Source organism: Novosphingobium sp. BL-S-34, assembly GCF_056857015.1.
Window position 1 is genome coordinate 1,247,501 of record NZ_CM166473.1, and the last position, 57,671, is coordinate 1,305,171.

Here is a 57,671-nt window from a genome sequence, read left to right on the forward strand (position 1 = left end):
ACGGCTCGCCCGGCATGGTCAGCCCCTTGAGCAGGACCGGCAAGGCTATGCTGGCGACGACCAGAGATACGATGATCACGCCGGCCGCCAGGAAGATTGCCAGATCACGCGCCGGGAACGGCGTTCCGTCGTTCAAGGCCAGCGGCAGCGTGAGTACGCCTGCCAGCGTGATCGCGCCGCGCACACCGGCGAAGGACATGGCCGCGACCAGCCGCCAGTTGGGGCTGCGCACGGTCGCTGCTACGTTTCCGCCATTCCCTTCGGCATGACGCTTGCGCAGGATCGTGAACTTGAACGAGAGCCACACCCAGGCGAAACGCAGCGCCGCAAGGCCCAGCACGATCGCGACGACATAGAGCGCGAGCCAGCCCGGCTCCGTATGGCCGGTGACCGCCACGGTCAGCTTGGCTTCGGCGAGAATGCCGGGAAGCTGCTCACCCAGCAGCACGAAGATGATGCCGTTCAGCGTGAACTGGATGGTGTCCCATACCGAATTTCGGCGCATGCGCGTGACGGCCATGGCTTCGCGCGAAATCTCGGCAAAGGTCATGGTCACGCCGGCACTGACGGCGGCAAGGATGCCCGAGGCGTGGAAATGCTCGGCCAGCATATAGGAACCGAAAGGTATCAGCAGGCTGACGAGGATCTGCGAGCCGGTATCCTCTCCCCAGCGGCGCGTGACCCACGCCTTGGCCCGCGAAACGACCAGAGTGACGGCGACGCCGATCACCAGGCCCGCTCCGGCAACCCAGAGGAAGTTGAGCGCGGCGCCGCCGGCGGAGAACGTGCCCGTCAACGCCGCAGCTACGGCGAAACGCAGGCAGACGAGGCCGGAGGCGTCGTTGAGCAGCGATTCCCCTTCGAGAATGTGCATCATGCGCTTGGGGATCGGCACGCGGGCGGCAATGGCCGAGACGGCGATCGGGTCGGTAGGCGAGACGACGGCGGCAAGCGCGAAGGCCACGGCCAGCGGCATGGCCGGGATCATCCAGTTGATGAAGAGACCCATGCCGATGACTGTCGTCAGGACGAGGCCCAGCGCCAGTTCCACCACGGTGGAAACGTCCTTGAACAATTCGTCCTTGGGGATGCGCCAGCCATCCAGGAACAGCAGGGGCGGCAGGAACAGCAGCAGGAACAGTTCGGGATCGAGGGACACGCTATAGGAGGTCGAGAGACCGATCACGCAGCCGAGCAGGATCTGCACGAGAGGCGTGGGGACCGACCAGGGCAGCATGCGCGATATCGCGCCGCTCACCACTACCGCTAGCAAAAGGAAAAGTACGACCGAAACTGATTCCAAACCTTGGCTCCTTCCATGTCTTCACACGCCATGTTTTCTCGCAGGGGACCATGGGGGCCCGGGCAAAGGATTGCAAATCCTGCATCCGTCATTTTTGCCGTGAATTGGCCCGGGGAAACTGTTTGAAACAGAATCGGATGCGTCGGCGCGGTCTCGACGGGTCTTGCGCACGCACCTTGAGGCTGGAAAGATGACATTTCGGTGTCCCCGTCGGCCGTTCGGCCGCGGCCCCTCGAAACGAAAGCGAGCAGTGACGAAGACCGCCCTGATCATCCGGCACGTCCCTTACGAAGGCGTCGCGGGCTATCGCATGCCCATCGAGGCGGCCGGATATGACGTCGACCGCATCGACGTGACCGACCCGGCATTTGCCGCGCTGGATCTACGCGAACCGGACCTGCTCATCATGATGGGCGGTCCCATGGGCATCTACGAGCAGGACCGGCATCCCTGGATTGCCTGCCAGATGCGCCGCCTTGCACTCAGGCTCGATGCCGCGCGGCCGACGCTGGGCGTCTGCTTCGGCGCCCAGATGATAGCCGCGGCGATGGGGGCAGAGGTCTTTGCCGGGCCGCACAAGGAAGTGGGCTTTCACAGCATCTCGGTGCATGACAACGCCATCGACGGCCCCTTGCGGCATATTGCCGGTGTGCCGGTGCTCCATTGGCACGGCGACACGTTCACCCTGCCCGCCGATGTCGAGCTGCTCGCATCCAGCCATCTCTATGCCCACCAGGCGTTCCGGCGCGGCAGCAATATCCTGGCGCTCCAGTTCCATGCCGAGATGGGGCTGGACCCGCGCTTCGATGCCTGGATCGAACAGTGGCCGGAATCGGTGATCGAGGCCGGCGGAGACGAAGCCTCGCTGCGCGCCGCGCATGACAGCCTTGGCCCTGCCGCGGTTGCGGCCGGACAGGCGATGATCGCGGAGTGGCTCGAAGGGCTGCGTTGAGGCCGAGGAACGCCGGTCAGACTTTCGTGGCTTTCTGCTCCAGCAGAATACGGCGAATCTCCCGACTGCGGGCGGAAAATCCGCGGTGCTCGAAGAGTCCCAGCGGCGGATCGGCCAGGCACGAAGCCAGGGTCAGCGCGGTCTCCAAGCCCGGCCGGCGCAATTGCAGATCCCGCCGCCAGCGCTGGAAAGCCACGCGCCAGCCGCGTTCGCCGATGGTCACGCGCACGCCCAGCCACGCCGCCAGCGTGTCCAACTGCACCGCTAGAGCACGCCGGGCGCGTCCGGGCGGGAACAGGGCGGCAAGTTCGCCGCCGTCCGGCCCGCCCTCTTCCTCCGCAAGCCGGGCCATGTCCACAAGATGGCGCAAGTCGATCCGGCCGCGCCAATAGTCGGCTTCCTGCAATTGGTCGTGGAGGACGAAAAGCGCCGTGAGCGCCGCGGGGGACGGCATCGCGACGGTACCCGTGCCGATGGCAAAGGGGCTGCAGGCATCGACAAGCCACTGCAAATTCCGTCCCCTGCCGATGCGCTTGAGGCGGTAGTGCAAGTCCAGCCCGCCGACGTCACGCTCTCGGCCCAGGTTGGCGCCCTGGCCCGGGCTCGTTTCCGTGGGACCGTCGAGCCGGCGGTAGCCGATGGCCTCCAGTGCGACGAAGGCGCGCGGGCCCTCGTCTTCGCGAACCATGAGGTCCAGGTCGGTCAGCAGGCGGTCGTCACATTCCGGTCCGCGGCGCGCGAGCAAGGCGGCGCCCTTGAGCAGTACCGGGACGATGCCCTCTGCGGCCAGCGCCGCCACCGCCTCGGTCAGTTGCCCATGCATCATGCGGTTGCGCGCAGCGGTTCGCTCGGCAATGACGTGGAGCATCCCGGCGGCCTCGGGCGGAACGCGGGCGTCCTGCCCCCGCAGCGCCCCGGCCAGGGCGGGCGTGACGAGCGTACGATTGGCAAGGCCCAGCACCCCTTCCCAATCGGTCGAAGGCGGGATGCGGCCCTTCAGGCATGCGCACAGATCCAGGAAGGCCGCATGGTCGCGGGAGCGGTTCGCCATTCAGTTCCGGCAGGGCCGGAAAGCGCGACGTCCCGGCATCGGCGCGCCGCGAACGGGATCGTTCGCGAACGTCGCGGCGCGGAATGGCGCGCTTCGCAGCCTCCTCTGGGCGGAACGATGGTACCGCCTAGGCAAGCAACGCCTCGATCAGGGGCAGTGCCGCTTCGGCCTCGGCATAATGGAGCGTGCAGGTATCGGCATTGTCGACCATCCGGGCAAGACCGCGCATCTGCGCGGCCGTGCAGCGCCCCTCGCGCACGAAGCCTTCCTCCAGCAGCCGGCCGAGGCAGTCGATCGGGGAATGGGGAACGAGCCCGGCGGCACGGCCGTCCTCCCGGCGCAGATCGACGATGGCGGCAACGCGCTGCCATGCCGGAGCGACCGGCGACGGCAGCGGCGCATAACGCAGCCATTGCCCGTCGGCACGAAGCACGGGCGGCAATGCGGCAAGGCCGGGCAGAACGGCGGCGAGGCGATCCCAGCTACCGCTCTTGACCGTCAGCGGCAGAGGCACGCCCATCACCAGCCCGCTGCGCGGATCGAACAGGACGATATCGTCTCCCGCCAGCCCGAGCGGACCGGCCGAGACGGCGGCCATGGTCGCCAATGTGGACTTTCCAGCGCCCGGCGCGCCGATCAGCAGCACAGCGCCGCTGCCGGGGCCCTGCGGCGAAACGAGGCAGGCGGCATGAAGGGCCACATATCCCGGCTGCTCCAGCACGAGATCGACGATGGCGCCGCGCAGCACCGGCGCCGCGGCATCGCGGGAAGCAAGCGTTCCGGCCTGTTCGTCGAAGATGCCGGCAAGTTCGTCCGGGCCCTGCCCCATGGCTTCCACGGTGACGCGGGCGGCGGAATCGATCTCCGCGGCACCGGCCTCCGCTACATCCAGGGCCGGTAAATGCGCATAGGCGGCAGCGAGTTCGCGGCCCCACGCCCCCTCGGGAAAGTGTAGCAAGATGTCCCGTCCGCCGGCGCGCAGCCGGACCAGATGGCCCTGCGCGTCGGACGGTCCGAAGTCGGCGGCCATGACCCGCTGGGCGCTCCAGGCAACCACGAGGGCGTCGACCTCGCCAGCGGACATGCCCATGGTCTCGTGCAGTTCATGGCGCAGATCGGCAAGGCCGATGCCGTCCGCCAGGAGCGCCACAAGCATTCCGGCCGAACCGTTGAGCGCGTTCAGGCGCTGGGTCGCCTCTATGAAAAGGACCGGGCGATCGGCGATGACAAGCGGAACCACGCCGTCCGCCAGGCGCAGGAGCGGACCTCCGGCCTGCTCCTTCCCATCTGGCACGACCTCATCCGGCACGACATCCCCGGCCGTCTGCGTTCCAGACGCCATGCCCCCGTGCATCGCGGCGCCCTCCCCCGGTTGGTTTCGGCCTCGATCCCCGCGAACCCGTCAGGCGCGCAGGTTTTCGAGGCCGAAGACGATCAGTGGCCCGTACCCTTGCCGGCACCGTCCTTGCCCTTGGGCGTAACGCCCTCGGACTTGGGCAAGCTGGCTTCGGCACTCACCGATCCGGCATGGGTATCCCCCGTGCCGGGAACGCCGGTGTCCTTCGGACCCGAGCCCGAACCGCCGCCGTCCTTGACGCTGCCGCCATCTCCGGTGGAACCGCCGCTACCCGAGCCGCCGCCCGGCGTGCTGCCGGAACCGCCGCCGCTCGAAGACCCGCCGCTGCCACCGCCGCCGCCGCCGCCACCGCCCGACTTCGCAATCGCCGTCGAGGTCAGGGACGTCGACAGGAGCATCGTCATCGCCGGGGGTACGAGAAGCGAATACTTCCCACAGGCGGCAAGAAAGGACCGCCGGTCGTTTTGGCCGAGTTCGGCCAGTTTTTCCTCCGCAAGCTTCATGTATTCGACTCCTCGCCAAGTCTTCCGAAGTTACATGAGTCGCAGGGGCCAGAAAGCGGCAATCTGGACCTGACGGTGACACCTATCCCGATGCCACGGCCGTCGAATCCAAATGGGGCAGGCCACTACCTCCAACGCGCCGCTTACAGGCTACCAAGGACTTAGGGCTTTTTGGACAAGGCCTGCCGGAGTGCCTGTAACGCCCCTGTTTCCGGCCCAGAATCATGGTGTGAAATCACGGCGTGAATCAGGCCGTGACCTAGAGCAGCGGGCTGACCAGACGCGCGCCGTTTTCCACGAAACGCCGCATCCGCGACCGCGCGCGCCATTCCGCCAGGGTCAGTTCGTCACTGCCGGCGATGTAGTTCTTCTGGATCCGCGCCAGATCCTCGATCCCCGGCCGGTCGAGAAGGAGCAGGCTGACTTCCTCGTTGAGCTGGAAAGAGCGCACATCGACATTGCTGGAGCCGACGATGCCCAGGCTCTCGTCTATCCGCACCGCCTTGGCGTGCAGCAGGAAACCGCGATAGCGGTGGATGCGCACCCCGTGCGACAGCAGTTCGTCGTAATAGGACGACTGGGCCAGGTTCACCAGCAGCTGGTCGACCACCTCGGACACGACGATATGCACTTCCACCCCGCGCAGGACGGCCGTGATCAGCGCGCCCAGCAGCCCCTCGTCCGGGATGAAGTAAGGCGTGACCAGCACGATCTCGCGCTCTGCCCGGGCCACCTGCCAGGTCAGCAGGGTCAGGAACCCCTCCAGCGGATAGTTCGCGCCGCTCGGCAGGACCTGAAGGATGGAATCGCCCGCGGGAGCCGGCAAGGCGAGTGCCGGTTCCAGCATTTCCTCGGTCTCCATGAACCAGTCCGACACGAAGATCGCCGACATCGCCGCGACGGCCGGGCCGGTGACGCGCGCCACGAGTTCGCGGTTGGTCACGCCCGGGCGGAAATCCTTGGCGACGATGTTGAGCGAACCGGCGTAGCCGATCTTTCCGTCGATCAGGAACAGCTTGCGGTGGTTGCGCATGTCGCGCCGGGTGCGCCCCCGGATCAGGCGGAACGGCAGCATCCGGCGCACGCGGACGCCCTGTCCGCGCAGCGCCAGCAAAGTGCCCTTGAGCCAGCGATAGGAGCCGACCGGATCGACCAGGACATGGCAGGGCAGGCCGCGATCGACCGCCCGGCCCAGTGCAGCGATCACCCGGCCGGCCGTGGCATCATCGGCAAAGATGTAGGAAAGCAGCCGCACATGCTCGTTCGCCGCGTCGATATCGGCAACCAGCCGCGCGATCACCGCGTCATAGTCGTCCAGAAGTTGCACCGCATTGCCGCCCACGGCGGGCAAGTGGCCCAGCCGGCCCGCCAGTTCGACCACTTCGGCCGGGACAAGCGCGGCACCCGGCGCATCGCGCGCCATGCGCCCGGCGGCATCGCGGAAGAAGCCGCGCAGGCTCTCGAAGCGCTCGACCCGCCAGGCGGGGAAGCGCGGACTGCCGATCGCGGTGAAAAGCAGCAGTCCGGGCACCGGCAGAAAGAAGATCAGCAGCAGCCAGCTCGCCGCCGCCGCAGGCGAGCGCCGCAGCGGCACGACCGCCAGCATCGTCAGCCGAATGCCCCACTCGACGATGTAGTAGGCCTCGCCGAGAGTGGGCAGCGTGATCATGCGCGGAAGTCTTGGGCAATCTCCGCATGATGCGCAAGGGCGTTCCCCGTCCTGCGTGCCGTTGCACGATATGGCGAACAGCCGAATTCGCCCGGGCAATCAGATCGCCGCGCCTGTCGATAATCCGCGCGTTCGGTCGTAGAGGGGGATGCAGCTTCATCGACGCAGCTACAGCAACAGGGCACCTGCATGACCGCCAATCCGTCTTCCGTGGCCAGCCAGCGCATCGCCGATATCCTGGCCGAGCGCATTCTCGCGGGCGACCTCGCCCCCGGTGCCCGGATCAAGCAGGACGAACTGGCGGAGGAACTCGACATCAGCCGCATCCCCGTGCGCGATGCACTGCGGATGCTCGAAGCGCGTGGGCTCGTGGTCATGCGGCCCAACGCCGGGGCGCGGGTCACCGCCCTGACCACGCGCGACCTGGAAGTCTCCTTCGAGATCCGCGCGCGCGTGGAACCTCTGCTGCTGGCCGAAAGCGTGCCCGGCCTGACCGAGGGCGACATTGCCGACCTTTCCGCAACGATGGCCCGGATCGAACGGGCGACCGATCTCGACGAGACCATCGCGCTGGGCCGGGAATTCCACTGGATCACGTATCGACGCCACGACACGCCCTTGCTGGCGCAGATCGTCGAGCGCGTGTGGGATACGACGCAAAGCTACCGCCGCGCCTATATGAAGCTCTCGCTCGGCCAGGGAAACCGCACGCACGACGTGGAGCACCGGCTGCTCTACGATGCGATCTGCCGCGGCGAGATCGAGACGGCGCAATCGGTGCTGTCGATGCATATCCGGCGCACTTCGCTGGGCCTGCAGCGCTATGCCCACCTCCTGAGCGCGGCACCCGAGGCGCGCGCTGTGCCGCCCGAATGACCCCGGCATAACGCCGGCCCGATCTCTTCGCCGCCGCGTTGCCTGCCCGCTCCGGAGACGGCTAGAGCATTGTCCCGTCAGGTGGAAACACCTGATGGCTCGGAAAATGCGACACATTGAAAGCTCGGAGCCGGGAAATCGACAGCCAGGAGGGAGCTTGCGCCGGATGCCGGATATTGCCGAACGCGCGCATAACATCGCCCAGTTGCGCGCCCTCGCCCGGCGCCGGCTGCCCCGTGCCATCTGGGAATTCGTAGAACGCGGCACGGAAGACGACCTGCTGATCGGGCGCAACGTTTCGGCGCTGCAGGCCCTGAACCTTCTGCCGCGGACCTTGCGGGACGTGTCCAGCCGATCGGCCCGCACGACGCTGTTCGGACGCAGCCAGCCGCTGCCGCTCGTCATTGCCCCCACCGGCGTGGCCGATCTCATGTGGCACCGCGGAGAGCGCGCGATCGCGGGCGCAGCGGCGGCCGCCGGCATCCCCTTCACCCAGACGACCAGCTCCACCACCGCCTTTGCCGAGATCGCCAAAGTCGCCTCGGCCGGCCATTGGATGCAGATGTACCTCTGGGAACGGCGAGACCTCTCCTGGCAGGTCGTCGACGCCGCGCGCGATCATGGGGCGGACGTCCTGGTGCTCACGGTCGACACCCCGCTCTGGCCGCTGCGCGAATTCAACCGCCGCGCCGGCATGTCCAACCCGGTGCGCCCCAATGCCCGGCTGGTCGGAGATTTCCTGCGCCGCCCCGGCTGGCTGGCCTCGGTGATCGGCCGCTACATGCTCGAAGGCGGCCTGCCCCAGTTCGCCAACTACCCGGCGGAAGTGGGCGGCCGGGTCACGGGCAAAGTCGCCAGGGTGACCAATTCGGCCTCGGTGGACTGGAAGGATGTGGAGGCGCTGCGGCGGCGCTGGCCCGGCAAGCTGGTGGTGAAAGGCCTGCTCCATCCCGAGGATGCCCGGCTTGCGGTGGAGCACGGGGTGGACGGCATCGCGGTCTCCAACCACGGCGGGCGCAATTTCGATTCCTCGCCGCCCGCGATCGCCGCCCTTCCCGCGGTGGTCGATGCCGTTGCCGGCCGGGCGACGGTCCTGTTCGACAGCGGCGTGCGGCGGGGCGCAGACGTCATCAAGGCTTTGGCCCTGGGCGCCGATACCGTGATGGTCGGCCGTGCGACGCTCTATGGCTGCGCCGCGGCGGGCGAGCGGGGCGCCGCCCATGCACTGTCCCTGCTCGCCAACGAGATCGACGTGGCCATGGCCATGCTGGGGATTGCCGCGCTGGACGAGCTGAGCCGGGACTTCGTGGTCCCCGCCGTCTAGCGCGCAACCTCGCGACCTTTCGAAGGCGCGATCTGGCCACCCGCGCGCCCGGCCTGCGGGCTATCGCATTTGGCTATTTCTGCCTCGATTGACCGGCGCCCGGCTTGAGGCCGCCAGCAAAGCTCAGCAATCAGCCCTACACAATTGCGGTGGCGGCCGTGCTCGATGTGATGGCCGAGTCGCAAGATTGCCGACCGTCGCTGGAGCCGGGCCGCTGCCGCGCGTGTCGCCAATAATGTCCGCCTCCCGAAACCAAGAGCAAGGGGCGGGCCAGAGGAGAAGTGCATGGAAGACCCCCGCGCCCTTATTGCGCGCGAACCGATGCATTACCGGCAGGTCATCGCCGTCGGTATCGCCACCGCGCTCAACGCACTCGACGGTTTCGACGTGCTCTCGATCAGCTTCGCCGCGCCCGGCATCGCCAGGGACTGGGGCATCGACCGCGCCGCCCTGGGCCTGGTGCTGTCGATGGAACTGTTCGGCATGGGTATCGGCGCCTTCGTGCTGGGCAACCTGGCCGACAAAGTGGGCCGCCGCCCGATGCTGCTCGCCTGCCTGGTGATCATGAGCATCGGCATGGCGCTCGCCTCGACCGCCGCCACCGTGCCGATCCTGTCCGCCTACCGCCTGTTCACCGGCCTGGGCATCGGCGGCATGTTGGCCGCGACCAATGCCGTCGTCGCGGAATGCTCGAACGCGCGCCGTCGCAACCTCACGGTCGCCATCATGGCGGGGGGCTATCCGATGGGCGCCATCGTCGGCGGTTCGGCCGCATCCTGGCTGCTCGCCGCGACGGGCCGCTGGGAATCGGTCTTCCAGTTCGGCGCCGTGGTGACGGTCTGCTTCATCCCGCTGGTGCTCTGGCTGGTGCCGGAAACCATGGCCTTCCTGCTGCTGAAGCGGCCTGCAGGGGCGCTGGACAAGATCAACCGCACGCTTGAGCGGCAGGGCCGCGCGCCCATCGCCGCCATGCCGCCCGCCGATCCGGTACCGCAGAAGGCCGGCGTCAGCGCGCTCTTCGCCCCCGGCATGGCGCATGTCACGATCATGCTCACCGCCACGTATTTCTTCCACATGATGACCTTCTATTTCCTGGTGAAGTGGATTCCCAAGATCGTCGTCGATCTGGGCTTCCCGCCCGCGCTGGCCGGGGGCGTGCTGGTCTGGGGTAACGTGGGCGGCGCGATCGGCTCGATCGCGGTCAGCCTGCTCAGCCAGAAAGTCGGGATCCGCCCGGTGGTGGTCGCCACGATGTTCCTGGGGGCCATGGCAGTCGTCGTCTTCGGCCAGGGCGCCGTCACGCTCGGCAGCCTCTCCGTGATCGCCGCCATCGCGTGCTTCTTCGCCAACGGGGCCACGGCCGGCCTCTATGCCGTGATCGCGCAAAGCTATCCCGCTGCGCTGCGGGCCGGCGGGACCGGTCTGGTCATCGGCATCGGCCGCGCCGGTGCGGCGCTCGGTCCGATCCTGGCGGGCGTGCTGTTCACCGCCGGATGGAGCCTCGCCCCGGTCGCCATCGCGCTGGGCTGCGGCACCCTGGTGGGCGGCGTGCTGCTCTCGCTGACACGTTACCGCGAGAGCGCCATCGCCTGATCGGCCGATAGGAATCGCCTGATCGGCGGATAAAAATGACGGGACGGCGAGTTCGCAGCGGCCGTCCCGCTAAAATAGCAAGACCTTCCAGAGAGGACTTCCCGATGCGCTCCCCCCGCGCCCTGCATCTGCTTGCCTGCGGCTCCCTTGCCGTCCTGACCGCCGCTTTCCCCTACCAGCCCGTATTCGCCCAGTCGGTTCCCCCGGAATCGAAGGACGTGGGCGAAGGCACGCTTTCCACCCAGGCCCCTCCCGGCATTCGCCCGGCCAAGTCGCAGGCCCGTCCGGCCGAGGCGCTCCCCGGCGGCCGTCCCGGCCCCGAGGGCCTGCCCCAGAACATCCGCTGGACGGAAGACTGGTCCAGGCCCGCCGCCGCGGACGATCCCCTGCTGGTGAAGATCAAGCACATCCCCATCGCCAATGACGATGTCTACCTGACGCTCGGCGGCGAGGCGCGCGTCTACTACACCGACTGGCACCACTCCTCGCTGGGCCTGAAGCCGAACGACAACAACGACCCGGTCCAGTCGCGCCTGCGCCTGCTGGCAGACCTGCATGTCGGCCAGAACCTTCGCGCCTACGTCGAGCTGGGCGACAACCGCGAATATGGCGAACAGTTCGCCACCGCGCCCAACCGCGACAAAGTGGACGTCTACCAGGCCTTCGTCGACGTGACGGTGCCGCTGGGCAAGGCCGGCAAAGTGACCTTCCGCCCCGGCCGCTTCGAAATGCCGCTGGGCAACGGCAAGCTGGTGGGCGTGCGCGAAGGCCTGAACATGCGCTTCACCTACCAGGGGGTACGCGCCACCTACATCCTGCCGGGCAAAGTCTCGGTAGACGTCTTCGCGGTGAAGCCGATCCTGATCGATCCGGGCACGTTCGACGACGGCCCTAACCACGCGCAGGACTTCCACGGCGTCTACATCAGCGCGCCCAACCGCATCGCCGGCTTCGGCACCGACCTCTACTGGTACGAGATGGAGCGCAACCGCGCGACCCTCGCCGCCGGTGTCGGCAAGGACGACCGCAACAACTGGGGCGGCCGCCTCTGGAAGCGCGGGGCCCGCTGGGACCTCGACCTCGAAGCCACCTATCAAAGCGGCTCCTTCATCGGCAAGGATATCGAAGCCTACGGCGCCATGTTCGAAGGCGGCTATACCGTGAGCAGCGCACCGATGAAGCCGCGGCTCGGCCTGCGCGCCAACTACTTCAGCGGCGACAAGGACCTTACCGACGGCAAGGTCGGCACCTTCGTTCCCGCCGCCGCGCGTCTGCCGCTCATCACCGAGGGCGCCTTCTTCAGCTTCTCCAACCTGATGGACATCTATCCCTCGGTGACGGTGAAGCCGCTTCCCGCGATCACGGTCATGGCCGGACCGGACTTCCTCTGGCGCGCGCGCAAGGGCGACGGCGTCTATATCGGCCCCTCGGGATCGAGCTTCACGCCTTACGATTCCAGCCGCTCGATCGGTACGGACCTCAACCTGGAGGCTTCGTGGCAGGCGACTGATCGCCTGGCGTTCCGTCTCTGGGAAACCTACTTCGCCGCCAGCGATTCGTTCCAGGCGAATGGCGGCAAGAACGGCAACTACTTCGGGCTCATGGCCAACTATCGCTTCTGAGGCGATCTGGAACGGCAGGCGATCCGGTACCGCCGGATCGCCTGCCGTGTACCCAGCTCAAAAGATCCGCCGCCTCGACGTGCCGCGAGGACAGCGAAGCGTCAGGCCAGCAGGTCCTCGTAAAAGGCACCGAACGACCGGGTGGGATGGCGGATCTGCATTTCCAGGATCCATAGCCCCTTGCCGGGCAAGGCATCGAAATCGCCCAGATTCCCGCCCTTGTGCACGGAGTGCGGATAGTCGCCAACCCGGTGTCCGCGGATGTCGAGGTTGAGCACCCAGCCCATCGCCCGCGCTTCTTCCTCGGCACGGGCATAAAGCGCGCGGCCGGTCACCTCGCCCTGCCCCCAGATCGCCTGCACCCGGTCGAACAGCACTTTCACGTCGCGCGCGCAGGCCTGCATCCCGGCATCCTCGCCAACGGTGAACGTGGCGCCCACGTCGCCCTCGTGCCCGAAGAACACCGGGCCCATGTCGATGAAATAGATATCGTCCGCGCGAAGGACGGCGTCGCCCTCGGATCGATCGCTGAAGATCTTCAGGGTGTTCTCGCCAAAGCGCACGAGCACGGGGTGCCAGGACTTCTCCAGGCCGAGTTCCGCCAGCGCCGCCTCGCCGATGGCCACGGCCTCGCGCTCCCGCATGCCCGGGCGGACCTGGGCGACGATCCGTTCCAGCGCGCGCCAGGACAGGGCCTGGGCTTCGCGCAGAGCTTCAGGCGAATAGCCCGGTCCCACGGCTTCGCGCGGGGAAGAAAGGGTCGTCATCTCGGCTCCGTCATGGCTGTGGGAATCCTTCTGCACGCTCACGCCTCCGGATCGCCGTAGACCCAGGCCATCGTGCCCGAGCGCAGGCGCACTTCGCGGCGCACGTAGTCTATCTCATAGGCATCGGCATGGGCCAGGTCCTCGGCGGAGATCCGGAACAGCGTGCCCTCCACCGCGTCGTCCTCGCGGTCGCTCGGCTCCACCATCGGGTGCCAGCGCGTGCCGCTCTTGGCGATGACATCGGCGTCGGTGATCTCGATCAGGCGCTGCCGCCAGCCGGGCATGGCATCCGGCTCGCCCTCGATCCGCCGTCCGAACAGCGCCAGTTGAACCGCTTCCTGGCGCAAGGTGCCGTAGGAAAAGAGGTGAACGTCCTGCATGGTCACTCCGATCGCCGGCCCGAACGGCCGTATCGCGCCGGATACAGCGCTGCCCGCCTTATGCAAGCCCGGGCGCCGTCACGCGAGCACGGCGTTGACGATGCGGGCCTGGGTGAATTCCTCAAGCCCGGCCTGCCCCTGATGGCGCCCGATGCCCGATTGCTTCGCGCCGCCGATCGGCACCTCGAAAGGCAGGCTGAACACGCGGTTGACCCAGACCAGCCCGCTCTCGATACGCCCCGCCAGCTTCAGGGCGCGCTCCGTGTCACCGCTCCAGACCGAGGCGCCAAGGCCGTATTCGCTCTCGTTCACGCGGCTCACCGCCTCGTCCACGCTGTCGTAGGCCAACAGCGGGATGACCGGACCGAACTGCTCCTCGCGCACGAGGCGGGCATGTTCCGGCAAGTCGCGGATCACGGTGGGCGGGACGAACCAGCCCTCTTTCGCCAGCGGTGCGCCGCCGACGACCACGCGTCCAAGCGCGCGGCTCTCTGCCAGAAGTTCCGCCAGCCGCGCGTGCTGTGCGGCGTTCTGGACCGGGCCCAGCGTGGTCGCGGGGTCGAGGCCGCTGCCGGTCACGGCCTCCCGCGCGAGGTCTGCCAGAGCGTCGCAGAGCGCGTCGATCTTTCCGCGCGGCGCATAGATGCGCTTGATGCCGATGCAGACTTGCCCGGCATTGGCCATGGCACCTTCGAACAGCCGGGGCGCGATGGCGGAAATGTCCGCATCGTCGAGCACGAGCGCGGCATCGTTACCGCCCAGTTCCAGCGTGAAACGCTTCAGGCTGTCCGCCGCCGAGGCCATGACCTTGCGCCCCGTCGCCGTCGATCCGGTGAAACTGACATGAGCGATGCCGGGATCCGCGGCCAGCAGCGGACCCAGCGTTCCGTCGTCGCCCAAAGTCTGGAACACGCCGGGCGGCAGCAGGTCGGCCGCCAGTTCGCCCAGCAGAAGCGCGGTCAGCGGCGTGGTCGGCGCGGGCTTGGCGATGACGCAGTTTCCCGCGACCAGTGCCGGCGCCAGCTTGAGCACCAGCAGCAGCAGCGGGAAATTCCACGGTACGATCGCCGCGACCACGCCCAGCGGATAGCGCTGTTCGACGATCCGCTCTCCCGGTGCATCCACCAGCACGCGCTCCTCCAGCCTCAGGCCCGCATGATAGCGCAGTGCTTCGATGGAAGCGCCGACTTCGCCGCGTGCCTCCGCCAGCGGCTTGCCCTGTTCCTGAGTCAGCAGGCGGGCGAAAGCCTCCGCGCGCTCCGCCAGGGCCGAGGCCAGCGCTTCCAGAGCGCGGGCACGGTCCTGCGCCGGGCTGTCGCGCCAGGCCGGGAAGGCCCGATTGGCGGCGGCAATCGCGCGTTGCGCCATGGCGCGATCGGCGCACCAGCTAGGCGTGAGCACCGTGCCGGTGGCGGGGTCGAAAACGTCGAAAGTGAAGGCGCCTTCGTGAAGACGCCCGTCGATAAGCATGGCTGGCTGCATGCCTGTCCCTTAGGCGCCGGACGCCGCGCCGTACACCCTGCCCGCACCCGCGTTCCGCCCGGCCGGCGCGGGCGAGGGAACAATCTCGAACCTTTGCAGTTGATTAGATGCGGGGTTGTGCCCGGCAGCAACGAAAGGAGCAGCCAGCCATGACAAGAATAGCGCCCTGTATGGGAGAAGAACGGAGGCTAGACCTCCTGACCATCGCCGGCATCACGGTGGTGCTCTGGATCGCGATCATCGGCATGGCCATGGTCGTGCTGTGACTTTCGAACCGGCACCTCAGCAGGCCACCTTGCGCAAGGATTTCTCGATCTCGCCGCCGCAATAGGCGTCGCCATATCGTTCCTTCGCGTCACTCGCCAGACGCGACAGCGCCGGCCTTTGCCCCATGCGGCCAACGAGAGCGGAAACCCGGGGTGCCGCGCGCTCCAGCAGCGATGCAATCTGGCCGAAGCGTTCGGTCATCGTCGACCAGAGCACGGCCGTGACCACATCGGCCAGTCCCGCCTCGTCGTCGCCGAGGAGATAACCCTCGCCGTCGCCCAGGCCGTGCGCGCGGCCGGTCGCTTCCCAGATGGCCATCCAGCGTTCCAGGCGCGGCAGGAATTCCTGCCATTCCTCCTCGCCCCACATCTCCCGTCCACCATCCATCGTGAGTTCGTCGATCACGTCATTGGCGTCGTTCACCACCTTGATCGATGCGGCCCGGCCTTCGGGCGTCGCGGGCAGGAGGTCCAGCTTGTCGCCCAGATAGAGCGCGATGGCGGGCATCTGCGCGATGGCGAAGCCGTTCTCCCGGTCGATCAGGACCGGCGGCCCCATGAAAGGCACCGGCTGATCGCCGGGAGACTTGCCCATGAGATCGGCGATGTCATCGCTGTCGTGCTCGTTCCAGGTCTTGCCGGCGAAAGCCAGGATCCCGCGAAGGAACTGGCCGCGAAACGGGACGGGCCAATAGTAAAGATCGAAATCGGACATCGCGCGCAGGCTCCTCGGGACAGGGTCCTGAGGGGAAAGCCTCGCGCCGCGGGACGTTCCCGGGCCAAATCCCCGCAGCCCCACCCGGCCTGCCCCACCGCACGGTGCGGGGACCGAATGCCTCAGGGCTGCGGCGAAGGTCTGGCTTGCGGCGGGGGAGGAGGCGGCGGCGACACGATTTGCTCGATCACCTTGCGCCCGTCGATCTGCAGCCCGTTCTGGTCCAGCTTCACGTCGACCGGCGCGCCGTTGATCTGGGTCGAAAGCACCGCCTTGCCCTGTTCGACGCGCAGATTGGCATCGCCCAGCGGAATATCGCCGAGATCGGGCACGTCGAGCGGCTGGACCGGGCCTTCCGGATCGGGGCTCTCGGTCGCGCGCGGACGGGGTGCAGCGCGCTCGCCCAGGGCCTGCTGCATGAAGTCTCGCCAGATGCGCGCGGGAATGGTACCGCCGGAAACCCCCTTGAGCGGCGTATTGTCGTCATTCCCCACCCAGACGCCGACCACAAGGTCCTTGGCATAGCCAACGAACAGCGCATCGCGGTTTTCCTGGCTGGTCCCGGTCTTGCCGTAGTTCGCCGCCTGGAGCCGCGCCCCGCGCCCGGTACCGCGATTGACGGCGCCGCGCAGCAAGGTCTCCATGTTCTCGTGGACATCGCTGGACAGGCTGCGGCGGCCGCTGATCAGCCCGTCGAACCAGCCTTCCTCCTTGGACTTGAACGCCGTGGGCACGACCGGGAAACGGTTGCCCGCGACACCCGCGTAAGCGGCGGTCAGTTCCATGAGGTTCATGCTGGAGGTCCCCAGCGCCAGGCTGGGATCGCCATGGGGCAGCGGCGCAGTGACGCCCAGCTTGCGGGCCATGTCGATCACCGCCTTGTCGCCCACTTTCTGGAACAGGCGCACGGCGGCGACATTGCTGGAATGGGCGAAGGCATCGGCCAGCGTGATCGTTTTCGAATAGGCCCCGCCCGCGTTCTGGGGGCGGTAGTAGCCGATCTCGAACGGGGTGTTCTCGATGGTGTCCTCGGGCTTCCACCCATCGTTCAGCGCCGCCAGGTAGACGAAGAGCTTGAAGGTGGAGCCCGGCTGCCTCTGTGCCTGGGTCACGCGGTTGAACGGCGACTTGGCGTAGTCCCTGCCGCCGACCATCGCCACCACTTCACCGTTCGGACGCATCGCCACGAGCGCGACTTGCGCCTTGCCGAGCGGCGCGCCTTCGATGGCGCGGCGCGCCGCGGCCTGAAAACGCGAATCGAGCGTGGTCTTGTAAGTCTGCGCGGCATAACTCGCCTCGTCGATCCCGCGCGCCTGCGGCAGCGCCCAGTCGGCGAAGTAAGTGCCGGTCGGCAGGTCGTTGCGCGAGCGCACGTCGAGCCGCGGCGGACGCGTGGCGCGGGCTTGGGCGGGCGTCATGTAGCCGGCATCGACCATGGCCAGAAGCACCACTTTCATGCGTTTTTCGGCCAGGTCGTAATTGTTGGTGGGCGCCAGGCGAGAAGGCGCCTTCATCAGGCCGGCCAGCATGGCCGACTGCGCCGGCGTCAGGCTTTCCGGCTTGCGGTGGAAATAGTGGAGCGAGGCGGCGCGAAGGCCATAAGTATTGTCACCGAAGTAGGCGTTCGAAAGGTAGCGTTCGAGGATCTCGTCCTTGGTGAGCCAGGCTTCCAGCCAGAACGCGATCAGCACTTCCCGCGCCTTGCGGGTGAGGCTGCGTTCGGAGGTGAGGAACGTGAACTTGGCCAGCTGCTGAGTGATCGTGCTGCCGCCCTGGGTGCCGCCGCCGCTGACGTTGCTCCACAAGGCGCGGGCGATCCCGCGCGGGTCGATGCCCCAATGGCTGTAGAAGCGGCGGTCCTCGATGGCGATGAAGGCCTGGGTGACGTGGATCGGCAGCTTCTTCACTTCGACCGGCGCGTCGACGATGGCGCCGTTGCGGGCGATCGGCGTGCCGTCCGCGGCCAGCAGGGTGATCTGCGGCGGCGAGATCGGCTGCAGCGATTTCGACATGGGCGCGGTCACGGCCAGCCAGCCGATCGTTACGATGAAGAGCATGAGCAGCGCCGCCACCCCGCGCGAGAACCACCACCAGCGAGAGCGGCGCCTTCGCGGCTTGCCTTCGGGCGGCGGAGGCGGGTTCGGGGAATGAGGGGAAAGGTCGCCCTGAGCGGGTCCGCCTTCCGGCAGACTGTCCAGGTTATCCAACGTCAAGGCCATGGTTTTCGGCTTCGCCTGCATTTCCCGTGTATCGGGCCCACCCCGGGCCGGATTCCGCCAATACGGGGTTCCGTGCCGCGTTGCGAGGCAATTGTTGTCGCAAAATCGACAAACCGCAGACCCGGCCCGATGACCATCGCGCCGGCCATGCTCTCGTTTACGCAGTCCCCGGGTCATCGGTCCTACCCAGCAGGGATAGGCCTTCGCTCTGCCGGGTTAGAGCGCGCGGCCCGGCCGGGCATTCGGTAGTATATGGTCCTGTAGATACATTCCGCCCTCACCCTCCGGTAGCGTCTTCCCATTCGCTTGAAGGAGGGAACGAGCGTGACGGCACTTGCAAAGATAGAAGCCCCGAGCCGCGAAGACCGGCAGAACCGCGGCCTGCTGACCCTGGACCAGAGCCTTGCGCTCGACAGCGAGTCCGCGATGGGCCTCTACGCCGCCCACCTCAACAAATACATGCTCCAGGTCTTCGACATCCTGGGCCTGGCGCAGATGGATATCGAAAGCGCACAGGGCGCCGAGATCACCTTGCGCGACGGGCGCAGGATCCTCGATTACTCGGGCGGTTTCGGCGTGCTGGGGCTGGGCCACAACCACCCCCGCATCATCGCCGCAGAGCGCCGCTGCCACGATCTCAAGGTGCTGGACTGCATCAAGATCGCCCCGCACAAGCTGCAGGGCGCGCTGGCTTACAACATCTCCCGCTTCCTGCCGGAACCGCTCGACGTCTCGTTCCTCGCCGTCTCCGGCACCGAGGCCAACGAAGCGGCGATGAAGATCTGCGAGCGCGTGCAAACGCCCAAGGGCAAGACCAAGTTCCTCTGCTTCAAAGGTGCCTTCCACGGCAAGACTCACGGCCCGCTTTCGCTCACCACGGCTACCGACGTGCAGAGCGGCTTCATCATGGGCGTGCCGAAGGAGAACGTGGTCTTCGCGACCTATGGCGACATCGCCTCGGTGCGCGAGGCGATCGCCCGCGAGAAGGCCGATATCGGTAAATCCGGCAGCGGCAACCGCATCATCGCCGGGATCATCGAGACGATCCGCGGCACGTCATGCCACGTTCCCGATCCCGGCTTCCTCACCGAATTCGCGCAAGTCTGCCGCGAGAACGACATCCTGACGATCTTCGACGAAGTGAAGGTCGGCATGGGGCGCACGGGCAAGTTCTGCGCCTTCCAGCACGAGGACGTGGTGCCCGACGTCGTCACGCTCGCCAAGACGCTGGGCGGCGGCAAGCGCGAGCTGGGCGCCATGGTCACTTCGCAGGCGCTGTTCGACAAGGCCTATGGCAACAAGAACGACTGCAACCTGCACAGCTCCAGCTTCAGCGGCATGGGCGAGACCTGCGCCGTCGGCATCGAGACGCTCAACGTGCTGGAGGACGAACGCCTGATCGAGCGCGCCGCCCGCATGGGTGAATATCTGCGCGCCGGGCTGGAGCGCCTGCGCGAGAAGTACCCGCGCAAGATCGTGTCGCTGCGCGGCAAGGGCTGCTTCCAGGCCATCGAGCTGAACTTCGGCCAGCAACTGGCTGAAAAGGCGATCGATATCCGCAAGAACCCGCTTTTCGTCACCTACGAGACGGTCCTGATCGGGGCGATGGCCCGCGAACTCTACGAGCGCCACGGCATCCTGGTGCACTTCCAGCCCGGCGCCCGCGACCTGCTGCATTTCATGCCGCCCTACATCGTTTCCGAAGCGCAGATCGACGCCCTCGTCGATGCCCTCGACGATGTGCTGGGCCGCGGCGTGGCCGATGCCACGGTGCGCTTCGTGGTCAAGAACATCAAGCGCGTGCTGGGCTGACGCCATGGCCACTCCCGCCGACAGGCTCACCCCCGCCCCGCGCAGCTTCACGGCTCCGCACGTCTCCGCCGCCGCTCCGGGTGGATGGATCGCCTGCGCCGCGATCCTGGTCCTCTCGCTGGTGCTGTTCCAGCTCAACGTCCATCACGGCATGGTCGTCACGCCGGACAGCACCCGCTACATGGGGATCAGCCCGATCCCCTATGACGCGCCGGTCTATCACTGGATGCTGGTGCTGCCCCATGCCCTGGGCATGCCGCTGCTGACGGCAGCCAGCGCCTGGGCGCTGGTCACCCTGGTGGCCAACGTGATCCTGATCTTCGCGCTGATCCGGCGCACGGCCGCAGACTGGCGCTATGCCGCCATCGGCACCGCGCTCATCGCATTGGCGCCGCAGTTCGTTTCGCTTCACGCTGCGGTGATCTCCGAGCCCCCGTTCATCACGTTCGTCCTGCTGACCCTGTGGTTCACGCTGGACTATTTCGAACGCGGCGCCCGGCGCGATCTCCTTATCGCCTCGCTGATGCTGGGCATGGCCACGCTTACCCGCTTCACCGCCCCGCCGATCGGCGCCGCCGTGGTCCTGGTGATCCTGGCGAACCCGCGACTGCCCTTCGGACGCCGGATCGCCGACAGTGCCCTGTTCGCCATTCCCGGCGCCGCGCTGTTCTTCGTCTGGGTCGTCGCCAGCACGCTGACGGTCGGCCATTCGATCGGGCGCGAACTGCGCTTCTACGGCAACATGGGTCCGGCACAGTGGTGGGCGAACCTGGAGACGACGGCCGCCTGGCTCCTGCCCGACGCGGTGCCGCTGGCCCTCCGCGTGCTGCTGCTCGTCGCCGTGCTCGGCTTCGCCGGCTGGCAGTTCGCACGCCAGCTCGCCGCCTGGCGCCGCGTTCGCCCCGATGCGACCCCGCGCGATGGGGGCTGCGACCCGCGCCTGGCGTTCTCGCTGATGCTCGGCCTGTCCTTCGTCGGCTACCTGGCTTTCGTCTGGCTCTCCACGGCGCTGGAAGCGAACCTGCAGTTCGTCGGCCGCTACGGTTTTCCGGCCTATGTCATGCTGGTCATGATGGTCACCGCGCAGGCCAGCGGCCTCGACCAGCGCCTCGGCGGCCTGCGGACGATCTGGCTGACCCTTGCCGCCCTCGCCGCGCTGGTCCTCGTCGGCCACACGGTCCGCACTTCGGCCCGCACGTATCAGGTGTACCGCGAGGGCATCGGCTTCCTCAGCCTCGAATGGCGCGCCTCGCCGACCATAGCCGCCGTCGAAGCGCTCCCGGGCAATGCCTCGCTCTTTTCCAACGGCCCCGAAGTGGTCGCCCTGCTCACCCAGCGCAGCGCCCAGATCGTGCCGCAGGAGCGCCTGCTGCGCACCAACAGGCCCGACCCGACCAACCCGCCCGAAGCCCAGCTTGCCCGCATCCGGGCCCAGGCGGACGCGGGCCTGCCGGTCTACGTGGTCTGCTTCGACCGGATCGACTGGCGCTTCTACCTCGCCAGCGAACAGCGCCTGAAGCGCGACCTCTCGCTCGAACCTGCCGGCGCCTTCGCCGACGGCCGCATCTACCGCGTCAAAGCCACCCTGCATCCGTGAATGCCCCAAGTTCACCCCTCCGTTCCAGGAGAATCCGGAAATGAACACATCTGAAATGAGGGGGCCTGAAATTGCGGGACCCACCACGAAGGGCGCCGCATCGCGCAACCGGAAGACCGCGCGCCTGCGCGACTACCTGAGCCTTGCCCGCTTCGATCACGCCACCAAGCACGTCTTCGTGATCCCGGGCCTGATCCTGGCCTATGCGCTGCGCGAACCTTCGCTGCTGGACGCCCCGGCGCGGATCGTGATCGGCTTCGTGGTGGCGATCGCCATAGCCTCGGCCAACTATATCATCAACGAGTGGCTGGACCGCGAATCCGATGCCCACCATCCCAGCAAGCACCACCGCACCGCGGTGTCGCTGCAGCTCTCCCCGGCGCTGGTCTACCTGCAATACACGGTCTTCGCGGCCTTCGGCCTGGCCCTGGCGACCTCGCTGGGCAGCGCCTTCTTTACCGTGGCAGTCGTGTTCCTGGTCTCCGGCATCGTCTACAACGTGCGCCCGCTGCGCTCCAAGGACCGGCCGTTCCTGGACGTGGTCTCGGAATCGGTGAACAACCCCATCCGCCTGACCCTGGGCTGGCTGATGATGGACCCCTCCAGCATGCCGCCCGCCAGCCTCCTGCTGGCTTACTGGGCCGGCGGCGCGTTCCTGATGGGCTCCAAGCGCCTTTCCGAATATCGCGACATCACCGCCATGGTGGGGATCGAGACGCTGACCCGCTACCGCAAGTCCTTCGCCGGCTACACGGCGGAAAGCCTGGTGGTGAGCTGCCTGGTCTATGCCATGCTCTCCTCGTTCTTCCTGGGCGTGTTCCTCATCAAGTACCGCGTGGAATACATCCTGGCCTTCCCGTTCATCGCCGGGCTGTTCGGCTGCTACCTCTGGCTTTCGATGCTGCGCGACTCCATCGCCCAGCGGCCTGAGCGCATGTTCCGCTCGCGCCGCCTGATGACCACGCTGGGCATCACCGTGGGTGTGCTGCTGCTGCTCTCCTTCGTCGACCTGCCCAGCCTCACCGCGCTTTCCAACCGCAGCTTCACGCCGGTGGACATGCTGCCCGGCCACGGCAAGTAAGGGAGTGGAAACCGTGACCGACGTGGCCTGGAGCAAGGTGCGGCTCGTGGTGTTCGACCTCGACGGCACGCTCTACGACCAACCGCCGCTCCGCCGCGCGATGGCGCTGGAACTGGTCAAGCACAGCCTTCGCCGCCGCAGCCTGCGCACGGTGGAGACGCTGCGGGCCTTCCGCCAGATCCGCGAGCTGCTGGGCGAGGTTCAGGGGGACGACTTCAACAACGAGCAGTTCCGCCTCACCGCGCGGCGTTGCGGCTGCTCGGAAGGCGAAGTCCGCGCGCTTGTCGAGGAGTGGATCGAGCGCCGCCCGCTGGCCTTGCTGCCGCGCTACAAGGCGCGCGGGATCGACGGCCTGTTCTCGGCCCTGAGGGCGACCGGGCGGCGGATCGCCGTCTGGTCGGACTATCCCGTCAACGACAAGCTCGCCGCGCTCGGCCTCAAGGCGGACCACGTCATCTGGTCCGGAGACCGCGGTATCGGCCGGCTCAAGCCCGATCCCACCGGCCTGCTGGCCCTGCTTGAAGAGGCCGAAGTCACGGCGGAGGAAACGCTGGTCATCGGCGACCGGCAGGACCGCGACGCCGCCGGTGCCGCCGCGATCGGCGTGCCCTCGCTGATCCGCAGCGCCCGTTCCAGCGGCGATGCCCTGTTCCGTCGTTTCGACGATCCCCCGTTCGCACCCATCCTTGCGGAGGCCCGCCATGTCTGACCGAACCCGGCGCCATACCGACGCGGTCGCGCGCTGCGTGACGGCCATCGTCGATGTCCTGATCGACGAATCCCGCCCGGACCTGCCCGCGCCGGAGCGCGGCCTGGTGGCGGACTATGTGCGCGCAACCCTGGCCAGCATGCCGGACTATTTCCGCATCGGCTTCCGCGCGCTGGCCCTGACTTTCGACGTGGCGGCGCTGCCGGCCCACGGGCAGCGCTTCTCACGCCTCGGCGCGGCGGAGCGACAGGCCCATCTCGCCGCCTGGCGCCGGTCGCGCATCGGCTTTCGCCGCTCGATGATCGCTTTCTACACGACTTTCGCCTGCTACGGCCTCTATTCGCTGCCCGCTACCGCGAACAGTGCGCAGGCGGCGAGGATCGCGGCTTGAAGGGGGCTGCCAACGGCGCCAGACACGGCTCGGGCGAGATCGAGACCGAGATCCTCGTCATCGGATCCGGCCCCGGCGGCGCGGTGAGCGGAACGCTCTTCGCCGAAGCCGGACGGGACGTGACCATGGTGGAGGAAGGCGATCATCTCGCCCTCGAAGCCGCGCCCCACTTCTCGCGCGAGGAAATGCTCCTCAAGTACCGCAACGCCGGTGTCGGCGTGGCGCTGGGGCGGCACAAGCTGGCCTGGGTGGAGGGCCGCTGCGTGGGCGGCGGGAGCGAGGTCAACCGCGGCCTCTATCACCGCACCCCCGGCTATGTCTTCGACGACTGGCGGCGGCGCTTCGCGGTGCACAGTCTGGACCTGGCGGAAATGACGCCGCATTTCGCGGCCTGCGAGGCCGTCGCCCGGGTGGAATACGCCGGCAGTGCCGCCTCCGACATGTCGCGCCGCCTCCAGCAGGGCGCCCAGGCGCAAGGCTGGCTGGCGATCGAGGCGCCGCGCCTCTACCGCTACGACCATGACCATGGGCGCGGCGTGAAACAATCGATGTCGGCCACATTCGTGCGCCGCTTCCTGGAGGCCGGCGGCGCGCTGCTTCCGGCAACCCGCATCGCCCGGCTCCGCCGCATGAACGGCCACTGGATCGCCGAGGGCACGCGCCGCGGCGAGGATGGCAGCCGGCGCGCGGTCACTTTCCGCGCGAAGACGGTGGTGGTTGCCTGCGGCGCGGTCCAGACGCCCGCCCTGCTGCGCCGCTCGGGGATCACGAAAAACGTCGGCGACAGCCTGCGCTTTCACCCCATGGTCAAAGTCGTCGCCGAATTCGACCGCGACGTGAACCATCCCGGAGACTTCGACCCGGTCCACCAGGTCAAGGAATTCGAGCCGCGCTTCGGCATGGGCTGCTCCATCAGCACGCCGGCCATGCTCGGCGTCGCGCTGTCTGGGCGGCCCGGCCACTGGGACCTGGTGGCGGAGCGCTGGCGGCGCATGGGCATATACTACGTCCAGTCCGGCGGCGGCGAGGCAAGCGTTCGCAACCTGCCCGGCTTCGAGGATCCCATCGTGCGGGTGCGCTTCTCGCAAGGCGATCTCTCGGTGCTGGGCGAGGGCCTGCGCCGGCTCTGCGAGGCGCTGTTCGCGGCGGGTGCGCAGCGGATCTATCCCTGTCTCGCAGGCTATCCTGACCTGCATTCCCCGGCGGACCTTGCCGGCCTGCCCGAACTGCTTCAGGCCAGCGACGGCAACGTCACGTCGGTCCACGTCTTCTCGTCCTGCCCGATGGGCGAGGACGACCGGCGCACCGCGGCCAATTCCTTCGGCAAGGTTCACGGCACCGACGGCCTCTACATCAACGACGCCTCGCTGCTCTGCGGGCCCACTTCGGTCAACCCGCAAGGCACGGTCATGGCCGTCGCCCATCGCAATGCCACCGAGGCGCTGACCCGCCGGTTCCACTGATCGCGTGCGGTGCGGGCCGGTCCGGCCCGCACCGACGCCTTTTGCCGCGGCGCCAAAGGCCAGCCGCGCTCTATCCCTCCATCATCGGGAATCCGACAGGAAGCAGCGTCCTGCCCGCGGGCCTTCCGGTTTCCCGGCGCATGCCTCCCGCTGCGGCGCAAGCCTAGCCGGCCTGGCCCGCCTTCATGACAAGCAGCGGAGACTCCCGCCGCATCGATACCAGCCAACCCAGCGCGAACAGCGCGGTCGGCAGCCAGAGCAGCAGATGGGCCAGCAGGATCGTCGCCGTTGCCTGCTCGGCATCGACGCCGACGGCGCGGTAGGAAAGCATGCCGAAGAATTCGTAAGACCCGAAATGGCCCGGCAACGCGGGCACCAGCGTGCCCAAGGTCGAGAATGCAAAGGCCACCAGCGGTTTCAATGCACCGCCCACCTCTCCGCCCAGGCTCACCCAGGCACCGAGCATGACGAGGCTTTCCAGCAGCCAGAGCGCGAAGGACAGCAGGACCATGCCCAGGATGCGGCGCGGATCGCCGGTGCCGCGCACGGCCCCTGCCACCGAGCGGGCGGTCTGGGCAATGCGGGCCACCAGAGACAAGGGAAACGTGCGTTCGGCCCATCCGGCCACCGCCTCGATCGCGCCGGGCGAGAGCAGGACGAGCAGGCTCGCCCCTACCGCCACTAACAGCACGAGGCGAAACTGCGCCACGATCTCGGCCGGCAAGGCCGTGTCGACCAGAAGCAGCGCCAGCCCGGCGACCATCAGGATCGAGACGAGATCGAGCACGCGCTCCACCACCATGGCGCCGAGCACATGGCCCATCGGCAGCGAGAAACTGCGGTGGAACCAGTAGACGCGGAACACGTCGCCGAGGCGGAACGGCAGTATGTCGCTGATCCCGAAGCTGGCGACGAAAGGCGCAACGCTCGGCCCGAACGGCACTTGCCGCCCGCCCGGATCGAGCAGGACGCGAAACCGCCAGGCGCGGAGCAGGAAATCGAGCCCATAGGCAAGCAGCGCCAGCACGAGCGGCGGCCAGCTCGCCCGCGCCAGCAAGGCGCCCACGGCCGCCATGTCCACCGAAGTCCAGAGCAGCCCCAGGAACACCGCGCCAACCAGGGCGCCGAGCCAGAAGCGCAGTTGTCCGCCGCCCTTTTTGCTGCCGGCGTCGCCCCCCGCTCCTGCCGCTGCCCGGTCCATGGTCAGCCGTTGTCGCTGATCTGGGACTGATACTTGACGAAAAGCGTGGCCAGGGTGGTGCGGCTGGAAATGTCGAGCTTGCGGTAGATGTTGTGGAGGTGGATGCTCACCGTGCCTTCGGTCGATCCCACCATCCCGGCGATGGCCTTGTTCGAGAAGCCCCGGCAGACCAGCGCGCTGATCTCCTTTTCGCGCGGCGTCAGGCTGGCGATCTCGCCGCCGATATCGACGCCGCCGCCGCGCTTGGCCTTGGCCACGAGGTCTTCGGGCAGCCACTTGCGGCCGGCCATGACCTCATGCAGGCAATCCAGCAGCGAATCCGAGGCATAGTCCTTCAGCAGCAAGCCCCAGACGCCAAGCCCGATGGCCTCGGCGATCTGCCTTCCGGTCATCGTGGCCGAGAGGAATATGACCCGCACAGGCCAGCCGTTCTCGCGAATGGCGCGCAGGATCGCCAGCCCGCCGACATCGGGCATCGACACGTCGAGCACGGCGACTTCGGGCCGCTTGTCGCGGATCACCGCCAAGGCGCGCGTACCGCTGCCCGTCGCTTCCACCAGTTCGACTTCGCGGGTCGCCTGGAGCAGGTCGGCCAGCCCGCGCAGCAACAGCGGATGGTCGTCGGCAACCAGGACCCGGCAGGTCTTGAGGTTCACGACGCTCATGCCGCCTCGTCCAGCGGGATGACCATGGTGACGCGCAGACCGTCGGCACTGTCATTGAGCGCGATCGAGCCGCCGAGCTGCATGGCGCGGCTGCGGAGCGAAACCGGGCCGATCCCGTTCGCCGCCGGTCCCAGGCCGCGCCCGTTGTCCACCACGCCGAGTTCGAGCGCGCTGCCCACGCGCCGCGCTTCCAGTGCGACGCGGGTGGCAGACCCGTGGCGCACGGCATTGGCCGTCGCCTCGGAGAACAGCGCGATCACTTCCTCCACCAGGTTGCGCGGCAAGTGGGTGGAGCGGCCGTGCCAGTCGAAAGCGACAGTGACGCCCCATTTCTTCTCCAGCAGGTCGGCCTGGCGGCGCAAGTCCGCCACCATGTCGGTGGGCTGGTCCGCATAGACGTCGCGCTGTTCCTCCACGAAGCGGCGAATGCGCCGCTGCTGCTCGGTGACGAGTTCCTCGATCGCCTTGAGGTCCTGCGCCACGTCGGGTTCACGGGCGGCCAGGCTGCGCAGTTTCAGACTGGTCGCCGTGAGATCCTGGAGCACGCTGTCGTGCAGGTCCTGCCCCAAGCGGCTGCGTTCCTCGGCACGGGCACTGTCGGCGCGCCGTGCCACCAGCTCGACGTGCTCCAGCTCGGAACCGGTGCGCGCGGCGATGATCTCGGTCAGGGCCAGGGCATCTTCGGGGCGGCCGTCCGGGTCCACCACGATCATCGCGCCGCGAAAGCGCAGGCCCGAAAAGCCGGAGCGCACGGCGTAGTCGTGCGGCAGGGGGCGCGGCAATCCCAGCGCATCGAGCGCCAGCGTCAATCCGGACATTTCTGCGGGGCTGACGAGGCTGGCGCGGGTGCGGTCCATGAAGTCCAGCCGCGCCTCCGCGAAAACGCTGCGGAACGTCGCCGGGTCGAGCGGCAGCAGGCGCAGGCCTTCCTTGCGCCAGTGGGCGATGAACCCGGTCGGCTCGTCCTGCTCGCGCCAGATGAGGATCAGGCTTTCGCAGCCGGTGATCGCGCCGGAATGGCCGCAGAGTTCCGCCAGCCAGCCGCGCCGGTCGCCGACGCCCGCATCCATCGGCCAGCCCGCCAGGCGCGCCAGCCGTTCGCGGCTGCTCTCGCGGTAGGCGCCGAAATAGCCGAGCATCACCGCGCAGACCAGGAAGTAGACGGTGCGGATGATCAGCACGTTCAGCTCCGATTCTCCGTCGAGGATGTCGGGGATGCCGATCGTGAACAGCACCACTTCCAGCATGACCGCGCCGATCATGGCGCCCATGAAGCCCCAGCGCACGGTCATCGCCAGCAAGGTGAAGGGCAGGAACGAGAAGAAGGGGCTGGTCAGTTCGTTGGTCAGGAACGCCAGCCAGCCGAGAATGGCGGTGTCCAGCACATGGACGAGGAAATGGACCGGGCTGTCGACCGGCCGCCGGATCGGCACGGCCACCAGCACGATCGCCATGACGAGGTAGATCGCCAGCACGTCCTGCACTTCCGCGCGGTAGCGGCTGGGCTGGGTGGGGTCGAGATAGATGGCGATGACGGCGAAGATCGCCGTAATCAGCCGTCCATAGCTGATCAGCCGATTGGGATCGGTGATCAGCAAGGCATTGCGTGCCCGGCTGACGCCGGATGCCGTCGCGTCGAAAGTCCGCCCCATGTGTTCTTCGGTTCCTCGCGCCCGCGCGGCATAACGGCCGGAAGCGTAGGAAAAAGCTACGAAGCTGCCGCAATTTCGTCGAGTCAGACTTACTGCTGATCGGCCTGCGAAAAGGGATAAGTGTGCGGTCGAATCCGCAGAACCGGTTGACGAATTCGGGCGCCGGGCCTAGTCAGCGCCCCAGCATCAAGAGTCGGGATCGCGCCCGGCACCAACCTGCTCCCGAGCAAGGTGGTACCTTCGCAGACATGCGAAGGGATGTGGCCGGACCGGCAACAAACGGGTTTTCCAGCTGCATCGCCGTCGTTCCTTCCCCGCTCGCCCGAAGTCCATCGCGCGCCAGAAGGAAGACCGCATGTCCGAACAGTTCCCCTCAGGACCCACGCAGCAGTTCGCCAGCGACAACTATGCCGGCATCTGCCCGGAAGCCTGGAACGCCATGGAGCAGGCCAACCGCGGCTCCGCGACCGCCTATGGCGAGGACGAATGGACGCGCCGCGCCGCCGACGCCTTCCGCGACCTTTTCGCCACCGACTGCGACGTCTATTTCGCCTTCAACGGCACCGCCGCCAATTCGCTGGCGCTGGCCGCGCTGTGCCAGTCCTACCACTCGGTGATCTGCTCGTCCTCGGCCCATGTCGAGACGGACGAGTGCGGCGCGCCGGAGTTCTTCTCCAACGGCTCCAAGCTGCTCGTCGCCCAAAGCGCCGACGGCAAGCTGACCCCCGCCGCCATCCGCGGCCTGGCGACCGGCCGCTCGGACATCCACTTCCCCAAGCCCCGCGTCGTCACGATCACCCAGCCCACCGAAACCGGGCAGGTCTATACCGTGGCCGAGATCGAGGCGATTTCCGCCACCTGCCGCGAACTCGGGCTGAAGCTGCACATGGACGGCGCTCGTTTCGCCCATGCCTGCGCCGCCCTGGACTGCGCGCCGGCGCAGATCACCTGGCAGGCCGGCGTGGACGTGCTCTGCTTCGGCGGCACCAAGAACGGCATGGCGGCGGGCGAGGCGGTGATCTTCTTCGACCATGCCCTGTCCGAGGACTTCGCCTATCGCTGCAAGCAGGCGGGCCAGCTCGCCTCGAAGATGCGCTACCTTTCGGCGCCGTGGATCGGCGTGCTGGAAACCGGCGCCTGGCTGGGCAATGCCCGCCACGCCAATGCCTGCGCCCGCCGGCTGGCCGGCGCCGTCACCGGGATCGAAGGACTGGACCTCATCTTCCCGGTGGAGGCCAATGCCGTGTTCCTGGCCGCGCCCGAGCCGGTGCTGGACGGGCTGCGCGCCCGGGGATGGCGTTTCTACACGTTCATCGGCGGCGGTGCGCGGTTCATGTTCGCCTGGGATGCCGACCCCGCCCAAGTCGACCGTCTCGCCGCCGACGTGATCGCGCTGGCGCGGGAAAGCACCCTCGTGCCGCAAGATTCGGGGACCGCGAATTTTCAGAGAAGCTCTGAGGAATTGGCAGTAAACACCCCATAACTTGCATGTTACGATCGCCCTTCGTGACGAGACGGGGGGCGATCCTTGGCAGAAGTGCGCAAAACGGCAGTCATTCTCGTCCACGGCATCGGCGAGCAGCGGCCGATGGACACACTCTGGAGCTTCATCGACGCGGCATGGTCGAAAGACCGCTCGCTCGTCGCGGGCTATGACAATACCGTCTACTCCAAGCCCGGCGTCACTTCGGACAATTTCGAGCTGCGCCGGGTGACGACGCGTTACTTCGACCCGCCCGATCCCCGCCGCGTCGACTTTTTCGAGTATTACTGGGCGCACATGATGATCGGCAACACGGTGGCCGGGATCGGCCGTTGGATCGCCTCCCTGTTCTTCCGCAGCCCGCAGAGCATTCCGCGCGCCTACCTGCCCTACTGGATCGCGGGTTGGCTGGTGGGCCTGGCGATCACCATCGCCATCGTCGCCTGGCAGCTCCTGTCCGGCGACAAAGCGGATCACCGCCTCTGGTGGACGCTGCTACCCGGCCTGATCGGCCCCGCGCTCACAAGCGTGATCGTGGGCATGCTGGTGCCCTATGTCGGCGACGCGGCACGCTACTTGCGAGCGGAGCCGGACAATGTCGAAGCCCGTCAGCGGATCCGGGCCGGCGGCGTCGAGCTGCTGCGCAAGCTGACCGAAAGCGGCGAGTACGACCGGATCGTGCTGGTCGGCCACAGCCTCGGCTCAGTGATCGCCTATGACATCCTGACCCAGGCCTGGGCGCAGCTCGATCCGCTTCGCCTCCAGGCGCTCCATGCTGCCAGCTCGCGGCTGTTGGAACGACTGACCTTGCTGGAGAAGGCCGGGGCGGTACTCGAAGCGGCCCGGCGCGGCGGCGATTCTGCCCTGGAGGAAACCGCCCTGCCCGCCTGGCGCAATGCCCAGCGCGCCTATCGCCGCGCCCTGGCCGGTGTGCCGGAAGCCCCCTGGCTGGTGAGCGACCTGGTGACGCTCGGCTCGCCGCTGGGCAAGGCGGACCTGCTGCTGGCCGATGATGCCGCCGCCTTCGAGCGCCGAAAGAACCGGCGCGAATTTCCCGTCGACCCGCCACTCTTCGAATATTGGAGCGAGCGGAACCGGCAGTTCTCCTACCCCGAAGGCAAAGGCGCGCGTATCCCCCATCACGCAGCGCCTTTCGCGCCGACCGTCTGGACAAACCACTGGTTTCCCACCTCGCTGCTGGTTCTGGGAGATCCCATCTCCGGCCCGGTGGCGCGCCATTTCGGCGCCGGCGTGAAGGACGTGAAGCTGCCGGGCAAGCGCCTGCGCTTCCAGCACCTGGACTATTGGACGCGAACGCCCAAGGACGAGACCACCCCGGCCGTCGAGGCCCTGCGACAGGCGCTCAACCTCCGCGACCTGGACGAATAGCGCTCCCCCCGTCGATCCCGCAAACGTGTGAAATCCCCATTGCTATTGCGATTGTATCTCATTAGCGGAGCAAATGGAGGGGAAGCTGGCGAAAGTTCGGGATGCTTATCGGCACCTGCTTTCCAGGGTAACGGTGAGTGGCGCCACCAGATTTTCGGAAAGCGATCAGGGGACGCGGCAAGTATTGTTCCAAATTCACTGGTTCCTCGGAATCACGGCCGGCTTCGTGCTGGCTGTCATGGGTTTGACCGGTGCCACGCTGAGTTTCGAGAACGAGATCATGCGCGCCCTCAGCCCGGGCATCGTCACGCTCTCCCACGCCACCGGCCCCGCCCTTTCGCCCGACGAAGTGATCGCCCGCGCCGCCGCCCAGCGCCCCGGCCAGGCCGTGGAGCGCTTGAACGTGGAGAGCGATCCCGACGCGGCCTGGACCGTCCAGTTCGCGGCCCGGGAAGGTGAGCGGCGCGGCGAGCGTAGCTTTGTCGACCCGCATAGCGGCATGCTGCTGGGCCAGGCGACCGGCGCGGGCTTCTTCCGCACGATCGAGAACCTGCACCGCTGGCTGGCCCTGCCCGGCGGCCCCAACGGCATCGGCCGCCAGATCACGGCCTTCTCGGCGATCTCGCTGGTGTTCTTCGCCATTTCCGGTCTCTATTTGCGCTGGCCGCGTCGCACGTTCGACTGGCGGGCCTGGCTCGTGCTCGATCTCAGGAAGAGCGGCCGTAATCTCTATCGCGCGCTCCATGCCGTCATCGGCGGCTGGGTGGCCCTAGTCTATCTGCTCAGCGCCTTGACCGGCCTCTGGTGGTCCTACGACTGGTACCGCCAGGGTGTGCTCTACACCCTCACCGGCAAGACCAGCCGCGAGGAAGGCGGACACGGCGGCACAAAGCCCGATCATGCCCAGGACCCGGCAGCCCCGCCGCGCCTCCTGCGCGCCTGGCCCACCGTGATGACCGCCATGGACGGCCGCTACAGCTCCATTTCCGTCACGCTGCCAGAAGGGCACGAACCCGCGACGTTCCGGGTCCTGCTGGCCGATGCCCGCCACGACCGAATGACCGACGATCTCAAGGTGGACCTTGCGACGGGCAAGCTCGTCAAGGCGGACCGCTATGCCGACCGCAATCTCGGCAAGGTCATCACCACCAGCATGTACGAGTTGCACCGCGGCGCCTTCTTCGGCATCGGCGGACGCATCCTGCTCCTGCTGACCAGCCTGACGATGCCCCTGTTCACGGTCACCGGCCTGCTGCTCTATCTCGCCCGCCGCAAGCGCAAGCGCGCCCTGGCGGAAGTGGCCGAAGCCGCGGCGAGCCAGCCCGCAGGCAACCCCGGCACCGCAGGCGGGATCGGCGACATGCTGATCGCCTTCGCCAGCCAGACCGGCGGCGCCGAGCGTCTCGCCCGGCAGACCGCTTCGGCACTGGGCGGCGCGCGCGTGCTGCCGCTTTCGGCCGTGGACGAAGGCGTGCTTTCCGAAGTCGACCGCGCGCTCTTCGTGGTCAGCACGTATGGTGAAGGCGAACCGCCGGACCCGGCGCGTCGCTTCGCGCGCCAGACCATGGCGACGCCTCCCGGCGCCGATCATCTCGAATATGCCGTGCTGGCGCTGGGTGACCGCGAATATCCCGAGTTCTGCGCCTTCGGCCATTCGGTAGACCGCTGGCTCCATGCCGGCGGTGCCCGCCGCCTGTTCGACATGATCGAGGTCGACGGTGACGACACCGACGCCCAGCGCCAGTGGCAGCAGCAGCTCGCCGCGCTTGGCGCCGAGCCGGACATGCCGGACTGGGAACCTGCCGCCTATTCCCGCTGGCGGCTGGCCTACCGGCGCCGGCTCAACGCCGGAAGTGCCGGCGGCCCCGCCTTCCTCGTCAGTCTGGAGCCCTGCGACGGCAGCGCTGCCTGGCAGGCCGGCGACATTGCCGAAGTGCTGCCCGGCGCCAACGATCCCGCCCGCGTCGCGGCCTATCTGGCCCACTGCGGCTTGGCCGGGTCGGAAATGGCGCAGGGCCAGCCGCTGGCCCACCACCTCGCCCTGGCGCTGATTCCCGACCATCCCGTCGCCACTGCAGAGGAACTTCTGGCCGCGCTGCGCCCGCTGCCCCACCGCGAATATTCGATTGCATCGATCCCGGCGGACGGCCGCCTCGACCTGCTGATCCGGCAAGTCGAACGAACCGACGGCACCCTGGGGCTGGGCTCGGGCTGGCTGACGCATTTCGCCCCCCTCGGCAGCGAGATCGCCCTGCGACTGCGCGGCAATGAAGGCTTCCACGCGCCCGTAGCCGGCCCTGCCGGACCGCGGCGGATGATCCTGATCGGCAACGGGACGGGCCTTGCCGGGCTGCGCGGCCATTTGCGCGCTTCCGAAGCGGCTGGGCGCGGCGGTCACTGGCTGCTGTTCGGTGAGCGCAATCGCGATCACGACGCCCTGCTGCCTGACGAGATCGAGCACTGGCTGGCACGCGGCACCCTCACCCGGCTCGACCGCGCCTGGTCACGCGATGCCGATTGCGGGCGTTACGTCCAGCACCTTTGCGCCGAGGCCGAAGCCGACTTGCGGGACTGGGTGGAAAACGGCGCGGCGATCATGGTCTGCGGCAGCCTTCAGGGCATGGCCCCCGCCGTCGACGCCGCATTGCGCGCGGCGCTTGGCGACGAGCGCCTGGAAGGGATGGCCGAAGCCGGGCTCTACCGCCGCGACATCTATTGAGGCCCCGGCCCGGAGAAACATTCCGAAACGCGTGGGACACCAACAGGAAGCCGGTTCCTGAGCAATATGCGGTTCGTCAACGCAAGCGGAAAGGAACCGGCGATGGTCCGTAGGCGTAACACGGCTCCGGGGTGGCTGCTGCCGCTCCTGCTGGTCGGATCGATGGTCGCTGCCGCAATCGCCGTCGCTTTCGTCTCGACCGTGGAGTGAAGGATTCGCCGGTGGTGAAACACGCCAGGAGTCCCGATTGCCCCATAGTACGCCTCTCGTCGCAACGGTCGTCGCCGGTCTGGTCGCCGCCTTTGCGATGGGTGCTCTTGCCCACCGGCTGAGGATATCGCCGGTCGCCGGCTATCTCTTCGCCGGAGTGCTGGTCGGCCCCTTCACGCCGGGCGTCGTGGCGGACAGCGCGCTGGCGAACGAACTGGCGGAGCTGGGCGTGATCCTGCTGATGTTCGGCGTCGGCCTGCACTTTTCCGTCCGCGACCTGCTCTCGGTCCGCAAGATTGCCGTGCCCGGTGCCGTGCTCCAGATCGCCTTCGCCACCGCGCTGGGAGCGGGGCTGGCGACCTGGCTCGGCTGGAACCTTGCCGGCGGCCTGGTGTTCGGCCTCGCGCTGTCCGTGGCCAGTACCGTGGTGCTGCTGAGAGCGATGCAGGTCGGCAAGCTGATGGACACCGAACGCGGCCGCATCGCCGTCGGCTGGCTGATCGTCGAGGATCTGGCCATGGTGCTGGTTCTCGTGCTGCTGCCCGCGCTCGCCGGCTTGGCCAACGGACGCGCGCAATCGGGCATGGAACTGGCGTGGATGATCGGCCTGACCCTGGCGAAAGTCGGCGGCTTCATCGCGCTCATGCTGATCGTCGGCAAGCGGGTGATCCCGGCCGCGCTGCACTGGGCCGCCCATACCGGCTCGCGTGAGCTGTTCCGCCTCGCGGTCCTGGCGATCGCGCTGGGCGTCGCGTTCGGAGCGGCCTACGTCTTCGACGTCTCCTTCGCGCTGGGCGCCTTCTTCGCCGGCATGGTCATGGGCGAGAAGCAGCTCAGCCGCCGCGCCGCCGAAGAGACTTTGCCGCTGCGCGATGCTTTCGCCGTACTGTTCTTCGTCTCGGTCGGCATGTTGTTCGACCCGGCGGTGGTGGTGGAGCATGGCGGCGCGGTTCTGGCCACGGTGCTGATCGTCATCCTCGGCAAATCCCTGGCCGCCATCGCCATCGTGCGGTTCTTCGGCCACTCGCTGCTTACCGCGCTGACGGTCGCCGCCGGTCTCGCCCAGATCGGCGAGTTCTCCTTCATGCTGGCCGCGCTGGGCGTCAAACTTGGCGTCCTGCCCGAAGAGGGGCGCGACCTCATCCTGGCCGGTGCGATCTTCTCGATCTTCGCCAATCCCCTGCTCTTCCGCTGGCTGGCCGGGCGGCACAGCATCGTCAAGTCCGTGGCCGCGTCGGAGAGTGCAAGACGCGCGCCGTCCGCAGCCGGAGAGCGCGTGGTGCTGGTCGGCTACGGCCGGGTCGGACGGCTGGTGGCGGACGGCATCTCCGGCGAGGCCCGCCAGATGGTCATAGTGGAAGAACGCGCCGACCTGGCCCGTTCGGCGCGGGAGATCGGCCATGAAGTGGTGGAGGGAAATGCCTCCAGCATGGATATTCTCGAAGAAGCGGGCATCGGCGAAGCCACGCGGTTGATGATCGCCATACCGGAAGGTTTCGAAGCCGGCGTGATCGCCCAGCATGCCCGTCAGCGAAATCCCGACATCCAGATCCTCGCACGGGCGCATTCCGACGAGGAGGTCGATCACCTCGAAAAGATCGGCGCGGACCATGTCGTGATGGGTGAACGCGAGATCGCCCGCCGCCTGCTGGAGCTTCTGCAATCGTCGCGGCGCCAGGGCAGCGGCGAGCCCGCCTGAATGCGGCCCCGGTTCCTCCATTTGGCTGATCGCCGGGCGGGAATGGTGAATTTCTCCTAAGCTATCCGAAGCGGCTCTGCAAAAGCGTGTTAGCTGCCGGCGCCATACGGCGTAGCGCTTCGAAAATCTGGTGAGGGCGGGCCATCCTCAAGAGCGGCTTAACAGCCCGCGACGTTCCTGTACTTTCATGACTGGGGCGGAATGCGGAGATAAGTCATGGAAAAGCCCAAAATCTTCAATGGACCGGAAGGAGAGAGCGATCGCCGCTCATTCCTGACCGCCTGCGGTAAATATTCGCTGCTGGTGCCGCCAACCATGACCATGCTCCTGTCCACGACACTAACTTCGCCCGCCATCGCCAAGTCCGGCGGACATGCCGGCGGCGGAAACGGCGGCGGGGGAGCCGGCGGTGGCGGCGGCGGGGGAGGAGCCGGGGGCGGTGGCGGAGGTGGTGGCGGCGGAGCCGGTGGAGGCGGCGGCGCGGGCGGTCCCGTCGCCCGCGTGGACGACATCTGCAACACAGGCGAATCCTCGACCGAGACACTCGGAGACCGCACCCAGCTTGCCGCCAATCAGGATCTGGAGGTCCGCGCGCGGACGTGGAAAGCCACATGCTGCAGCGATCCGGAACCGAAGGCGCGCAGCCGTCCTTTCCTTGCCCGGGTGCAAGCCAAGTTCGGCAAGGGGCCGGGCCGGGTCCCCAATTCGTCCTGCCAGCGCGTCTGACAGGATGATTGCGACCTAAGCAAGTCCGGCGTTTCCTAGCGTTCGCGCATCGCTTCGGCTGCCTTGTTGATGGGCTTCATGAGGTATTGCAGGATCGTCTTCCGCCCGGTCCTGATCTCCACGGTCGCCACCATGCCGGGCATGATCGCGTATTCATGGCCGTTCTTGGCGCGCAAGGTCGAACGCTGGGTCCGCACATAAACGCGGTAATAGACCTGATCGCGATGGACCTCGTCCTGCAGCGTATCGGGGGAAATGCGATCGACCGTCCCCGCCAGGGTGCCGTAGATCGAGGGATCGTATGCGGTGATCTTCACTGTCGCAGGCTGCCCCGGACGGATGAAGGCGATGTCCCGCGGCTGCACGCGGGATTCGATCAGGAGCTGGTCCTCCAGCGGCACGATTTCCATCAGCGAACCGCCCGGCTGGATCACGCCGCCGATGGTGGTCACTTCCAGGTTCTTCACGATGCCGCGAACGGGTGAATAGAGGATCGTGCGGTCCAGCTGGTCGCGGCGACCGCCGATGACCTGGGTGACCTGGTCCAGTTCCGCCCGCGCTTTCGCATAGTCAGCGCTGGCATCGATGACGTACTGGTTGCGCATTGAATCGAGCTTGGCCTGTATCTCGTTCTCCTGCCGGCGAAGCTGGATGATCTCCACCTGGTTCGCAGCGCCCAGATCGACGAGCGGCTCGGTCATGGCCAACTGGCGGCGGGTCAGAGCCAGAGACTGCCGCATGCTGGCCGTCGCGACATCGAGGTTCTGGCGCCGCGATCGCATCAGCTCCAGTTCGCGCGCCATGAGACCGGGTGTCTCCTTGACCGACGCGGGAAAGTTGGGACTGCCACCGCTGATTTCAGCCTCCAGCCGCGCGGCGGTCGCCTCCAGTGCCCGCGCTTTCGCCTCCGCCTCGCCCAGCATCGAACTGAAGCGCGCGCGGTCAAGCGTGGCGAGCTTTTCATGGGGGCGGACGATATCGCCTTCATGCACGAAGATGCCGTTGACGATCCCGCCCTCAAGGCTCTGGATCACCTGCGAGCGCGACGGCGGCGTGACTTTGCCGGAACCGACCGTCACTTCGTCCAGTACGCCGAAATAGCTCCAGACCAGGAAGGCCAGGATGCCCACCGAGAGGATCGGGATGATCCGCAGCCGCCCCACGGTTCGCAGCCAGCGGCTGTCTTCCTCTCCGCGCAGGCCCTCGAGCAAGCCGCCGCCAGCAATCGCGCTTGTGGGGTTACCGGCCGTCATACCTGCTTCTCCCTGATCCCGGCCGGTCCGGCCAGGGCGCCGAGCACTTTCTCCTTCGGCCCATCCAGCGCGATGCGGCCGGAGTCTATGACGACGATACGGTCCACCAGTTCGAGGAGACCCGGCCGATTGGTTGTGACCACGAGCGTGCGGCCGCGCAGCCATTGCCCAAGGTTGGCGACGAGCGCCCGCTCGCTGATGTCGTCGAGCGGGGCGGAAGGCTCGTCGAGCAGGAGGATGTTGCTATTGCGCAGCAGGGCGCGGGTCAGGAGCAACGTCTGCCTTTGCCCGCCGGACAGTCCGGCGCCGCCCTCCTGCAGCAGCAGGTCGAGACCTTGCGGCTGGTTCTGTACGAGCGGCAGCCCCCCGGTTACGGCCAGAGCGTGGAGGATCTGTTCGTCGTTCACGCCCGGCGCGCCGATCAGCAGGTTTTCGCGGATGGTGCCCAGGAAGAGCTGCGCGCCCTGCCCCAGATAGGCCGTGTCGCGGCGGACATCGACGGGGTTGATAAGCGTCAGGTTGGTCCCGTCCAGGAGCACTTCGCCGCTGGTCGGCCAGGCAAGGCCCGACAGCAAGCGGAGCAGCGTGGACTTGCCCGCCCCGATCCGGCCGAGGAATGCCACGCGCTCCCCGGCGCGGATCGACAGACGCTCCACTTTCAGTGCAAGCGGTCCATCGGGATCGTAGGCGTATGTCAAATCCTTGATTTCATAATAGCCGTTGAGCGTCGCCCGGCGCAGCAGGCCCCGTTCGGGATCGTGGTCCACCGGCTTGTCGAACAGATCCTCCAACCCGGTCATCGCCACTTTGGCATTCTGCCAGCGGGTGAATATCTGCCCGAACGGCACGAACAGGACCAGTGCGCGGCTCGTGAGGATCGAACAGGCGATCAGGGCGCCCATCGTCATGTCGCCTTCCATGACCTTGAAGGCGCCCGCCACGACCACGGCCGTATAGGCGAGTTGCTGAAGCGTCTGCGTCCAGTTGACGAAAAGCGCGGAAAGGAAGCGCTGTTCGGCGCCGACACGGGTGCCGGCAAGGGTCAGGCGTTCCCAAAGCGACTGGAAACGGGCTTCGGCCTGTGCCGACTTGATCTCGTCGATCCTTTCGATCGATTCGACCAGGATCGCGTTGCGCAGCGCCCCTTCCCGCATGCCTTCGGTGGCGAGGCGGGCCAGCGGGCGCTGAAGCAGCAGTCCCGGCAGCAGGATCAGGACAGCCGCGCCGATCAGCACGAAGGTCAATTGTCCCGCCAGGAAGGCGAAGAGCACCAGGAACAGCAGGATGAACGGCAGGTCGATCATCGCCGAAACGGTGGTGGACGTCAGCATTTCGCGTATCTGCTCGACATCGCGCAACTGGGCGATCAGCGCGCCGGTCGAGCGCGGACGGGCATCGTTGCGGATGTCCAGCGCGCGGGCGAAAATGCGCGAGGAAATCGCGATGTCGGCGCGCCGGCCGATGCGGTCCACCAGTTGGACGCGCGCCGTGCGCAGCAACAGTTCCAGGAACAGCGCCAGCCCGGTCCCCAGCGCCAGCACCCATAGCGTGGGGACGGACTGGGCCGGGATCACCCGGTCCCACACCTGCATGGCGAAGAGCGAGGTCGCGAACGTGAGGAGATTGCCGAAGACCGACCCGAGCACCACTTCGCCATAGCCGCGCCGGTCGGCCATGATGATGTCCCACAGCCAGGACCGCGAAGGTGCCCGCAGGAATTCGTCCAGCCGGGCGTCGCGCGAACGCGTGGAGAGCGGCTCCACGAAACCGACGCGGCCGGTGGTCCGGCCGCGGAACGTGTCGAGCGACAGTTCCACGGGCGCATCGTGCCGCATTCCGGGCATGGAAACGCGCACGCCCAGCCCGTCCCGGGCGTGTAGGATCGCCGTGCTCTGGTCGTTGAGTTCGACGATGGCCGGAAGCAGCAGTTGCGGCACGTCGTCAACGCGCATGTTCACGATCTGGAAGTCCAGCCCCGAGAGGCGCGCGGCGTGAACCAGGGTCTTCTCAGCGTCCAGGCCTTCGGACCAGTAGAGGCGTTTCGCCAGTTCCTGCGCGCCCACCGGCACGCCTTTCAGAGTGCCGAGGGCCGCGACGGCGGCGGTCCAGGGCGGCTGGACGATATCGGCGCTGTCAGCCATCGAAGTCTTCCTCCTCACGCAGGCGGGCAGGCAGGCCGAGCGAAGGCCGCAAGGTGCCGCTGACGTTTTCGAAACGGACGCGCGCTTCCATGATGTCGTATTGCGCAGCGATGCGCGAACTGGCTGCGCGGTAGATCTCAAGCTGGGTGTTCAGCAGTTCCGTAAGGGTGCGCTTGCCCAACTTGTATTCCTCGAAGAAGATGCGACTGGCGGTGACAGCCTGCTCTTCCTGGCGGGAATAGGCCGAGATGCGGGCCTGCCCGGCGCGGATTTGCTGGCGGGCCGAAAGCGCCTTGCCCCGTGCTTCCAACACTGCGGAATCACGCGCCGCCTCGGCCCCGCGGCGATCTTCCTCTGCGGCCTCGATCAGGTAGTGGTTGCTGCGGCGATAGAGGTCTCCGGTAACGGTCACCATCCCCGCGAAGGAATTGTCGCGCGTATTGTAGGTGTAGTTGTTGCGCGTGTAGCCGAGTTGGAGGCCCAGCCGGGGGTAGCGTTCGGCCTTGGCCTGGCCGATCTTCGAGGCGGCGGCATGTTCGGCCTGTTCGGTGGCCACCACCGCGGGCAGCTTGTCATAGTCCGGCTCGTCGTCGCCCGTCTCGAAGCGGGATATCTGTGCGGTCGGGTCCTCATAGCTCTGCGGAAGATCGCCGATGAGATTGAGCAGGCCGGACTGCGCGACAGCGAGCGAGGTTTCCGCCTGGATCGCCTCTCCCCGGGCGCTTTCCACCCGGACATCGGCGAGCATGAGGTCCGACTTGTCGGACACGCCGGCGTTGACCCGCAGGCCGATCAGGTGGCGCAGCCGTTCCAGCTCCTCCACTTGCTTGCGGGCCTCAACCGAAAGCAGTTCGAAGCGCTTGACCTCCAGGAAAGCCATGGCGCCCTGCTCCGCCAGTTGGTCCGCGACGGATTCCAATTCATATCGGCGCTGACGCATGGTTGAACGGGCGGCGCCGATCTCTCCCTTGGAGCGGCCGAAATCCCAGACCTGCTGCTGCAGATAGACGCTCGGCCCGGCCATGTTTTCGTTGAAACCGGAAGTGTTGCGGCCGGAAAGCATGTTCGGTCCGAGATTGGCCTGATAGGAAACCTGAGGCGTCCAGGCCGACTTGGCCGCGCCGAGATCGGCCCGCCCCCGCGCCAGGGCAGCGTTGGCGCGCGAAATCTCCGGGTGGCGCATCAAGGTGAGCACCACGGCATCGGAGAGATCGAGCCGGCCCGGCACCAACGGGGCATCGGACTGATCGTCGCCCGGCTGCCCGGAAGCTGCCTGGCCGGAGCCGGGAGGCAAGCCTTGCGGCGGCGGTGGAACAGCCTGCGCCCAGCCGGCCCGGCCATCTTCCGGTACGGCTGCGACGCTCGCCGTAGGGACGGCGTTCGGCGCAGCTCCGACACCGGGCGCCGCGGATTGCGGCGCCACGGTGCCTGGGGTCGCGGTGCCCGGCGGGAGAACTTTCTGCCTACCGATCGGCGGCAGTTCGCCCGAGGCGATTACGGCATGCGTATTATCCTGTTCCTGTGCGTGACATCGACTACCCACGATCCCCAGGACGGCGATTCCCACCGTTCCGGCGACCCTCCACTCCGTAAACGCCATGCTCCCCTTTCATGAACTGAGTTCGCTGGCCGTGCTTCCTGTCAGATGACGACCATCACCGGATGGTCGACGAAGATGTCGGTCGTACCCAGAGAGTAATGGTTGTAGGCCTCTCCATTGATGAGCGTCTGTCCCTGGAAGACCGCGCCGGTCATCGTCACGCTGTCGTTCCCATCGCCGTTGATGGTGAGTTGATGACTGCTTTCGGTGGCACGAATGACTCCCGCTTCCGTTAGGTTTATCCGCCGCCCCGCATCGCCGATCCCGAGATTGATCACCTCGATATTCCGGATGTTGGTGGCCGTTCCCAAGTCCAGCACTTGTCCGGTGCCGCTGTCGATCAGAAGTGTATCCGTTCCGGTTCCACCGTCGATCAATGTGTCCGCGGAGTCGTAGACCAGGGTGTCGTTGCCGGCGCCGCCGTTGAGGGTATCGGCGCCGGGACCGCCGCGCAGGAAGTCGTTGCCGTTGCCGCCGTTCAGCACGTCGACGCCGGCGTGGCCGTAGAGACGGTCGTTCCCTGCGGTGCCGTTCAGGAGGTTGTTACCGCCGTCGCCCTCGATGAAGTTCGGCGAACCGCTGGCGTTCAGCAGACTGAGATCGAGCAGCGTCCCCGTGGACGAAGAGGCCGAAAGGTTGGTGGTGTCAGTGGCGGTAATGCTGACCGAATTGAGAAGGTCCACGCCCAGGGTCGAGACGTTCTGTTGGAAGTGCACGGTGTTGAGCAGTTCGTTGACGGCCAGGTTGTCGATCGCGCCGCCGCTGAGCGAGGTGATCGTCAGGGTGGAGGTCGGCGCGAGGATGCCGAGCAGGCCGGCCGTATTGGTGACGGAGATCTGCAGGCCCAGTTCCGCTGCCAGCGCACTGGAGCCGGTCAGCGTGTAGGCGCCGAGACTGAGCGCCAGGAGCGGCGCGTAACGGACCTGGACGCTCTTCAGGTTGTTGTTCGGGTCGACCGCCATCAGCGACTGGGTGCTGAGGTCGATGAGGTTCAGCGCCTCGACCCCCACGAGGCCGAGCAGCGATGTGCCGGTGGCCTGGACGATCGGTGCCTGAGCCGGAATGGCGGCGATGCTGAGGTTCTGCGAGGCACTGTTGCCGACATTGCCCGCCGCGTCGACCACGCGGGCGATGATGCTGTGCGATCCGGTCGCCAAGGTTCCCGCGCCATAGAACCAGGTCGATCCGGAGGAACTGGCGTTGATCCAGGTGCCGCCGTCGATCTGGACCTGCACTTGCTCACCCGCCCCCAATGCGGCGCTGAGCGTGCCGCCGATGGTGGGAGTGGTATCCTGCGTGCTCCAGTCGCCCTGAGTGCCGGTGTCGGTGGTCAGCGTCGTAATCGCGATGGTCTGGACCGGCGCGGCGGTGTCCACCGTCATGCCATATGTATTGGACGCCGCGCTGGCATTGCCGGCGGGATCGACGGCCACGGCGGTGAAGCTGTGGGAGCCGTTGGCGATCGTGCCGGTCGGCGTGAAGCTCCAGGCTCCCAAACCGTTCGACGTGGTGCTGCCGATCAGGACATTGTTGTCGTAGACCAGGACCACGGTATTGATCGCGGCCGTGCCGTTCAGCTGCGGCGAGGCATCGTTGGAGATGCCGCCGCTGGGGACCGTGCCCGTGACCGGGGCGACATCGTCGACGATGCTGGTGATCATCGGCGAAGGCGGCGCGGTCAGGTCTACGGTGATGCCGAAGGCCGCCGAAGCGGTGCCGGGGTTGCCGGCGGCATCGGTGGCGAAGGCGGTGAAGGCATAATTGCCCTCGCCAAGGGCAGTCGGGGGCAAGAAGCTCCAGTTGCCGGTGGCATCGACTTGGGTTGTGCCGATCGCGGTGCCGTTGGCCAGGATCGTCAGGACCGAGCCCGCCTCGGCCGTGCCGCGCAGGAGCGGGATGGTGTCATTGGTCACGCCGCCATTGGCGACGGCACCCTGCACCGAGCCCACGTCGTCAGTGACGCTGGCGATGGCCGGGGCGGCCGGGCCGGCCGTGTCCACCCTTACGGTATAGGCTGCGGACGCGGCGCCCTGGTTGCCGGTGGCATCGGTGGCGCGGACCGTGAAGCTGTGGTTGCCGTCCCCCAGGGTCGTGGTGGGTGCGAAGGTCCAGACCCCGTTGGTGTCTGCGGTTGTCGTGCCGATCTGGAGGCCGTTGTCGAACACCGCGATGCTGGTATTGGCCTCGGCCGTGCCCGTGAGTGTCGGCGTCGTATCGTTCGTGGCGCCGCCGCTGGCCACGATGCCAAGCTGCGGCGCGGTGTCGTCATTTGCCGAGACGATCACCGGCGCCACGGGCGGCGTGGTGTCCACGGTGAAGGCATAAGCCGGGGACGTTCCGCTTACATTGCCCGCAGCGTCGCGTGCGGAGGCCGTGAAGCTGTGCGGGCCCTCCGACAGCGGCGAGAGCGGTGTGAAGGACCAGTCCCCCGATCCGTTCGCAACAACGGTCCCCAGCAGGACGCCGTTGTTGAAGATCGAGACGGTCGCGTTCCCTTCGGCGGTACCCGTGATCTGCGGGAGAGCGTCGTCGGTCAGGCCGCCATTGGCGATCGGTCCGGACACGCCGACATCGTCCGTCGCGCCGGTGATGGCGGGGGCCGCCGGGGCGGCGGTATCCACGGTTAGGTTGAAGGCCGCCGTGGGCCCGCTCTGGTTGCCGACGGCATCGGTGGCGGTCACCGTCAGGATATGACCGCCGGGATCGAGCGGCGTGGTGGGCGTGAACGTCCATGCGCCGGACCCATTGGCCGTGGTGGTTCCCAAGAGCACGCCGCGGTCCAGGATCGAGACGGTGGAATTCGCCTCTGCAGTGCCGGTCAGGGTCGGTCGGGTATCGTCGGTCTGCGCGCCCGATACCAGGGCGGTCTGGATCGTGCCCACATCGTCAGTGACGGACGTGACTGCGGGCGGGTTCGGTGCAGCGGTATCGACGTTGACGGTGAAGGCGCTGGAGTTGGCGCTTGCCGTGCCGGCCGCATTGGTGGCGACGGCCGTGAGAACGTGCGCGCCGTCCTGCAACAGGCTGGTCTCGATCGACCAGGCCCCGTTGATGTCGCTGGTGGTCGTGCCTACGGCCACTGCGCCTTCGTAGAGCGTGATCGTCAGGTTCGCGCCGGCGCTGCCGGTGATCGTGGGCTGGCTGTCATCCGTGGCCCCGCCATTGGCGATGGGCCCGACTATGGCGCCGACATTGTCGGCGCCGCCGGTAATGACCGGGGCGGCCGGCGTGGAAGTGACGATGGTCAGCGTGTAAGGCGCGGAAGCGCCGCTGACGTTGCCGAACGTATCCGCGGCCGTGACGGTGAAGCTGTGCGGCCCTTCTCCCAGGGCGGTCGGGGGAGTGAAGGTCCAGGCGCCGCCCGTCGCTACCGCGGTGCCGAGCAGCGTGGCGCCGTCGTAGACCGAGACGATGGCGTTCGCTTCTGCGATGCCCGAGAGCGTTGGCGTGGTATCGTCCGTGCCGCCTCCGGTAGCGACGGGGCCCAGGACACCGCCGGCATTATCGTCTGCGCCGGTGATGGCGGGCACGGTGGGCGGCGTCGAATCGATGGACGCCGTGGAGCTGCCGGAGAGATTGCCCGCCACGTCCCGCGCGGCCACGGTCACCGCGGCGGAGTCGGGAATGGGCGTGCCCGGCGTGAAGGTCCAGTGTCCCGTCGCGTCCGCCTGAACGGTGGTAGATCCGCCCGGATAGGTGATGATAACGCTGGCGTTGGCTTCCGTCGTGCCGGTAAATACCGTGCCGTTGCCCGGATCGACCACTGGCGCCGGCGGCGGGGTGAGGTCGAGCGTGAAAGAGATGGCGTTGCCGCTGATGCTCTCCACGCCATTGGCGGTCGCTGTGGCGGAAATGCTGTGAGGACCTGCGCCCAGGGGGGTGGTCGGCGAAAAGCTCCATGCGCCGTCCACATCGCTGTTGGTCGTGCCAAGTAAGGTCGTGCCGTCGTAGACGGAGATGAGCACGTTGGCACCGGCGGTGCCGGAGATCAGCGGCGAGATATCGTCGGTGACGCCGCCGTTGGTGATGGCCCCCACGACGAAGCCCGCATCATCACTGATAGTGGAAAGGACAGGCGTGGCAGGCGGGGTCATGTCGACGCCCTGGTCGACCGTGCCGGTCCCAGGACCGGAATTGTTGCCTGCTGCATCCCTCGCAGTGGCAGTGAGAGTGGTTCCGTTGGCTGCCTGTATCGGCAGGGTCAGGCTCCATTGGCCGACGCTGTTGGCTGTGGTTTCGTAAGTACCGCCGCCGGAGACTGCGAGCGTAATCGTGGCGCCGATTTCGCTCGTGCCCATGACGGTGGTGCCGTCGCTGCCGGTGATGACAGGCGCACCGGGCGCAAGAGTATCGACGACGATCGCGAAGTCGCCCGAAGGCCCGCTTTGATTGCCCGCAGCATTGGCGGCCGAGACGGCGATCGTATGCGGCCCGTCATCGAGGCTGGGCGCGTTGAACGACCAGTCGCCGGTCCCGGTTGCGGTCATCGTGGCGACGCCGGTTCCATCGATGATCAAGGTGACGATGGCGCCCGGATCGGCCTTGCCGGATATGACGGGCGTCGGGTCGTTGGTGGCGCCGCCGCCCAGGATGGCGCCAGGTGTCGGGCCATCGTCGGCAACCTGGACGATCGTGGGCACGCTCGGGTTTCCGGTCAGAACCGTGAAGACCAGGGCCGGACTTTCCGTGCCTGCATTTCCGGCAAGGTCGGTGGCGATATACGTGATGCTGTGAACGCCGTTGCCGAGCGCGATGCCCGGCGTGAGGCTCCAATCGCCGTTGAGGTCGGCTTGGACGGTGCCGATCGGCTGTCCGGCGTCGAAGACCCGAACCGTCGCGTAGGCTTCGGTGGTTCCGGAGAACAGGGGAAGCGTATCATCGGTCGTCGAATTGGGCGCGATCGCGCCCATGACGAGACCCTGATCGTCCTGCGCAGCGATGGCGACAGTTGCGGCAGGCCCGGTCAGGTCGACGAATACCGTCGTGGCCGACGAACCGTTGCCCGCCGCGTCGATCGCGGTCACCGCGATCGGCGTGTTTTCGGCATTGCTGCCGGGAATGGCGTAAGTCCAGTTGCCGGATGCGTCGACGTTCGCCGTCGCGGCCGTCCCGCCGCCGATGACGATGCTCACCGTCGTGTTCGGCTCGGCCGTGCCGCTGAGCGTTCCCGTGCCATTCGTGGGATTGACCAGGGGCGCCGCAGGGGGTGTGGCGTCCACGGTGAAGACGAAGGGCGCTGACTGCACGCTGCTGCTTCCGGCCGCGTTGGCGGCGCTGACGGTGATGCTCTGCGGACCGTCTCCGCCCGTCACGAGCACATATTGCCAGTCGCCAGTCGGCGAGGCCGTCGTGGTATCGATCGCAACGCCATTGGCGTAGATCGTGACCACCGCGTTGCCGTCCGCCCTGCCGATGAGGGTGGGCGTGGTATCGTTGGTAAGGCCGCCGCTCAGCACCGGCGTCGTGATGCCCGGCACATCGTCGTTGGCCTGGGTAATCGTCGGCACCGCAGGAACGGTGGTATCGATATTGATCTGATAGCCGGCTGAAAAGCTGCTGGAGTTGCCGGCAGCATTGGTGGCGATGGCCGTGAAGGTATGCTGGCCGCCGCCCAGCGTTCCCGCGGGGGTGAAGGACCAGTCGCCGCTGCCATTCGCCACGGTGGTGCCCAACAGGCCCGCCACACTGTCATAGACGGCGACGGTCGCGTTGCCGCCCGCGGTTCCGACGATCGTCGGCAGCGCATCGTCGGTCGTGGCGCCCGGCGCCACCGTGCCGACGATCGTACCGACATCGTCCCGCACCGAAGTGATGACCGGCAGGACGACCGGGCTGACGTCCACGGTCACCGCATAGGCAGCCGAGGCCGGGCCGACGTTGCCCAGCGGATCGGTAGCCGTGGCCGTGAAGGAATGCGGCGCCGAACCGAGCGGCGTCGTCAGTTGCAAGGACCAGGTGCCGGTGGCGCCGACCACGACAGTGCCGACCGGCGCGCCGAAATCGAAGAGGTTGATCGTCGAGCCCGGCTCACCCGTACCCGTCAGTTCGGGCAAAGTGTCGTCGGTGGTGCCGCCATTGGCGACATTGCCGGCCTGCGCGCCGACATTGTCCAGGATCTGGGTAATGCTCGGTGCCTGCGGCGGCGTGCGGTCGATCACCACGCTGTCCGTGCCCGAGGCATTGCCCGCCGCATCGACCGCCGTGACGATCACCGTCGTTCCGTTGTCCAGCCGGGTCGCAGGGGTATAGCTCCAGACTCCGTTGCCGTCGGCAAAGGTGGTGGCGTCGATCGTGCCGTCACCGTCGAGGTCCAGCAGGATCGTGGCGTCCGCTTCCGCCGTGCCGTTCAGGATCGCGCCCGCGCTGGGATCGATTTCGGGGGCAAGCGGCGCGCTGGTGTCCACTTCCAGCGTGAAGCCGCCGGACGCCAGGCTGGTATTGCCGACGGCATCGGTGGCCGTGGCGGTGAAGACATGCGGGCCTTCGGACAGCGCCGAAGTCGGCGTGAAAGTCCAGCCGCCAAGCCCATCCAGGGTCGCCAGGCCCAGGGGCGTGCCATTGTCGTAGACCGTTACGGTGCTGCCGATCGGCGCCGTGCCGCTCAGCACCGGCAACACGTCGTCCGTCACATCGCCGCTCGCCAGCGCGGCCGTGTAGCGTCCGACATCGTCGGCAGCGGATGTGATAGAGGGTGCGCCGGGAAGTGCAGTCGAGACCGTCAGCACGAAGTCCGGAGAGACGGCGCTGGGCACGCCGGCCTCATTGGTGACACTCGCGGTATAAATATATGTGCCCGGCGCAAGGGTGGCAGGCGTGAAGTTCCAGACGCCGAAGGCATCGGCCGTCACCGTGGTGACGAGAATGCCCCCCTCGAAGATGTCGACCTGGGCATTCGCATCGGCGGTTCCGGACAGGACCGGCAGGGTATCGTCGGTTGCCGCGCCGCTCGCCAACGCGCCCTGCACGGACCCTACGTTATCGAAGGCGGAAGTGATCGCGGGTGTGGTGGGAACCACGCTGTCCACAGTCAGCGTGAAGGGCGCCGAGGGCGTGCCGGCATTGCCCGCAAGGTCCGTGGCGATGACGACGATGCTGTTGCTCCCCTCCGGCAGCGCCGCGCCGGGGATGAAGTTCCAGATGCCCGTCGTGCCGTCTGCCTGGGCCGTGCCCAGCAGCGTCCCGTTGCTGAAAATCGAAACCGTGGAGCCGGACTCCGCCGTTCCGGTAAACGCCGGCCGGGTATCGTCAGTGACGCTGCCCGATACCAGCGGATCGGTGACCGCCCCCACGCCGTCTGCCACCGACGTGATGACGGGCGCGTCAGGGCCCTGGTTGTCGACCACGACGGTGAAAGTCGCCGGCAGGCTCTCGTTACCCACCGCATCCGTCGCCGTGATGGTGAGCGCGTGGCTCCCCTGCCCCAGCGGCACCAGCGGCGTCACCGACCAGGCACCGGAAGGACCGGCCTGCGCCGTGCCGATCACGGTCGTGCCTTCGTAGAGCGTGATGATGGCATTGCCCTCGGCCGTGCCGCTGAACGTAGGCTGGGCGTCGTCGGTCGAGGCACCATTCACAAGCGGATCGGTGTAGATTCCGACATCGTCGGCCACTGCGACGATCGTCGGCGCCAGCGGAGCGGTGGCGTCGACCGTTCCGATCGCCGGGCCGGAAGTGTTGCCGGCCGCATCCGTAGCGGTGGCGGAAATCGTGCCGCTGATCAGCGGCGCGAGCGGCGTATAGCTCCAGACGCCCGCTCCGTCAGCCTGGACCGAGGTGTCGGCGGTGCCGTCGTTGTTGAGGTCCAGATTGATGGTGGCGTTAGCCTCGGCCGTGCCGGTGATGGCCTGCCCGTCCGAAGGATTGATGACCGGGGCGGCGGGGGCTGCGGTATCCACCGTCAGCGCGAAGGCAGGCGATGGCTGGCTCTCGTTGCCATTGGTGTCGGTTGTCGTCACCGTCAGGCTATGGGCGCCTTCGCCAAGCGGCGCGGTCGGTTCGAACTGCCAGTCCCCCAGCCCGTCCGCCGTAGTCGTGCCCAGCAGGATACCGTTGTCGTAGATCGTCACGGTCACATTGGCTTCGGCCGTACCGTTGAGAGTGGGCTGGGTGTCGTTGGTGGACCCGCCGTTCGACAGCGACCCTTGCACGGGATCGGCATTATCCGTCACCAGCGCCAGGACGGGAATGGGCGGCGGCGTGGTATCGATGCTGTCATCCACGGTGACAGTGGCAGGCGCAGTGGAATTGCCCGCGACATCCACCGCCGTCACGCTGACGACCGTCCCGTCGGGCAGAGGCGCGGTGAAAGTGACGCTCCAGCTGCCGTCTGCCCCCGCCGTCACGGTCTGGTCGGCCGTGCCGTCGCCATTGGTGTCGACCAGCACGGTTGCGCCGATCTCGGTCGTACCCGTGAGCGTGATGCCGTCCGTGGGGTTCACGACCAGCGACGCCGGAGGCGAAAGGTCGACCACGACGCCGTAAGTCACCGAAGGGCCGCTGACATTGCCGGTGGCGTCGGTGGCGGTAACGGCAAACTCGTGTGGACCTTCGGCGAGAACGCCGGTGGTGAGCGTCCAGCTGCCGGACGGGTCGGCGGTGAGCGTGCCGATCAGCGTGGCCCCGTCGTAGATCCGCACCGTGGAATCGGGCTCGGCCGTGCCGTTGATCGTCAGCGTGGCATCGTTGCTCACCGAACCGCGCGGAACGACGCCGATGACGCCTTGCACATCGTCGACCACTTCCGTGATGCCCGGCGCGACCGGCACACTGGCATCGACGATCACGGCGGCCGGCGGCGAGACATTGCCCGCGGCATCGATAGCCGTGACGGAGATCGTCACGCCATCGGGCACGGCGCTTCCGGGCACGTAAGTCCAGTTCCCGGCTCCGTCCGCCTGGACGTAGGCATCGGGAACGCCGTCTCCGGTCATGTCGATACCCACGCCCGCGCCGATCTCGGCAGTGCCGGAGATCATCGTGCCATCGGTGGGATTGACCGTGGGCGCTACGGGAGCGTTCGTGTCGACAGTGAAGGCGAAGGGCGCGGACGCGGCGCCCTGGTTGCCCAGGGCGTCCGTCGCCACGAAGGTCAGGCTATGCGGCCCCTCGCCCAACGCGACCAGCGGCGTGAAGGTCCAGCTGCCGTTGGCGGCGACAGTGGCATTGCCGATCGGCGCGCCATTGTCGAACACAGTCACGGTCGAGCCGGGCTCGGTCGTACCGCCGAAAGTGGGCGCGGGATCGTTCGTGGCGGTATCGGGCAGCAACGGCGCAATCACCGGCGCCGTATTGTCGCTGCCGCCAGACACGACAGGAGCGGCGGGCGGCGTGGTATCGATGCCCGCGTCGACCGTCGCGTTCCCGGTGCCCGAGACATTGCCCGCAGCATCGGTGGCCGTGGCGCCGACCACGGTGCCGTCGCTCAGCGGGGCCGGCAGGGTGATGCTCCAGGTGCCGTCACCGGCAGCCGTCGTGGTCGCATCCGGCGTACCGTCGCCGTTGGTGTCGAGGCCGATGGTCGCGCCCGCTTCCGCCGTCCCGGAGATCGTGGTGCCATCGGTGGGATTGAGCGCCGGAGCGGCCGGAACGATAGTGTCTACCGAGAATGCGGAAGGCGCCGAGGCCGGGCTCTGGTTGCCCGCTCCATCGGTGGCCACGAAGGTCAGGCTGTGCGCCCCCTCGCCCAGCGGCGCAGTCGGCGTGAAGCTCCAGGTGCCATCGGCGGCAACGGTTGCAACGCCGATCGGCGTGCCGTTGTCGAGAACGGTGACGCTCGATCCCGGCTCGGTGGTGCCCTGGAACGTCGGCGTGGTGTCGTTGGTGGCGCCCCCGGCGGCGACGCCGTCGGTGACGACCGGGATCGGCGGCGGCACGTTGTCCACCCCGTTCACCACCGTGGCGTTCGCCGGAGCGGAGGGATTGCCTGCCGCGTCAGTGGCCGTGGCGCTGACGACGGTGCCGTTGCCGAGCGGGGCGGGCAGCGTGATGCTCCAGGTGCCGTCTGCACCGGCCGTGGTGGTTGCGTCGGGCGTGCCATCGCCATTCGTATCGAGGCCGATCGTGGCGCCGGCCTCGGCCGTGCCGGAGATCGTGGTGCCGTCGGTTGGATTCAGGACCGGCGCAGCAGGCGCAGCCGTGTCCACGGTGAAGCCGAGCGCCGGCGTGGCGGCGCTGGGATTGCCCGCCGGATCGGTAGCGGTGAACGTCAGGCTATGCGCGCCCTCGCCAAGCGGGGCGGCGGGCGTAAAGGTCCAGGTGCCGTCGGGGCCGACCGCCGCCGTGCCGATGGACGTGCCATTGTCGAAGACCGTTACGGTCGATCCGGCCTCCGCCGTGCCGGTGAACGTCGGCGTCGTATCGTTGGTCGCGTCGCCCGGCGCCAGGCCGCTGGTGACGACCGGGGTGGCCGGCGGTGTGGTGTCCAGGCCGCTGTCCACCGTGGCGCTGACGGCGCCCGAGGCGTTGCCTGCCGCGTCGGTGGCCGTGGCGCTGACGACGGTGCCGTTGCCGAGCGGGGCCGGCAGCGTGATGCTCCAGGTGCCGTCTGCACCGGCCGTGGTGGTCGCGTCGGGCGTGCCATCGCCATTCGTATCGAGGCCGATCGTGGCGCCGGCCTCGGCCGTGCCGGAGATCGTGGTGCCGTCGGTCGGATTCAGTACCGGCGCAGCAGGTGCAGCCGTGTCCACGGTGAAGCCGAGCGCCGGCGTGGCGGCGCTGGGATTGCCCGCCGGATCGGTGGCGGTGAACGTCAGGCTATGCGCGCCCTCGCCAAGCGGGGCGGCGGGCGTAAAGGTCCAGGTGCCGTCAGGGCCGACCGTTGCCGTGCCGATGGACGTGCCATTGTCAAAAACCGTTACGGTCGATCCGACCTCCGCCGTGCCGGTGAACGTTGGCGTCGTATCGTTGGTCGCGCCGCCCGGTTCGAGGCCGCTGGTGACGGCGGGCGCTGCGGGCGCGGCCGTGTCCACGGTGAACCCGCGTGCCGGCGTGGCGGCGCTCTGGTTGCCGGCGGCGTCAGTGGCCGTGAAAGTCAGGCTATGGGCGCCTTCGCCGAGCGGTGTGCCGGGCGTGAAAGTCCAGGTACCGTTGGCTGCGGCGGTGGCTGTGCCGATGCGGGTGCCGTTGTCGAAGACGGTTACCGTCGAGCCGGCTTCCGCCGTGCCGCTGAAGGTGGGTGTCGTATCGTTGGTGGCACCGCCCGACTGGACGCCGCTGGAAACGACCGGCACCGCAGGCGCCGTGGTGTCGCTGGGCGGAGTACCGACATTCCCGCCACCGCCGCCGCCACCGCCGCCGCCGGCAGCCGCAGCGACACCGCCGCCTACGGCCAGCGCGCCCAGACCGATCAGGAGGCCGTTGCTGATCCCCCCGCTCGCCGCCGCGCCAGCGGCACCGGCCGTGCTGACGGCGGCACTGTCGAGCGGGGTCAGGTTGTAGTTGACGGCCTCGGTGGAAACATCGCCCGGCGCCACGCAGGACACCTCGCTCAGGTTCACCAGCCATTGCGATCCATTGGAGGGATCGTCGAGCGTCAATTGCCCGAGGTCTTCCGGCGAGCAGCCGAAGTAGCCCTCAAGACGAATAATCGATCCATCCGCAAACTTCAGGACGAGGTCGTCGCCCTCGCGGACCATGGATGCGACGGAATTGGGCGGGGCGTCGATCTTGACGTTGGAATCGAGGGGGATCGGGATGCGGGTTTCGCCGGCCCGGGCGACGGCATTGGTTGTTGCCTTGGTGGCGCGATTCACGATCTCGACCCGCTTGTCCATCTCGGTCCTCCCAGCATTGAAGTATCGCCTAGCGCGATACAGCCGTTCGTTGCGCGAAGATGGCCCGCGTCTGCGGACGAACCGAAGAGATCGCCTTGGTTAGTTTTATCAACTAACCAATCTCTGTTTTATTCACCGTGACCTAGGGCGTCACGGCAACAGGATTTTTACGCCCCTCCAACTCATCAATACGTCTGCGGCCCAGTCCCCATCAGGTTTTTAACTTAGGCGATGTCACCTAGTTACGGCCTGCAACGTCGATTTCCAGCCGAAGTTTCCCGAGCGAAGTAAGCGATTTGTCACAGAGACTGCGCAATGGGACACGGGAAGGCAAAACACGACCAGATCGACGCGCGCATGAGCAGCGACGCGAAGTCTGCCGATCTCGTGTTGGGGCAACGGAATCCGCTATTTCTCAATGATTAGACGGCATCTTCAAAGAAGAGCACGAAGTTCTCAACGAGATGCATTTACATTCATTACGGCTCTATTTTTCAGGCCGAAATGGTTTTTGTTTCCGTCACTTGCATGAGTTCCGGTGCCGCCTCGAACGAGCGATCGAGGGGCGGGCGAAGGCCTCGGCGACCGAAATGGAGAGCTGATCCGCAGTACGCAGATCACGCGGCGCGCGTAGAGGGCGCTGGCGCGGTCGCTGTCTCGACAAGGACAGCCTTTGACTAACGGACAGTGGATTTGCCTGTTCCCGATACCGCCGATCGCGGCACCGGGCAGCGCCTTCAGTCCGAAGTCACCAGCTTGCGGGTCCGGCGATAGAGCGCATGAACCAGGACGAAGAACAGCAGCGTGCCGCCGACGAGCGCCGGTCCGGCAAAGCCGTCGCCTACCAGGGCCAAAGGCGCGTCGCTGCCCGAAGCCGCAACGATCCCGGCGAAACCGACGCCCCAGAGGCTCTCGCCCACGATCAGGCCCGTCGCCGTGAGCACGCCCATGCGCTCGGCGAATTCGGGATCGCGCTGCTTCCCGGCCCAGCGGTCGTAGAAGAAGCCCAGCACCGATCCGATCACGGTCGGCAGGATCACGCTCATCGGCAGGTAGATGCCGATACCGACGCCGAGCGGCGGCAGGCGCAGGCGGCCCATGGCGCCCAGCACTTCATCGATCACGATGAAGGCCACGCCAGCAGCGGCGCCCCAACCGATCATCGTCCAGTTGAGATTACCGCCGAGCACGCCCTTGGCCAGGGTCGAGATCAGCGCCGCCTGCGGGGCGGGCAGCGCGTTCGGGCCGGCATTGGCCGCGCCCGCAAAGCCGAAGGCGGTGTTCAGCAGGTCCAGCACCGGCGGGATCACCAGCGACCCGAACACGACGCCGATCACCAGAGCGACCTGCTGCTTCCACGGCGTCGCGCCGATCAGCTGCCCGGTCTTGAGGTCCTGGAGATTGTCGTTCGAGATCGTCGCCACGCCGAACACGATGCCGGTGACGATCAGGGCATAAGCCACCAGCGCCTCGGTGGTTCCGGTCGGTTGGTCTCGGCCGAACAGGCCCACCAGCATGAGCGAGGCCGCCACCACCGAGAGGATGCCGATGCCCGAAACGGGCGAGTTGGACGCACCGATCAGGCCCGCCATATAACCGCAGACCGCCGCGATCAGCAGGCCGATCACCAGAATGAAGGCCAGCGCGCCGGAAATCAGCAGCATTTCGGAGCCTGCCAGCGGTCCGCTGCCGATGACGCTCCACAGCAGCACCGCGATGGGCACCAGCATGGCGAGCGTGCCGATGAAGACGATGGAGATCGGCAGGTCCTGCTCTTCCACCGGCAGCTTCTCGCCCGCCTGGCGCGCACGGCTGGCGGCAAGGGCGGAACGCACGCCGCCGATGACCGGTCCGGCGATACGCAACAGAGTCCAGACGGCAGCCACGCCGATCACGCCGGCGCCGAAGAAGCGGACGTTTTCGGAGAATACGGTGGAAGCCCAGACTTCCGCCCCGCCCGGCAGTGGGTTCTGCGCGGTCAGGATCGGCAGGAGCACCCACCAGCCCACCACGAGGCCGAGGAACATGGCCATGCCGACCGAAATACCCACGAGGTGCCCCACGCCCATCAGGGCGAAGGAGAGGCCGCCGGAAATGCCGGTCGCACCGGGCCCGGCGCGGAACCAGACCGAGGCTTCCGCCACGGCAAGGCGCGTCTGGGTGAGGATCGCGAAGCCGGCGGACGCCAGCGCGTTCCACAGGAGGACGGAGAGACCCTTGGCGCTTTCCTCTGCACCTTCGCGCGATTCGGAGCCGACGCGCAGCACTTCGGCGGCGGCGTGGCCTTCGGGATAGGGCAGCGGCGTATCCAGCACCAGCGCACGGCGCAGCGGTACGGAGAACAGCACGCCGAGAATGCCGCCCGTCCCGGTGATCGCGGCGGTGGTCCAATAAGGGAAGCCCTGCCACCAGCCGATCATGACCAGCCCCGGCAACACGAAGATGATGGCCGCCAGCGTCCCGGCCGCACTGGCGACGGTCTGGACGATGTTGTTTTCGAAGATCGTCGAGTCCTTGAACCCGCGCAGGATCGCCATCGAGATTACGGCTGCCGGGATCGAGGTGGCGAAAGTCAGGCCAACCTTGAGGCCCAGATAGACGTTCGCCGCCGTGAAGAGCAGCGTGATCACGCCGCCGAGCAGCACCCCGCGCAGGGTCAGTTCAAGCGGCGATCCCGCGCGCGTGCTGCCAGTCTGGTTCGCCATGTTGTCCCGTTCAGCCGATCATGGGGCCCACCCGCCTTCTGCCTGGCGAGAAGGAGGCCCGATATGGAATTCTCTGCGATCTTCGGAAGTCGAAGCGGCACGCTCGCTGCCATATTGTCGCGCAGCCGTCCAGCGCGACCCGCGAACAGCGCCCGCTTTCAGGCGTCGCACGTGCCATTCGAGCAGCAAAAGCGCGGTTACCGCCACCGCCGCGCCCAGCATCATGTCGATCAGATAATGCGTGCCTTCCACCGGCGTGGACAGGAGCATCGCGGCATTCAGGGCGATCACCGGCCAGCGCAGCCCCGGAATCCGCCAGGCCGCGACGATGTAGAGCACGGCCGCGGCAGTGTGGAAACTCGGCGCCGAAACGATGCCCCGCAGATGCGCCAGGTCCACCACATGGACGCCGTGTGCCCGCAGCGCCGGGATCAGGCCGGGCTGCCAAAGCTCGCTTTCCGGCATGTAGACGATCGGCTGGTGCCACAGATGCGAGAACGGCCCCAGCGCCGGCATCAGGCTGAACACGGCCAGGGTGATGACCGCCGCCAGCCAGAAACCGGCCAGGAAACGATAGGCCGCCTCGCGCTGTCCGGACTTTGCCGCCGACCACAGCAGCAGTGCAGGCGTGATGTAGATGCTGCGATAGGCGGTCGTCCCCAGCACCTGGAGCCAGGGATGCGCGACGACCTGGCGATAGAGCGCGAGCCAGTCGAACCCCAGCGCCTCGTCGATCCGCTGCAGGGCGTCATCGGCATAACCATGCGTGAGCGCGGCGACCGGATAGCTGGCGGCCGCCCCCATCAGCGAGATCGCGGCGAACAGCGCCGCATACTCGCTGAACGCCGCACCGGCCTGCGCATGGCGCCACCGCATCCGGGGAAGGAAATGGCGGCATGCCAGCGCCAGGGCGCCCGCGAGATAGAACGGCAGGTTACCCGCGCGCCAGGGGTCGATCCGCAGCCCGGCCCGGTGCAGCAGCATCCCCAGAGCCACCAGGCTGAGCCCGAGGCCGACCATGAGATGGCGGCGAAGCACATCGCCCTGGCCCGATACCGTCAGGCGCGTGGCCGGACGGACTGCCGAACGCTCCGGCAGCCTCGCCTCCACGGCGCGCGCCTCCGCTCCGTCGAGTACGGAGGGCGGCACGGGCAGAAGCGGCTGCATCAGGGTCATTGCGGTTATCCAGGGGCGCGAAGCCCACGTTTCGAAAGGATCGCGTCCAGCCCGAATTCTCCTTAAGCGGGGCTTAACTGCTATCCGGGCGGCAGATTAACTCTTCGTCATGTTCGGTTTTCCGCGAAACGGCGGAACCTCTTCGCGAC

The 57,671-nt window shown here is 67.4% G+C and carries 35 protein-coding genes and 1 riboswitch (1 of these 36 cut by a window edge); of the genes, 16 read left to right on the top strand and 19 right to left on the bottom strand.

Annotated elements, in window-relative coordinates; genetic code table 11:
- Positions 1-1,303, bottom strand: the 5' portion of a protein-coding gene (locus AC1VV3_RS19365; protein ID WP_132269391.1) for a Na+/H+ antiporter. 350 nt of this gene lie to the left of the window's left edge; only the first 1,303 of its 1,653 coding nucleotides appear in the window; the start codon lies at positions 1,301-1,303; the stop codon falls past the left edge of the window.
- A gap of 250 nt (positions 1,304-1,553) precedes the next feature.
- Between AC1VV3_RS19365 and AC1VV3_RS19370 the strand changes: the two genes are divergently transcribed.
- Entirely contained in the window at positions 1,554-2,255 is a 702-nt protein-coding gene (locus AC1VV3_RS19370) for a glutamine amidotransferase (RefSeq protein WP_279587456.1), read from the top strand.
- A gap of 16 nt (positions 2,256-2,271) precedes the next feature.
- On the opposite strand, the gene AC1VV3_RS19375 is transcribed toward AC1VV3_RS19370, so the two are convergent.
- From AC1VV3_RS19375 to cls, 4 genes are all read right to left on the bottom strand, one after another.
- Positions 2,272-3,306: a nucleotidyltransferase family protein gene (locus AC1VV3_RS19375; RefSeq protein ID WP_482962179.1), complete on the bottom strand. Its 1,035-nt coding sequence runs from the start codon at positions 3,304-3,306 to the stop codon at positions 2,272-2,274.
- A 127-nt stretch (positions 3,307-3,433) separates the two neighbouring features.
- Entirely contained in the window at positions 3,434-4,648 is a 1,215-nt protein-coding gene (locus AC1VV3_RS19380; protein ID WP_482962180.1) for a hypothetical protein, read from the bottom strand.
- A gap of 92 nt (positions 4,649-4,740) precedes the next feature.
- Positions 4,741-5,166, bottom strand: coding sequence for a hypothetical protein (locus AC1VV3_RS19385; RefSeq protein ID WP_132269384.1), 426 nt, complete (start codon positions 5,164-5,166; stop codon positions 4,741-4,743).
- A 259-nt stretch (positions 5,167-5,425) separates the two neighbouring features.
- Positions 5,426-6,835, bottom strand: a complete 1,410-nt coding sequence (gene cls, locus AC1VV3_RS19390; protein WP_482962181.1) for a cardiolipin synthase — start codon at positions 6,833-6,835, stop codon at positions 5,426-5,428.
- Between the two features lie 189 nt (positions 6,836-7,024).
- On the opposite strand from cls, the gene AC1VV3_RS19395 reads away from it, so the two are divergent.
- The 4 genes from AC1VV3_RS19395 to AC1VV3_RS19410 all read left to right on the top strand — a co-directional run bounded on the left by AC1VV3_RS19395 (position 7,025) and on the right by AC1VV3_RS19410 (position 12,250).
- Positions 7,025-7,711 (top strand): GntR family transcriptional regulator, encoded by a 687-nt coding sequence (locus tag AC1VV3_RS19395; protein ID WP_132269380.1) that lies wholly within the window; start codon positions 7,025-7,027, stop codon positions 7,709-7,711.
- Between the two features lie 166 nt (positions 7,712-7,877).
- Entirely contained in the window at positions 7,878-9,035 is a 1,158-nt protein-coding gene (locus AC1VV3_RS19400) for an alpha-hydroxy acid oxidase (protein WP_482962182.1), read from the top strand.
- 285 nt (positions 9,036-9,320) lie between these two features.
- Positions 9,321-10,628 (top strand): MFS transporter, encoded by a 1,308-nt coding sequence (locus tag AC1VV3_RS19405; RefSeq protein WP_132269376.1) that lies wholly within the window; start codon positions 9,321-9,323, stop codon positions 10,626-10,628.
- A gap of 104 nt (positions 10,629-10,732) precedes the next feature.
- Positions 10,733-12,250: an alginate export family protein gene (locus AC1VV3_RS19410; protein ID WP_482962183.1), complete on the top strand. Its 1,518-nt coding sequence runs from the start codon at positions 10,733-10,735 to the stop codon at positions 12,248-12,250.
- A gap of 101 nt (positions 12,251-12,351) precedes the next feature.
- Here AC1VV3_RS19410 and AC1VV3_RS19415 read toward each other — a convergent pair whose 3' ends face one another.
- The 5 genes from AC1VV3_RS19415 to AC1VV3_RS19435 all read right to left on the bottom strand — a co-directional run bounded on the left by AC1VV3_RS19415 (position 12,352) and on the right by AC1VV3_RS19435 (position 18,079).
- Positions 12,352-13,017: a M24 family metallopeptidase gene (locus AC1VV3_RS19415; RefSeq protein ID WP_482962184.1), complete on the bottom strand. Its 666-nt coding sequence runs from the start codon at positions 13,015-13,017 to the stop codon at positions 12,352-12,354.
- A 38-nt stretch (positions 13,018-13,055) separates the two neighbouring features.
- Complete coding sequence (locus AC1VV3_RS19420; protein WP_314468641.1) at positions 13,056-13,397, bottom strand: gamma-glutamylcyclotransferase; 342 nt, start codon at positions 13,395-13,397, stop codon at positions 13,056-13,058.
- A gap of 78 nt (positions 13,398-13,475) precedes the next feature.
- Complete coding sequence (locus tag AC1VV3_RS19425; protein ID WP_482962185.1) at positions 13,476-14,879, bottom strand: aldehyde dehydrogenase family protein; 1,404 nt, start codon at positions 14,877-14,879, stop codon at positions 13,476-13,478.
- Positions 14,880-15,161: 282 nt separating this feature from the next.
- Complete coding sequence (locus AC1VV3_RS19430; protein WP_482962186.1) at positions 15,162-15,860, bottom strand: glutathione S-transferase; 699 nt, start codon at positions 15,858-15,860, stop codon at positions 15,162-15,164.
- 122 nt (positions 15,861-15,982) lie between these two features.
- Positions 15,983-18,079 (bottom strand): transglycosylase domain-containing protein, encoded by a 2,097-nt coding sequence (locus AC1VV3_RS19435; RefSeq protein ID WP_482962187.1) that lies wholly within the window; start codon positions 18,077-18,079, stop codon positions 15,983-15,985.
- A gap of 324 nt (positions 18,080-18,403) precedes the next feature.
- Here AC1VV3_RS19435 and AC1VV3_RS19440 point away from each other — a divergent pair, with 324 nt between their 5' ends.
- Genes AC1VV3_RS19440 through AC1VV3_RS19465 form a run of 6 tightly spaced genes read left to right on the top strand, consistent with a single transcriptional unit; the run spans position 18,404 to position 25,132 of the window.
- Positions 18,404-19,891 carry an aspartate aminotransferase family protein gene (locus tag AC1VV3_RS19440; RefSeq protein ID WP_132269362.1) on the top strand — a complete coding sequence of 496 codons (1,488 nt, stop codon included), beginning with the start codon at positions 18,404-18,406 and terminating at the stop codon, positions 19,889-19,891.
- 4 nt (positions 19,892-19,895) lie between these two features.
- On the top strand, positions 19,896-21,488 hold the full coding sequence (locus AC1VV3_RS19445) for a glycosyltransferase family 39 protein (RefSeq protein WP_482962188.1): 1,593 nt from the start codon (positions 19,896-19,898) through the stop codon (positions 21,486-21,488).
- Positions 21,489-21,528: 40 nt separating this feature from the next.
- Positions 21,529-22,569 carry a UbiA family prenyltransferase gene (locus AC1VV3_RS19450; protein ID WP_207913092.1) on the top strand — a complete coding sequence of 347 codons (1,041 nt, stop codon included), beginning with the start codon at positions 21,529-21,531 and terminating at the stop codon, positions 22,567-22,569.
- A 13-nt stretch (positions 22,570-22,582) separates the two neighbouring features.
- Positions 22,583-23,278 carry an HAD family hydrolase gene (locus tag AC1VV3_RS19455; protein ID WP_165921520.1) on the top strand — a complete coding sequence of 232 codons (696 nt, stop codon included), beginning with the start codon at positions 22,583-22,585 and terminating at the stop codon, positions 23,276-23,278.
- Entirely contained in the window at positions 23,271-23,669 is a 399-nt protein-coding gene (locus AC1VV3_RS19460) for a hypothetical protein (protein WP_482962189.1), read from the top strand. The genes AC1VV3_RS19455 and AC1VV3_RS19460 overlap by 8 nt, the downstream gene beginning before the upstream one ends.
- Complete coding sequence (locus tag AC1VV3_RS19465; protein WP_132269353.1) at positions 23,666-25,132, top strand: GMC family oxidoreductase; 1,467 nt, start codon at positions 23,666-23,668, stop codon at positions 25,130-25,132. Before AC1VV3_RS19460 ends, AC1VV3_RS19465 begins: the two co-directional genes overlap by 4 nt.
- A 163-nt stretch (positions 25,133-25,295) precedes the next feature.
- Here AC1VV3_RS19465 and AC1VV3_RS19470 read toward each other — a convergent pair whose 3' ends face one another.
- The 3 genes from AC1VV3_RS19470 to AC1VV3_RS19480 are packed head-to-tail and all read right to left on the bottom strand — an operon-like array spanning position 25,296 to position 28,650.
- Positions 25,296-26,333 (bottom strand): lysylphosphatidylglycerol synthase transmembrane domain-containing protein, encoded by a 1,038-nt coding sequence (locus AC1VV3_RS19470; RefSeq protein ID WP_482962190.1) that lies wholly within the window; start codon positions 26,331-26,333, stop codon positions 25,296-25,298.
- Positions 26,334-26,335: 2 nt separating this feature from the next.
- Positions 26,336-26,998, bottom strand: coding sequence for a response regulator (locus AC1VV3_RS19475; protein WP_132269350.1), 663 nt, complete (start codon positions 26,996-26,998; stop codon positions 26,336-26,338).
- Entirely contained in the window at positions 26,995-28,650 is a 1,656-nt protein-coding gene (locus tag AC1VV3_RS19480; protein ID WP_132269348.1) for a sensor histidine kinase, read from the bottom strand. The genes AC1VV3_RS19475 and AC1VV3_RS19480 overlap by 4 nt, the downstream gene beginning before the upstream one ends.
- 178 nt (positions 28,651-28,828) lie before the next feature.
- Positions 28,829-28,940: riboswitch (SAM-I-IV-variant riboswitch) on the top strand.
- 65 nt (positions 28,941-29,005) lie between these two features.
- Here AC1VV3_RS19480 and AC1VV3_RS19485 point away from each other — a divergent pair.
- The 5 genes from AC1VV3_RS19485 to AC1VV3_RS19505 all read left to right on the top strand — a co-directional run bounded on the left by AC1VV3_RS19485 (position 29,006) and on the right by AC1VV3_RS19505 (position 36,876).
- Positions 29,006-30,133, top strand: coding sequence for a threonine aldolase family protein (locus tag AC1VV3_RS19485; protein ID WP_482962191.1), 1,128 nt, complete (start codon positions 29,006-29,008; stop codon positions 30,131-30,133).
- A 45-nt stretch (positions 30,134-30,178) separates the two neighbouring features.
- Positions 30,179-31,522 carry an alpha/beta fold hydrolase gene (locus AC1VV3_RS19490; RefSeq protein ID WP_482962192.1) on the top strand — a complete coding sequence of 448 codons (1,344 nt, stop codon included), beginning with the start codon at positions 30,179-30,181 and terminating at the stop codon, positions 31,520-31,522.
- A 133-nt stretch (positions 31,523-31,655) separates the two neighbouring features.
- Complete coding sequence (locus AC1VV3_RS19495) at positions 31,656-34,241, top strand: PepSY domain-containing protein (protein WP_482962193.1); 2,586 nt, start codon at positions 31,656-31,658, stop codon at positions 34,239-34,241.
- 247 nt (positions 34,242-34,488) lie between these two features.
- Positions 34,489-36,150, top strand: coding sequence for a cation:proton antiporter domain-containing protein (locus AC1VV3_RS19500; protein ID WP_482962194.1), 1,662 nt, complete (start codon positions 34,489-34,491; stop codon positions 36,148-36,150).
- A 216-nt stretch (positions 36,151-36,366) separates the two neighbouring features.
- A complete protein-coding gene (locus AC1VV3_RS19505) occupies positions 36,367-36,876 on the top strand; it encodes a hypothetical protein (RefSeq protein WP_482962195.1) in 510 nt (169 codons plus the stop codon).
- A 35-nt stretch (positions 36,877-36,911) separates the two neighbouring features.
- On the opposite strand, the gene AC1VV3_RS19510 is transcribed toward AC1VV3_RS19505, so the two are convergent.
- From AC1VV3_RS19510 to AC1VV3_RS19535, 6 genes are all read right to left on the bottom strand, one after another.
- On the bottom strand, positions 36,912-38,129 hold the full coding sequence (locus tag AC1VV3_RS19510; RefSeq protein WP_482962196.1) for an HlyD family type I secretion periplasmic adaptor subunit: 1,218 nt from the start codon (positions 38,127-38,129) through the stop codon (positions 36,912-36,914).
- Positions 38,126-40,270: a type I secretion system permease/ATPase gene (locus AC1VV3_RS19515; protein WP_134096135.1), complete on the bottom strand. Its 2,145-nt coding sequence runs from the start codon at positions 40,268-40,270 to the stop codon at positions 38,126-38,128. Before AC1VV3_RS19515 ends, AC1VV3_RS19510 begins: the two co-directional genes overlap by 4 nt.
- Positions 40,263-41,564 (bottom strand): TolC family protein, encoded by a 1,302-nt coding sequence (locus AC1VV3_RS19520; RefSeq protein ID WP_482962197.1) that lies wholly within the window; start codon positions 41,562-41,564, stop codon positions 40,263-40,265. Before AC1VV3_RS19520 ends, AC1VV3_RS19515 begins: the two co-directional genes overlap by 8 nt.
- Positions 41,565-41,911: 347 nt before the next feature.
- Entirely contained in the window at positions 41,912-53,641 is an 11,730-nt protein-coding gene (locus AC1VV3_RS19525) for an Ig-like domain-containing protein (RefSeq protein ID WP_482962198.1), read from the bottom strand.
- A 737-nt stretch (positions 53,642-54,378) separates the two neighbouring features.
- Positions 54,379-56,346: an OPT family oligopeptide transporter gene (locus tag AC1VV3_RS19530; RefSeq protein ID WP_482962199.1), complete on the bottom strand. Its 1,968-nt coding sequence runs from the start codon at positions 56,344-56,346 to the stop codon at positions 54,379-54,381.
- Positions 56,347-56,364: 18 nt separating this feature from the next.
- Positions 56,365-57,522 carry a phosphatase PAP2 family protein gene (locus tag AC1VV3_RS19535; RefSeq protein ID WP_482962200.1) on the bottom strand — a complete coding sequence of 386 codons (1,158 nt, stop codon included), beginning with the start codon at positions 57,520-57,522 and terminating at the stop codon, positions 56,365-56,367.
- Between the last annotated feature and the right edge of the window lie 149 nt (positions 57,523-57,671).

What these genes read in the sequence shown, in the direction of transcription:
- AC1VV3_RS19510 (WP_482962196.1), bottom strand. Translation starts at nt 38,129, where the DNA reads ATGACGGCCGGTAACCCCACAAGCGCGATTGCTGGCGGCGGCTTGCTC.
- AC1VV3_RS19420 (WP_314468641.1), bottom strand. Translation starts at nt 13,397, where the DNA reads ATGCAGGACGTTCACCTCTTTTCCTACGGCACCTTGCGCCAGGAAGCG.
- AC1VV3_RS19380 (WP_482962180.1), bottom strand. Translation starts at nt 4,648, where the DNA reads ATGGCGTCTGGAACGCAGACGGCCGGGGATGTCGTGCCGGATGAGGTC.
- AC1VV3_RS19415 (WP_482962184.1), bottom strand. Translation starts at nt 13,017, where the DNA reads ATGACGACCCTTTCTTCCCCGCGCGAAGCCGTGGGACCGGGCTATTCG.
- AC1VV3_RS19435 (WP_482962187.1), bottom strand. Translation starts at nt 18,079, where the DNA reads ATGGCCTTGACGTTGGATAACCTGGACAGTCTGCCGGAAGGCGGACCC.
- AC1VV3_RS19450 (WP_207913092.1), top strand. Translation starts at nt 21,529, where the DNA reads ATGAACACATCTGAAATGAGGGGGCCTGAAATTGCGGGACCCACCACG.
- AC1VV3_RS19430 (WP_482962186.1), bottom strand. Translation starts at nt 15,860, where the DNA reads ATGTCCGATTTCGATCTTTACTATTGGCCCGTCCCGTTTCGCGGCCAG.
- AC1VV3_RS19460 (WP_482962189.1), top strand. Translation starts at nt 23,271, where the DNA reads ATGTCTGACCGAACCCGGCGCCATACCGACGCGGTCGCGCGCTGCGTG.
- AC1VV3_RS19530 (WP_482962199.1), bottom strand. Translation starts at nt 56,346, where the DNA reads ATGGCGAACCAGACTGGCAGCACGCGCGCGGGATCGCCGCTTGAACTG.
- AC1VV3_RS19405 (WP_132269376.1), top strand. Translation starts at nt 9,321, where the DNA reads ATGGAAGACCCCCGCGCCCTTATTGCGCGCGAACCGATGCATTACCGG.
- AC1VV3_RS19480 (WP_132269348.1), bottom strand. Translation starts at nt 28,650, where the DNA reads ATGGGGCGGACTTTCGACGCGACGGCATCCGGCGTCAGCCGGGCACGC.
- AC1VV3_RS19385 (WP_132269384.1), bottom strand. Translation starts at nt 5,166, where the DNA reads ATGAAGCTTGCGGAGGAAAAACTGGCCGAACTCGGCCAAAACGACCGG.
- AC1VV3_RS19535 (WP_482962200.1), bottom strand. Translation starts at nt 57,522, where the DNA reads ATGACCCTGATGCAGCCGCTTCTGCCCGTGCCGCCCTCCGTACTCGAC.
- cls (WP_482962181.1), bottom strand. Translation starts at nt 6,835, where the DNA reads ATGATCACGCTGCCCACTCTCGGCGAGGCCTACTACATCGTCGAGTGG.
- AC1VV3_RS19470 (WP_482962190.1), bottom strand. Translation starts at nt 26,333, where the DNA reads ATGGACCGGGCAGCGGCAGGAGCGGGGGGCGACGCCGGCAGCAAAAAG.
- AC1VV3_RS19505 (WP_482962195.1), top strand. Translation starts at nt 36,367, where the DNA reads ATGGAAAAGCCCAAAATCTTCAATGGACCGGAAGGAGAGAGCGATCGC.
- AC1VV3_RS19410 (WP_482962183.1), top strand. Translation starts at nt 10,733, where the DNA reads ATGCGCTCCCCCCGCGCCCTGCATCTGCTTGCCTGCGGCTCCCTTGCC.
- AC1VV3_RS19425 (WP_482962185.1), bottom strand. Translation starts at nt 14,879, where the DNA reads ATGCAGCCAGCCATGCTTATCGACGGGCGTCTTCACGAAGGCGCCTTC.
- AC1VV3_RS19395 (WP_132269380.1), top strand. Translation starts at nt 7,025, where the DNA reads ATGACCGCCAATCCGTCTTCCGTGGCCAGCCAGCGCATCGCCGATATC.
- AC1VV3_RS19525 (WP_482962198.1), bottom strand. Translation starts at nt 53,641, where the DNA reads ATGGACAAGCGGGTCGAGATCGTGAATCGCGCCACCAAGGCAACAACC.
- AC1VV3_RS19375 (WP_482962179.1), bottom strand. Translation starts at nt 3,306, where the DNA reads ATGGCGAACCGCTCCCGCGACCATGCGGCCTTCCTGGATCTGTGCGCA.
- AC1VV3_RS19515 (WP_134096135.1), bottom strand. Translation starts at nt 40,270, where the DNA reads ATGGCTGACAGCGCCGATATCGTCCAGCCGCCCTGGACCGCCGCCGTC.
- AC1VV3_RS19475 (WP_132269350.1), bottom strand. Translation starts at nt 26,998, where the DNA reads ATGAGCGTCGTGAACCTCAAGACCTGCCGGGTCCTGGTTGCCGACGAC.
- AC1VV3_RS19485 (WP_482962191.1), top strand. Translation starts at nt 29,006, where the DNA reads ATGTCCGAACAGTTCCCCTCAGGACCCACGCAGCAGTTCGCCAGCGAC.
- AC1VV3_RS19445 (WP_482962188.1), top strand. Translation starts at nt 19,896, where the DNA reads ATGGCCACTCCCGCCGACAGGCTCACCCCCGCCCCGCGCAGCTTCACG.
- AC1VV3_RS19400 (WP_482962182.1), top strand. Translation starts at nt 7,878, where the DNA reads ATGCCGGATATTGCCGAACGCGCGCATAACATCGCCCAGTTGCGCGCC.